Here is a 47676-nt window from a genome sequence, read left to right on the forward strand (position 1 = left end):
GCGAGGCGTTCCAGCGCACGCTGCCGCACGAGCACTGGCTTGCGTGCCGCTTCGGCGCAACCGATGCCGGCACCGACGACGCGCCGCTCGCGCCCTACATGCTCGCCGCCGACGGCGGCGAGCCGGGCAACCATACATGGGCCTGCGTCGAGCCCGTTCATGTACGGATCGCCACCGACCATCTGGTGCTGATCGATCCGTCGTCGCTCGACATCCGCGACGACGAAGCGGCCGCGCTTCTCGCCACCGCCCGCCCGCTGATCGAGGAGCTGGGCGTCAAGCTGCAGGCGCCGCGGCCGGCGCGCTGGTACTTGTCGAGCCCGCAGTTCGCGAGCCTCGCGGGCGCCGCGCCGCTGCGCGCGAGCGGACGCAACATCGAAATCTGGCTGCCGCACGAGACGCAGACGGGCGAACGCTCGCGCGCGTGGATGAAACTGCAGAACGAAGTGCAGATGGCGTGGTTCGGCCATCCCGTCAACGAAGCGCGCGAAGCGCGCGGCTATCCGGCCGTCAATTCGATCTGGTTCCATGCGCAAGGGGCGATGAAGCCCGTGACGAACCCGTTCGCGCGCGTGCTGTCGCACTCGCCGGGCGCGCGCGGGCTCGCGCTCGCGGCGCGCGCGGCAACGGATGCGCCGCCCGCGTCGTTCGACGCGCTGCCGCCTGCCGGCGCCGCCCAGCCTGGCGCGGCAACGCTCGTCGAACTCGACGCGCTGAGCGCGCCGTTCATCGAACAGGACTGGGCGCGCTGGCATGACGCGCTGGGCACGCTCGAACGCGACTGGTTCGCACCCGCGCTCGCCGCGCTCGGCGACGGCCGGCTCGATGAACTCGCGCTCACGCTCTGCGGCGATACCAGCACCGTCACGCTCGCCGTCACGCGCGGCGAGCTGCGCAAGTTCTGGCGCCGGCGCACGTTCGCCTCCCTGTTCGAAACACCGGTCGAAACACCGATCGCATAACCGATTTCCCGCATGACCCGCATCGTCACCCGCTCCTGTACTCCCGCCGCGCTCGACGCACTCACCCGCCACGGCCTGCACCCTGTGCTGGCGCGCCTGTACGCCGCGCGCGGGATCGCGTCGCCCGCCGACGTCGAAACCGCGCTCACGCGCCTGCTGCCGCCGACGCAACTGAAAGGCTGCGCGGACGCGGCCGCGCTTCTTGCCGACGCGCTCGCGGCCGGCCGCCGGATGCTCGTCGTCGCCGACTACGACTGCGACGGCGCGACCGCCTGCGCGCTCGCCGTGCGCGGCCTGCGCATGTTCGGCGCACAGATCGATTATCTGGTGCCGAACCGCTTCGAATACGGCTACGGCCTCACGCCGGAAATCGTCGCGCTCGCCGCCGAACGCCGGCCCGATCTGCTGATCACGGTCGACAACGGCATCGCGAGCGTCGACGGCGTCGCGGCCGCGAACGCGCGCGGCATCGACGTGCTCGTCACCGACCATCACCTGCCCGGCGACACCCTGCCCGCCGCGCGCGCGATCGTCAATCCGAACCAGCCGGGCTGCGCGTTTCCGAGCAAGCACATCGCCGGCGTCGGCGTGATGTTCTACGTGCTGCTCGCGCTGCGCGCCGAGCTGCGCACGCGCGGCGCATTCGGCGACGCGCGCGCCGAGCCGCGGCTCGACGGCTTGCTCGACCTGGTCGCGCTCGGCACGGTCGCCGACGTCGTTCGGCTCGATGCGAACAACCGCGTGCTGGTCGCACAGGGGCTCGCGCGCATCCGCAGCGGCCGGATGCAACCGGGCGTCGCCGCGCTGTTTCGCGCGGCCGCGCGCGACGCGCGCCGCGCCTGCGGCTTCGATCTCGGCTTCGGCCTGGGCCCGCGGCTGAACGCGGCGGGCAGGCTGTCGGACATGTCGCTCGGCATCGAATGCCTGACGACCGACGACGCCGGCCGCGCATGGGAACTCGCGCAGCAGCTCGACGCGATGAATCGCGAGCGCCGCGAGATCGAGGCGGGCATGCAACAGCAGGCGCTCGCCGATCTGTCGTCGGTCGACCCCGCCGAAGCCGCGACGATCACGCTGTTCAATCCGGCCTGGCACCAGGGGGTGATCGGAATCGTCGCCGGACGGCTGAAGGAGCGTTTTCACCGGCCGGCGTTCACGTTCGCGCACGCCGACGACAGCGGCGCGCGCGTCAAGGGTTCGGGCCGCTCGATCGCAGGCTTCCATCTGCGCGACGCGCTCGACCTGATCTCGAAGCGCGAGCCGGGCCTCATCGTCACGTTCGGCGGCCATGCGATGGCCGCAGGCGTCACGCTCGACACCGAAAACGTGCCACGCTTTGCCGCCGCGTTCGAATCGGTCGCGCGCGAATCGCTCACTGACGACGCGCTCGCGCGCGTGATCGAAACCGACGGCGAACTCGACGAAGCCTATTTCACGCCGCAACTCGTCGAGCTGCTCGACTCGGCCGTCTGGGGCCAGGGATTCCCTGCGCCGCTGTTCTCGGGCGAATTCGGCGTCGCCTCGCAGGCACTCGTCAAGGACAAGCATCTGAAGCTGCAGTTGACGCGCGGCCGGCAACGCTTCAACGCCATCTGGTTCAACCGCACCGAGCCGCTGCCCGCGCGCGCGACGCTCGCATACCGGCTCGCGAGCGATACGTGGAACGGCATGACGCGCGTGCAACTGATCGTCGAGCACGCGGCGTAAAACGGCGGCGAGCGCCTGGCCCGTTGGAACGGGCCACAGGCCTGGTCGAGCGCCGCGACCGGCCGGGTGGCCTGCGTCATCGCGCCGGGCGGGGGCATCGCAAGCCATGTCCCCAAACACCCATGCGGCCCGAATCCGCCTGATTCAACCCAAATCTGTCCGAATCGATCCGAGCCGGCCTGAACCCGCCCGCACGAACCCGCATCGCGCCGCGCCGCCGTGCGCCCGACCGCGCCGAGCAACGGGCAGCGGCAACCACCGTCACCGGCATCGGGCGCGCGCGAATCCGGCTACGCGCCTGAGTGCCCGCGTATAGCGCCGGCGAGCCTGACCACCCGGCCGGCCGCGCACCGCCATCGGCTATAATTTCCCCTTTTCACGAAGCATCACGAGCGAACGAGATCATGGAAGCGGAACGTCTGAACGCGATCGAAAGCTCCCTTGCGGACCTGCGCCGGCGCGCGGGCGAGCTACGGGGGTATCTTTGACTACGACGTCAAATCGCAACGTCTAGCCGAAGTCAACAAGGCCCTCGAAGACCCGAACGTCTGGAACGATTCGAAGAACGCCCAGGCGCTCGGCCGGGAAAAAAAGCTGCTTGAAGGCGTCGTGACGACGCTCACGCAACTCGATAACGACCTGCGCGACACGCAGGATCTGTTCGACCTCGCGCGCGACGAAGGCGACGAAGACACGCTCGTCGCGACCGAAGGCGACGCCGCGCAGCTCGAGGCGCGCGTGGCCGACATCGAATTCCGCCGGATGTTCTCGAACCCGGCCGATCCGAACAACTGCTTCATCGACATCCAGGCGGGCGCGGGCGGCACCGAGGCGTGCGACTGGGCGTCGATGCTGCTGCGCCAGTATCTGCGCTACTGCGAGCGCAAGGGCTTCAAGGCCGAGGTGCTCGAAGAGTCCGACGGCGACGTCGCCGGCATCAAGAACGCGACGATCAAGGTCACGGGCGAATACGCATACGGCTATCTGCGCACCGAAACCGGCATTCACCGGCTCGTGCGCAAATCGCCGTTCGATTCGTCGGGCGGCCGCCATACGTCGTTCTCGTCGGTGTTCGTCTATCCGGAAATCGACGATTCGATCGAAGTCGAAATCAACCCGGCCGATCTGCGCATCGACACCTATCGCGCGTCCGGCGCGGGCGGCCAGCACATCAACAAGACCGATTCGGCCGTGCGCATCACGCATATGCCGACGGGCATCGTCGTCCAGTGCCAGAACGACCGCTCGCAGCACCGCAACCGCGCGGAGGCGATGGCGATGCTGAAGTCGCGCCTTTACGAGGCCGAGCTGCGCAAGCGCCAGGCCGAGCAGGACAAGCTCGAATCGAGCAAGACCGACGTGGGCTGGGGTCACCAGATCCGCTCTTACGTGCTCGACCAGAGCCGCGTGAAGGATCTGCGCACGAACGTCGAAATGAGCAACACGAAGGCCGTGCTCGACGGCGATCTCGACGACTTCATCAGCGCAAGTCTCAAACAGGGCGTGTAAGCGCCCGCGCGCGGGCGCGGCCCGAACGGCCGCGATCCGCGCCCGCGCGACGAAGAGGCGCCCGCCCCGGCGGGCCGCCTCGTGCACCGCCCGCACCGCCCCGCTCACGCATCACCACCGAACCGACCATCATGACCGAACCGACCCAACCGCAGGCCGCAGTCGCGGCGGACGAAAACCTGATCATCGCGGAGCGCCGCGACAAGCTGCGTGCGCTGCGCGAGCAAGGCGTCGCGTACCCGAACGACTTCCGGCCAACCCACCACGCAGCTGATCTGCAAGCCGAACACGCCGATGCCGACAAGGAAGCGCTCGAAGCGAAGTCCCTCGAAGTCGCGATCGCCGGCCGGATGATGTTGAAGCGCGTGATGGGCAAGGCGAGCTTCGCGACCGTGCAGGACGGCTCGGGCCAGATCCAGTTCTTCGTGACGCCCGCCGACGTCGGCGCCGACACTTACGAAGCATTCAAGAAGTGGGATCTGGGCGACATCGTCGCCGCGCGCGGCGTGCTGTTCCGCACGAACAAGGGCGAGCTTTCGGTGAAGTGTACGGCGCTGCGGTTGTTGTCGAAGGCGCTGCGCCCGCTGCCCGACAAGTTCCACGGCCTCGCGGACCAGGAAATGCGTTACCGCCAGCGCTACGTCGATCTGATCGTCACGCCGCAGACGCGCGCGACGTTCCGCGCGCGCACGAAGGCGATCGCGTCGATCCGCAAGTTCATGAGCGACGCCGAGTTCATGGAAGTCGAAACGCCGATGCTGCATCCGATTCCGGGCGGCGCGGCGGCCAAGCCGTTCGTCACGCATCACAACGCGCTCGACATGCAGATGTTCCTGCGCATCGCGCCGGAACTGTATCTGAAGCGCCTGATCGTCGGCGGCTTCGAGCGCGTATTCGAGATCAACCGGAATTTCCGCAACGAGGGCGTGTCGCCGCGCCACAACCCGGAATTCACGATGATGGAGTTCTACGCCGCGTACACCGATTATCGTTGGCTGATGGATTTCACCGAGCAGCTGATCCGCCAGACGGCGATCGACGCGCTCGGCACCGCGACGTTCCAGTATCAAGGCCGCGAACTCGATCTGTCGAAGCCGTTCCACCGGCTCACGATCACGCAGGCGATCCAGAAGTACGCCCCGTCCTACACCGACGCTCAGCTTGCCGATTCCGACTATCTGCGCACCGAACTCAAGCGGCTCGGCGTGGACGCGTCGCAGCCGGCGTTTCTGAACGCGGGCATCGGCGCGCTGCAGCTTGCGCTGTTCGAGGAAACCGCCGAGTCGCAGCTCTGGGAGCCGACCTACATCATCGACTACCCGGTCGAGGTGTCGCCGCTCGCGCGCGCCTCGGACACGGTGCCCGGCATCACCGAGCGCTTCGAGCTGTTCGTCACCGGCCGCGAGATCGCGAACGGCTTCTCCGAACTCAACGACCCGGAAGATCAAGCGGCCCGCTTCAAGAAGCAGGTCGAGCAAAAGGACGCGGGCGACGAAGAAGCGATGTATTTCGACGCCGACTATATCCGCGCGCTCGAATACGGCATGCCGCCGACCGGTGGCTGCGGCATCGGCATCGACCGCCTCGTGATGCTGCTCACCGATAGCCCGACGATCCGCGACGTGCTGCTGTTCCCGCATCTGCGCCGCGAGGACTGACGGCGGCGGTGTGCAGCGCGGCGCCCGGCCGGACGATCGTTCAGTTGCATGATCGTCCGGCCGGGCGGCCCGCCCGCTCGACACCGGCGATTCGGCCGCCTGGCGCAGCCGCTTTTCGCTTCATCTCCGCTGCTTTTCGCTGCACCGCCATCTCGTGGCGCAAAGCCGCGCCCCGGCCTTCCGCATGGGCAGAACCTCACCGTAAGCGCCTCGGCGGCGCTCGAATCCCCCAAAAGCGCCCAATCCATCGCCCGCCTGATCGCGTGCTTTGTAACCACTGGTTAAAGCATGGCCGCCGCACGCGTCTTGCGCTCCGTCCCTTTCAGCGCGCCGCCATTGCCGCAGCGGCCCGTGCGCGCATTTGACGGTGTTTGACACCGAAGTTTCCACAGCGAATCGTTACAACTTGAAACGGCGCACCCATAGCGGATGATCGACACTTGACTGCAGAAAATAACGCACGTCCGTGCGCGTCAGGAGAGTCGAAAATGGACAATCAAAACACCGCTACTACGCAGCAACGTCAGCGCCTCCATCCGCTCGTCGCTACCGCCGCCGGCGCAGTCATCATCGCCAGCCTCGCGGCAACGGCCGCCGTCACGGGCCTGTTCCCGAAAGCGAGCAGCACCGCCGAGCAGAATCCGCAAACGCAGGCCGCGCTGATCGCGTCGCAACCGGCCGTCGATACGGCCGCCGCCGCGAGCGCCGCGCTCGCCGCTCAAGCGCAGCAACAGGCCGCGCAGCAAGCCGCGCAACAACGCCAGACTGTCGCGCAGGCCGCGCCTCAACAGCCGGCGCGCCACACGCCGCGCAAACACCACACGGCCGCAACACCGCAGCCGCAATATGCGCAGCAGCCGTATTCGCCGCAACCGTCGCAAGCGTCTTACTGCGCGAGCTGCGGCACCGTCGCCGCCATCGTGCCGGTGCGCAGTGCCGGCACCAGTTCGGGGCTCGGCGCGATCGGCGGTGCGGCAGCGGGCGGCTTTGCCGGCAACCAGTTCGGCCACGGAAACGGCCGCGCGGCAATGACGATCCTCGGCGCACTCGGCGGCGGGCTCGCCGGCAACGCAATCGAAAAACAGGTTCGCAGCGAAACCGACTATCAGGTGCAAGTGCAGATGCAAGACGGTTCGACGCGCACCTTTACGTACCGCAACCCACCGCCGTTCGGGCAGGGGCAGCGCGTGCGGGTCGAGAACGGCACGCTGGTCGGCGCCTGATCGGCGCACCGCGCGGGCGCGCGGCGGCGAAGCCGCCCCGCCGCAGAGGGTGCCGGTATGAAAAATGGCTCGTGAAGCGATCGCCTCACGAGCCATTTTTCTTTACATCCGTTCGCGCGTGCGCCCGAACCGTCCGCTCAAACGTTGCAGGCGCCCGCCCACATACGCGAACGCATGCACGCAAACATCCGCTCGACAGCGCATCAATACATCAACGCATCAATCGTCGTCGAAATCCGATTCGTCGATCCAATACGTCTGGATCGCTTCGAGAATTTTCTCGCCAGAGCGATTCGGATCGTCATCGAAGCCGTCGAGCGCGAGCACCCACTCGCGCAGTTCGGTAAAGCGAACAGTCTTCGGATCGACGTCCGGATGCCGTTCTGCCAGCGCAATCGCGATCTCGCGCGAATCGGTCCATTTCATCGCCGTCTCTCCTTGCGCGTCAGTCAGTGGTTCTCTTTCGCGTGATTGATCGAGTACTTCGGAATCTCGACCACCAGATCCACATCGTCCTTCACGATCACCTGGCACGACAAGCGCGACGTAGGCTCGAGCCCCCACGCCTTATCGAGCAGGTCGTCCTCGTCCTCGTCGGACGGCTCGAGTTCGTTGAAGCCCTCGCGGATAATCACGTGGCAGGTCGTGCATGCGCACGATTTCTCACACGCATGCTCGATCTCGACGCCATTGTCGAGCAGATTGTCGCAGATGCTCTTGCCGGGCACGGCGTCGATCACCGCGCCGTCCGGGCACAGTTCGACGTGCGGCAGTACTACGAGTTGAGGCATGTTGGTTCCGTTCGTTGCGCTGGGCGCGGCCGGTTCGGCGCGCAGCCGCGCGGGTTCGTCGTCGCGCCGCGCGGCCCGGCGTCAACCCGGCCGCCCGGCGCAGCGTATATCAAATCTCGTCGAGCTTGCGGCCGGCAAGCGCCCGCTTGATGCTCTTGTTCATCCGACGTGCGGCGAACTCGTCGGTGCCTGCGGCGAGCGCCTTCGTCGCCGCGTCAATCGCGTCCGTGTCGTCGCCCGTCGCAAGCGCGCGCAGCGACGCGACAAGGCCGTCGATCGCCGCGCGCTCGCCCGCATCGAGCAAATCGCCGTCGGCGTCGAGCGCGGCCTGCGTCGCGTCGACGAGGCGCTGCGCCTCGACCTGCGCTTCGCGCAGCGCGCGTGCGCGCATGTCGGCTTCGGCCGCACCGAAGCTGTCCTCGAGCATCCGTGCGATGTCGCTGTCAGCCAGACCATATGACGGTTTCACGACCACCGACGCCTCGACGCCCGAGCCCTGCTCGCGCGCAAACACCGACAAAAGGCCGTCCGCGTCGACCTGATAGGTGACGCGAATGCGCGCAGCCCCCGCCGCCATAGGCGGAATGCCGCGCAACTCGAAACGCGCGAGCGACCGGCAATCGGACACCAGCTCGCGCTCGCCCTGCACGACGTGAATCGCCATCGCGGTCTGGCCGTCCTTGAACGTCGTGAAATCCTGCGCGCGCGCGACGGGAATCGTCGAATTGCGCGGAACGATCTTCTCGACGAGACCGCCCATCGTCTCGACACCGAGCGACAGCGGAATCACGTCGAGCAGCAGCCAATCGTCGCCGCCGCCGCGGTTGCCGGCGAGCAGGTCGGCTTGAATCGCCGCACCGAGCGCGACCACCTGGTCCGGATCGAGATTGACGAGCGGCGGCTGGCCGAAGAATTCCGTCACCGCCTGCCGAATCACCGGCATGCGCGTCGCCCCTCCGACGAGCACGACGCCCTTGATGTCGGCCACCGTGACCTGCGCGTCGCGCAGCGCCTTGCGGGTCGGCCCGAGTGTACGCTGCACGAGCGGCTCGGCGACGGTCGCGAACGTCTCGCGCGAGATCGTTTGCGAGAGCGCGCCCGTCGACAGCGTCACGTCCAATTTCACGTCCGGCGCATCCGACAGCGCCTCCTTCGCAATGCGCACGCGGTCGAGCAGCTGGCGCACGTCTTCGGGCGCGAGCGTCTTCGCATCGATATTCGCGCGCGCGAGCACGTGATCGAACAGCGCGTGGTCGAAATCGTCGCCGCCGAGCGCCGAATCGCCGCCCGCGGCCAGCACTTCGAACACGCCCTTCGTGAGTCTCAGAATCGACAGATCGAACGTGCCGCCGCCCAGATCGTAGACCGCGTAAAGCCCCTGCGCGCCGTTGTCGAGCCCGTAAGCGATCGCCGCCGCGGTCGGCTCGTTCAGCAGGCGCAGCACATTTAGCCCCGCGAGCCGCGCCGCATCCTTGGTCGCCTGGCGCTGTGCGTCGTCGAAGTACGCGGGCACGGTGATCACCGCGCCGACTAGTTCGTCGCCGAGCGTATCCTCCGCGCGCTGGCGCAGCGTCGCGAGAATCTCGGCCGACACTTCGACCGGGCTCTTCACGCCGTCGACCGTGCGAATCTGCACCATGCCCGGCGCGTCGACGAATTCGTAAGGCGCATTCGCCGCGCCCTCGACTTCCGCCTTGCCGCGGCCCATGAAACGCTTGACGGACACAATCGTATTGCGCGGATCGCTCACCGCCTCGGCTTTTGCCGCATGACCGATCCGGCGGCCGCCGTTCTCGAGATAGCGGACGACGGACGGTAGCAGCACCCGGCCCGCTTCGTCCGGCAACACCTCGGGAATACTGTTGCGCACCGCGGCGACGAGCGAATGAGTCGTGCCGAGGTCGATGCCGACGGCGAGCCGCCGCTGATGCGGCGCAGGCGCCATGCCGGGTTCGGAAATTTGCAGTAAGGCCATCTTCAGTTCGATGAGGGGCGTAGCCCTCGTTGCATCGCGCGCGTGAAGCCGGGGCGCCGCGCGCGGTTAGTATCGCGGCCGCGCATCCGCGGCCGTTGTGGCGACTGCGACTGGAGAGCGCAACCGGGCATCGCAGCCGTGCATCAGCGCTCGAGACGCTCGATCTGCGCACGGATCTCCATCGTCACACGCTCGACGAACATCAATTGCCGCACCGCCTCGGCTGCCCCCTGGTCGGCGCCGCTGTCGACGAGCGCGGCGAGTGTCGCAAGCCGCGCGCGCCGCTCATCGCGCAGTTCCGCAAGCAGCGCGTCGAGTTCGCCGACATGGCACGCGGCGGCCGCATCCTCGATGCGCTCGCGCCACTCCATTTGCTGCATCAGGAACGCCGGCTCCATCGCCGTGTTGTTCTCGGCGCCGACGTCCACGCCGCGCAGCGCAAGCAGATACGCCGCACGCTTGAGCGGATCGCGCAGCGTCTGATATGCCTCGTTCGCGCGCGCCGCCCATTGCATCGCGATGCGTTTTTGCGCGTCGCCCGCCGCCGCGAAGCGGTCCGGATGCACCTGCGACTGCACGGTGCGATATGCCGCATCCAGCGCCTGCTCGTCGAGCGCGAATTGCGCCGGCAGGCCAAACAAATCGAAGTGACTGTCTTTGAGCGAAACCATCGCGTGTCGCAATCGTGCCGGATTCGTTGTCGATCGCGCGGCCCAACGCCCGCCGTCGCGAGCCGTTGCGCCGCCCATTAAAAAGGCGGCCCGCGCCGCCTGTTGCCGCGCCGGATGGGAATCGCCGTCAGACGCGGAACGATTCGCCGCAGCCGCATTCGTCCTTCACGTTCGGGTTGTTGAACTTGAATCCCTCGTTCAACCCTTCGCGCGCGAAGTCCAATTCGGTGCCGTCGATATACGCGAGGCTTTTCGGATCGACGAAGACTTTCACGCCGTGGCTCTCGAACACTTGATCCTCGGTAGCAAGCTCATCGACATATTCGAGCTTGTACGCAAGCCCCGAGCAGCCGGTCGTGCGCACGCCGAGCCTCAGGCCCAGCCCCTTGCCGCGACGCGTCAAATACTTCTGCACGTGTTGCGCCGCTTTTTCGGTCAGTGTGATTGCCATAATGTCCTTCGCCGCGCACAGCCGAGCCGCGCGCGTATTGCGTTCAAACTCAAAACATCGTCCGTCCAACCCGCCGTGCCGTCAGCGCGCACGGCCTGTCTGCGTCACCGGCTCATCGCGCACGGCCCGCAACGCATAGCCTTGCCTCACGCAGCGGCCTGGTCGCCTTGCGCCGCGCCCGCATGACGCTGCTTGTAGTCGGCAACGGCCGCCTTGATCGCGTCTTCGGCGAGAATCGAGCAATGGATCTTCACGGGCGGCAGCGCCAGTTCCTCGGCAATCTGCGTGTTCTTGATCGCGAGCGCCTCATCGAGGGTCTTGCCCTTCACCCATTCGGTGACGAGCGAACTCGACGCGATCGCCGAACCGCAGCCATACGTCTTGAACTTCGCATCCTCGATCACGCCATCCGCGCCAACGCGAATCTGCAGCTTCATCACATCGCCGCACGCGGGCGCGCCGACCATGCCGGTGCCCACCGCATCGTCGTCCTTCGCGAACGAGCCGACGTTACGCGGATTTTCATAGTGATCCAGAACCTTGTTGCTGTAAGACATGACTCAAACTCCTTGCATTTCGTCCGTGCGGCGCGCTTTTCGCTCAGCGTCCGCGATAAACCGCTCAACCTCGCGCCGTGCTCAGTGCGCCGCCCATTCGATCGTCGACAGATCGATGCCTTCCTGATGCATTTCCCAAAGCGGCGACAAATCACGCAGCTTCGCAATCTTGCTCTTCAGCAGTTCGATCACGTAGTCGATTTCCTGCTCCGTCGTGAAGCGGCCGACCGTGAAGCGAATCGAGCTGTGCGCGAGTTCGTCGTTGCGGCCGAGCGCGCGCAGCACGTAGGACGGCTCGAGCGAAGCCGACGTGCACGCCGAGCCCGACGATACCGCGACGTCCTTGATCGCCATGATCAGCGACTCGCCTTCGACAAAATTGAAGCTGATGTTCAGATTGTGCGCGATCCGGTGCTCGAGGTCGCCGTTCACATAGGTTTCCTCGATCTGCGTGAGACCGCGCAACAGCTTGTCGCGCAGCGCGCGAATCCGCTCGTTCTCGGTAGCCATCTCTTCGCGCGCGATCCGGAACGCCTCGCCCATTCCGACGATCTGGTGCGTCGGCAGCGTGCCCGAGCGCATTCCGCGTTCGTGGCCGCCGCCGTGCATCTGCGCTTCGATGCGCACGCGCGGCTTGCGGCGCACGTACAGCGCACCGATACCCTTGGGGCCGTAAGTCTTGTGCGCGGAGAACGACATCAGGTCGACCTTCAGCTTGGCAAGGTCGATCTCGACCTTGCCCGTCGCCTGCGCGGCGTCGACGTGAAACACGATGCCCTTCTCGCGGCAGATTTCGCCGATCGTCTCGATGTCCTGGATCACGCCGATCTCGTTGTTCACGAACATCACCGACACGAGAACCGTATCCGGGCGCAGCGCGGCCTTGAATGCGTCGAGATCGATCAGGCCGTTTTCCTTCACGTCGAGGTAGGTCACCTCGAAGCCTTCGCGCTCGAGTTCACGGCACGTGTCGAGCACCGCCTTGTGCTCGGTCTTCACCGTGACGATGTGCTTGCCCTTGCCTTGATAGAAATGCGCGGCGCCTTTGATCGCGAGATTGTCGGACTCGGTCGCGCCGGAAGTCCAGATGATCTCCCGCGGGTCCGCGTTGACGAGCGCGGCCACCTGCTCGCGCGCCTGTTCGACCGCGCGCTCGGCATCCCAGCCGTATGCGTGGCTGCGCGACGCCGGGTTGCCGAACTGTTCGCGCAGATACGGCACCATCTTGTCGACGACGCGCGGATCGACAGGCGTCGTCGCGCTGTAGTCCATATAGATGGGCAGGTGGGGAATCTCGTTATTCATCTGTCGCTCCGGGTATGCGTGTTCTGTGCGGGACTGTTTGTTGGGCTCGCCGCGGGCTGTCGCGCGCGGCGGCTGCGATCATGAGTTCGCAATGTTGAAAACCGAATTCGGGCCAAGCGGAATCGAGCGGACCGGCTCGACGCCCGCCGGGGAAGGCTCGGGCTTGCGCTTGTCGCGCAGCACCGCCGGCGAGCCTTCGCACGCGCGCTGCTGATCGACGAGATCCTGCAGCGATACCGAATCGAGATACTCGACCATCTTCTGATTCAGCGTCGACCAAAGCTCGTGCGTCATGCAATGGCCATTGCGCTGCTTCGTGCCGTCGCACGCGCCCTTGCCGCCGCATTGCGTCGCATCGAGCGGCTCGTCCACCGCGATGATGATGTCGGCCACCGTCACGTCCTGCGCGCGACGCGCGAGGTTGTAACCGCCGCCCGGCCCGCGGACCGATTCGACGATTTCATGCCGGCGCAGCTTGCCGAACAATTGCTCAAGATAGGAGAGTGAAATCCGCTGGCGCTGGCTAATGCCTGCAAGCGTCACCGGGCCATGCTCCTGGCGCAGCGCCAAGTCGATCATCGCCGTGACGGCGAAACGGCCTTTCGTGGTGAGTCTCATGGTATTGAATGGGCAGCAATCTTGACGATTTTTGTCAAGTATAAATATTCGACAAAATCAGTCAAGTATCCCTATCTCCAAAAGGGTGGAAAGCAACATCGAGAATGCTTCAATGCCGGTGCGGCACGCCGGCGCACAGGCTGCCGAGCAGACCGCGGCACGCATCCTCGCACTGATCGAGCACCTGCTCGAAACCCCGCGAGCCGCCGAAATAAGGGTCGGCGATTTCGCGTGGCGCCCCGTCGCCCGCATATTCCATCAGCAGCCGAACCTTGCCCCGATACTGTGGCGGGCAACGCTTTTGCAGCTCGGCAAGATTCGCGGCATCCATCGCGAGCACCAGATCGAAGCGCTCGAAATCGGCCGGACCGATTTGCCGCGCACGCAATTTCGACAGATCGTAGCCCCGCAAGCCTGCCGCCTGCTGCGCACGCGCATCGGGAGGCTCACCGACATGCCAATCGCCGGTGCCGGCCGAATCGACGGTGATCACGCCATCGAGCCCCGCCGCCGCGATTTGATGCCGCATCACCCCTTCGGCCGTGGGCGAACGGCAGATGTTGCCGAGGCAAACGAAACAGATCGCGACGCTTTTCATCACGCAGCCGGAATTGTGCGGCGCACCGCTCGAATGGAGAACGCGGCATTATACAAACGCCCGCCGATTCCCGCTTGCCACGGCCCGCGCATCACAGCGCCTTCGACGCCGCGAGCGCCGCGCCTTGCGACGTGACGGGAAGCGGCTGCGACGCGTCGTCGACGAACCCATACGACACGGTGCGCGCAAGCTCGGCCGACGTATCGCGCACGACAGCGCCCGCGCGCGGCGATCCAGCGTCGGAAAAATGCAGATAAGCGGCGGCGGCAAGCGGCACAACGATCGCAAGCGGCCAGTACATCGATATTGTCTTTTTCATGATGCGACCTCACTCGACTCGCGCATTGGGCGTCGCCCAATGTCGGCATGTCGACATTCTATAAATCGTCTCTATCAAGATAAATCCGCGAATAGCGAACGCAGTGTTGTCGCCAGGTGAACAGTCACGCTCGAGCACGGTCACGAGCGGTCTGCAGGCATCCGAGCGCACCGGAATTTCGCGCGTCGCGCGCCCGCGCCATGCCCAGCCAGCGCCCCGGCGCTTTCCGCGCATGCCGGCGCTGCTACCGCGCGAACGGTGTGCGCACCAATACGCCGCCGCAGGCGAAGACTTCCTCGAATGCCTTCCGTTCTTTTCACAATACGAGATACAATCGTCGCATTCCTGTATTCTTGATGCGGCAATCGATTCACGACGATGAGCAACCCTAACTCGGACTCCAAAACGTCGATCCAGGTGATCGAGCGAATGATGCGGCTCCTCGATGCGCTCGCCGCGCATAGCGATCCCGTCAGTCTGAAGGAGCTTGCGCAACGCACCGAGCTGCATCCTTCCACCGCGCATCGAATCCTGAACGACATGGTCACCTGCCGTCTCGTCGATCGTTCCGACCCTGGTACGTACCGGCTCGGCATGCGGCTGCTCGAACTCGGCAATCTCGTCAAGGCCCGGCTGTCGGTGCGCGATGCGGCGCTGATGCCGATGCGCGAATTGCATCGGTTGACCGGGCAGACGGTCAACCTGTCAGTCCGGCAAGGCGACGAAATTGTCTATATCGAGCGCGCGTATTCGGAGCGCTCCGGCATGCAGGTCGTGCGCGCGATCGGCGGCCGCGCGCCGCTGCACCTGACGTCGGTCGGCAAGCTGTTTCTCGCCGCCGACGAGACCTCGCGGGTACGCGCGTATGCGACGCGCACGGGGCTCGCCGGCCATACTCAAAACAGCATTACCGATCTGCCGAAACTCGAGCGTGAACTCGCGCTCGTGCGCCAGCAAGCGTGCGCACGCGACAACGAGGAACTGGAACTCGGCGTGCGCTGCATCGCGGCCGGGATCTACGATGACACCGGCAAGCTCGTCGCGGGACTATCGCTGTCCGCTCCAGCCGACCGGCTCCAGGACGCGTGGCTCGGCCAGCTCAGCCGCACCGCGCTGACGATTTCCGAATCGCTCGGATACCACCCCGAAGCGCTGAAGGACGCGGATACGCTCACGCAAAAACAAGCCTAACCAAGCTGATCCGCAGCGAAAGCTGGGCACGCGGCGCCAATTGCAGCGAGCGGCCGCACGCGACACCGGCCCAAACAAAAGCCCCGCATTCGCGGGGCTTTTCATCAAGCGATCACGCGCCGCCGGCTCAGGTGCCCGCCGTCGTGTTCGCCGCGGTGAGGCGCTCGCCGCCGCCGTTGTCGAGCCAATTGCGCACGCGCGACGCATCGGCAAAACGCGAATATTTGCCGAACGAATCGAGCAACACCATCACGATCGGACGGCCGTGAATCGTCGTCTGCATCACCAGGCACTCGCCCGCTTCGTTGATGAAACCCGTCTTCTGCAACCCGATATCCCATGACGCATTACGCACGAGCGCATTCGTGCTGTTGTACGCGATCGTGCGCTTGCCCGTGTACACCTCATAGCTGCGATCCGTCGAGAACTTGCGGATCAACGGATATTGGTAAGCGGCATTCACCATCTTCACGAGATCGCGCGCGGTCGACACATTCGCACTCGACAGGCCTGTCGAATTCTCGAAGTGCGTATCGGTCATTCCGAGCGCCTTCGCCTTCGCGTTCATCGCCGCGATGAACGCCGGACGGCCGCCCGGATAGTAACGCGACAGCGCGGCCGCCGCGCGGTTCTCCGAGGCCATCAGCGCGATGTGCAGCATGTCCTCGCGCGACAGCACCGAGCCGACCGACAAGCGCGAGCCCGTGCCTTTCTCGTAATCGCGATCTTCGTCGGTCACTTCGACTTGATCAGTCAGCGGCGATTTCGAATCGAGGACGACCATCGCGGTCATCAGCTTGGTGATCGACGCGATCGGCACGACCGCATGCGAGTTCTTATCGAACAGCGGCTCGGACGAATTCTGATCGACGACATACGCGACGCCCGAGCGCAGCGCAAGCGCGTCCGGCGTGTCGTGCAGGCCGAACGCCTGGCCGACCGACGGCTGACGCGGCTGGAACGCAACCCGGCGCACGCCGCCGTGGTGACGGCCGCCGGCCGCGAGCGTCATCCGCTTGCGCGAGCCGCTCGCGCGCGCCGTATCGGCCGACGCAACGCGCTGCGACTTCTTCGCCACGCTCTTCTTGCCTTTCGCGCTATGTGAAGTCTTTGTCGCGGCAAACGCGTCCGCGGGAGCGACAGCAGCCGCTGACGCCATCAACGTGATGGCAACCGAAACGGCAGTGCTGAGCGCGACGCTCTGCATCATCCTGAGCGGGGCAAACAATTGGGCTTTCATTAGGGTCCGAACAAAACGGCGAGGGAATTTTCGCCAGTGTATTAAAAGCTCAAAAAAGAAGCAATATTAGGCACTTACCGATCTTCGTTAAACCAAAATGTAAGAATTGATTACACCAAGCCAATCGGCCCGCATTGTCTCATCGAAAAATACGATGGCCCACGCATGGCACTCCCTGCCCGCGGCGGCTATGCGCGCTGCCGTAGGCGTTCGGCATATCGGTCTGCGATCGGCAAACTTGAGGCGGGAAAATCGTGAATGTTGCCGGCAAAACAGATGTAACAGCCTGCCGGCAGGCGCGACGGCGAGTGCAAAAAGCCGTCCGCGCAGAAAACGATGAGCGCTTCGACCAATTAAGCCATTAAACGTTCCGCGTCGTCGTTTGGTTTACTTGGCGTACCGCAACGGTGCAGCCTGATTGCAGCGCCCCGTATTGAATCACGGTGCGCAGCAATTGGAATCGATTCCATTCAAACAGTGCAACTCTTTGTTTTGTCTACATATTATCTATTTTGTGCGACGCACAAAATACTTGACTTTCCATTTTGGCGCTCTACAATACCCTCCATTGTTGCGATGCACAAAGCTACTTTGAGCATCCGTTCACCAAAGTTGTGCTTGTTGTCTCCACGATCGACTACCCCTTCTTCAGGAGCATAAAAATGTCTTTTCTGACCCCCGAGCAAATCGCCGCCGCACAGAAAGCCAACATCGAAAATCTCTTCGGCCTGACGTCGAAGGCATTCGAAGGTGTCGAGAAGCTGATCGAGCTGAATCTCCAAGTCGTGAAGTCGACGCTCGCGGAAAGCCAGGAAAATGTTCAACGCGCGCTGTCCGTGAAGGACGCGCAAGAGCTGCTCGCGCTGCAAGCCAGCCTGACGCAACCGATCGCCGAGAAGGTGCTGTCGTATGGCCGCCATCTGTACGAAATCGCGTCGGCCACGCAAGCCGAGTTCGCGAAGGTCGCCGAAGCGCAATACGAAGAGCAAAACCGCAAGGTCCAGGCGCTGGTCGACAACGTCGCGAAGAACGCACCTGCTGGCTCGGAAACCGCCGTCGCTGCGCTGAAATCCGCGATCAACGCCGCGAACACCACTTACGAAACGGTGCAGAAGGCTGCAAAGCAAGCGGTTGAAATCGCGGAAACGAACTTCAACGCCGCCGCCGCTGTCGCCACCAAGGCCGCCAGCAACGCTGCCGCCGCGTCGCGCCGCAGCACCACCGCCACGAACAAGCCGGCGTAAGCGTCTCTGGTTGACGTCTTCTGCTTGAATGGGGAAAAGCCGCGCGAATATGCGCGGCTTTTTTCATTGCACGGCTGCGACGCTCGCGGCGCGCCGTCTCGTGCCCGGTCCGCCCGGCTCGCATAAAAATGGCGCGTTCCGTTGCCGAAACGCGCCATTTCTCCTGCTGCCGCGGTAACGCCACCTAGCGGCGTTTACTTTTTGCGCTGCGGCGGCAGGTCGGTGCAAACGCCTTCATACAATTCCGCAGCCATTCCGATCGATTCGCCGAGCGTCGGATGTGGATGGATCGTCTTGCCGATATCCTCTGCATCCGCGCCCATCTCCACCGCGAGGCACACTTCGCTGATCAAGTCGCCCGCATTCAGGCCAACGATCCCGCCGCCGATCACCCGATGGGTTTGCTCGTCGAAGATCAGCTTCGTGAAGCCCTCGTCGCGGCCGTTCGCGATCGCCCGGCCCGAGGCGGCCCACGGGAATACAGCCTTGCCGTACTTGATCCCTTCGGCCTTGCACTGATCCTCGGTCTTGCCGGCCCACGCGACTTCCGGATCGGTATACGCAACGGACGGAATCTGCAGCGCGTCGAAATACGCCTTCTCGCCGTGCGCGGCCTCCGCTGCGACATGGCCTTCGTGCACCGCCTTGTGCGCGAGCATCGGCTGGCCGACGATATCGCCGATCGCGAAAATATGCGGGACGTTCGTGCGCATCTGCTTGTCGACCTCGATGAAGCCGCGCTCGGTGACGGCCACGCCCGCATTCTGCGCGCCGATATTCTTGCCGTTCGGACTGCGGCCGACGGCGACGAGCACGAGGTCGTAGCGCTGCGCGTCCGGCGGCGCCTTCTCGCCCTCGAACTGCACGTAGATGCCGTCCTCCTTGGCTTGCGCGCCGACCGTCTTGGTCTTCAGCATCACGTTGCCGAAACGCTTCGCGTTGTATTTTTCCCAGACTTTGACGAGATCGCGGTCCGCGCCCATCATCAGCCCGTCCATCATCTCGACGACGTCGATTTGCGCGCCGAGCGTCGAATAGACGGTCGCCATCTCGAGACCGATGATCCCGCCGCCGATCACAAGCATCCGCTTGGGCAACTGGCGCAGTTCGAGCGCCCCCGTCGAATCGACGACGCGCGGATCGTCCGGCATGAACGGCAGCTTCACCGCCTGCGAGCCCGCCGCGATGATCGCCTGCTTGAAGCGGACGACCTTCTTGCCGCCTTGCGTCTGCACGTCGAGATGATGCGGATCGACGAACGCGCCCACGCCGGTCACCACCTCGACCTTGCGCGCCTTCGCCATGCCGGCCAGCCCCGTCGTCAACTTCTTGACGACCCCCGCCTTGAAACCGCGCAGCTTGTCAAGATCGACTTCCGGCTTGCCGAACGCAATGCCGTGATCGGCAAGCGCAGCGGCCTCCTCGACGACGAGCGCCGTATGCAACAGCGCCTTCGACGGAATGCAGCCGACGTTCAAGCACACGCCGCCCAGCGTCGAATAACGCTCGACGAGCACCGTCTTCATACCGAGATCGGCCGCGCGGAAAGCGGCCGAATAGCCGCCGGGGCCCGCGCCGAGCACGAGCATGTCGCACTCGATATCGGCGGCGCCGCCGTAACTGGCCGCTTCGGGCGCCGCGGCGGGGCGCGCGGCCGGTGCGGGCTGCGCGGCAGCGGCGGGCTTCGCCGCTTCGGGCGCCTTCGCGGCCGGCGCGGCCTCGGCCGCCTCCACGAGCGCGATCACCGTGCCCTGCGACACCTTATCGCCCGCCTTGACCCTGATTTCCTTGACCGTGCCGGCCACATCGCTTGGCACTTCCATCGACGCCTTATCGGACTCGAGCGTGATGAGCGTCTGCTCTTTTTCGATCGCGTCGCCGGGCTTGATATTCACTTCGATGACGTCGACGCCACTGAAATCGCCGATGTCCGGCACCTTGACTTCGATGAGACTCATGAACTGTCCCCTACTTGTATGGGCTTCCTACCGTACCGACAGAGCGAGGGCGCACGCTGCGCGAGCCGCCGAGCGGCTCATGCACACGGCGCGCCGTCATGCTCATCAAAGAATCACGCGGCGGAAATCGCCGAGCAGCGACGCGAGATACGCGTTGAAGCGCGCGGCTTCCGCGCCGTCGATCACGCGGTGGTCATACGACAACGACAGCGGCAGCGTGAGGCGCGGCGCAAACTGCTTGCCGTCCCACACCGGCTTCATCGCACTGCGCGACAGGCCGAGGATCGCCACTTCGGGCGCGTTGATGATCGGCGTGAAATGCGTGCCGCCAATTCCGCCGAGCGACGAGATGGAGAAGCAGCCGCCTTGCATCTGATCGGGCTTGAGCTTGCCTTCGCGCGCCGCCTTCGACAGCTCGCTCATTTCCTTCGCGATGTCGACGAGACCCTTTTTGTCGGCGTCGCGGATCACCGGCACGACGAGACCGTTCGGCGTGTCGGCAGCAAAACCGATGTGGTAGTACTGCTTGAACACCAGGTTGTCGCCGTCCAGGCTCGCGTTGAACGTCGGGAATTTCTTGAGCGCCGCGACCACGGCCTTGATCACGAACGCGAGCATCGTGAACTTCACGCCCGCCTTCTCGTGCTCCTTGTTCAACTGCACGCGCAACGCTTCCAGCTCGGTGATGTCCGCCTCGTCGTTGTTCGTCACGTGCGGGATCATCACCCAGTTGCGATGCAGGTTCGCACCGGAGATCTTCTTGATCCGCGACAGCGGCTTCGCATCGATCGGACCGAATTTCGTGAAGTCGATCTTCGGCCACGGCAGCAGATTCAGCTCGCCGCCGCCCGGGGCCGCTGCGGCCGCGGCAGCGGGCGCCGCGCGCTGGCCCGTCATCACGCCCTTCACGAACGCGGTGACGTCTTCCTTCGTGATGCGGTTCTTGGGCCCGGTGCCGGTGATGCGCGACACGTCGACGCCCAGCACGCGCGCGAACTTGCGCACCGAAGGCGATGCGTGGCTGGCGCGATATTCGCCGCTCGGGGCAGGCGCGGCAGGCGCGGCCGCGGGCGCAGCCTGCGGCGCAGGCGCGGCGGCCGGCGCGGCAGACACCGGCGCGGCAGCCGGAGCAGCCTGAGCAGCCTGAGCCGGCGCGCCTGCTTGCGGGGCGCTCGCGGCCGCGCCGCCCGCTGCTTCCAGCACGACGATCAGCGTGCCCTCGGACACCGTATCGCCAACTTTCACGCTGATTGCCTTGACGACACCGGCAGCCGGACTCGGCACATCCATCGTCGCCTTGTCCGATTCGAGCGTGACGAGCGATTGCTCCTTTTCGACCGTATCGCCCACCTTCACCGCGATCTCGATGACCGGAACGTCCTTATAGTCGCCGATGTCGGGCACCTTCACCTCGACCGTGCCGCCCGCGGCCGGCGCGCTCGCGGCGCTCGCCGCAGGCGCGGCCGGCGCTGGGGCCGAAGCCGGCGCAGCGGGCGCGGTCGCGCCGTTCGGCTGGGATGCGCCGGCCGCCGGCGCGCCGTCGAGCAGCACGATCAGCGACCCCTCCGACACTGCGTCGCCCACCTTCACCTTCACTTCCTTGACCGTGCCGCCGACAGGGCTCGGCACGTCCATCGTCGCCTTGTCCGATTCGAGCGTGACGAGCGACTGCTCGGGCTCGACCGCATCGCCGGGCTTCACCAGCACCTCGATGACGGGGACATCCTTGTAATCGCCGATATCCGGCACCTTGACTTCGATCGCTTGACTCATCTGTTCGTGTCTCCAGTCGATCGGCGCCGCCGCTTCAGCGGTCAGCGCCGACCCCGCGCGCAGCGCAGCCGCCCCCGTGCTCATCGCGCGAACGGGGCGTGCGGCATGCGGCGCACGTGTTAAACCGTCATCGGGTTGGGTTTGGACGGATCGAGCTCGTACTTCGCGATCGCCTCGGCAACGATCTTGCGGTCGATCTTGCCATCGTCGGCGAGCGCGTTCAGCGCGGCGACCGTGACCCAATAGCGGTCGACCTCGAAGAAGTGGCGCAGCGCGCGGCGCGTATCCGAGCGGCCGAAGCCGTCGGTGCCGAGCACGACGTAGCGGCGATCGATCTGGCCGCGGATCTGATCGGCGAGCGCGCGCACGTAGTCGGTCGACGCGATAACCGGGCCTTGCGTGTCCTTCAGGCAGCGCTGAACGTGCGTGAGGCGGCGCTCCTCGGACGGATGCAGCAGGTTCCAGCGCTCGACGTCGTGGCCTTCGCGCGCCAACTCGGTAAAGCTCGGCACGCTCCACAGATCGGCCGCGACGCCCCAGTCGTTCTTCAGCAGATCGGCCGCGGCGATCACTTCGTTGAAGATGGTGCCCGCGCCGAGCAGCTGCACGCGCGGCGCCTTCTTGTCGGCCTCGGCCTTGCGGAACGCGTACATGCCCTTGATGATGTCGGCCGCCACGTGCTCGCCCTGCGGGATCGCCGGGTGCTCGTAGTTCTCGTTCATCACCGTGATGTAGTAGTACACGTCCTCCTGCTCCTGCACCATCCGGCGCAGACCGTCCTGCATGATGACGGCAAGCTCGTAGCCGAACGTTGGATCGTAGCTCACGCAGTTCGGCACCGACGCCGCCCACAGCAGCGAATGGCCGTCCTCGTGCTGCAACCCCTCGCCGTTGAGCGTCGTGCGGCCCGCGGTGCCGCCGAGCAGGAAGCCGCGCGAGCGCATGTCGCCCGCCGCCCATGCCAGATCGCCGATCCGCTGAAAGCCGAACATCGAGTAGAAGATATAGAACGGCACCATGATCTCGCCGTGCGTCGAATACGACGTCGCCGCGGCGATCCAGTCGCACATGCCGCCCGCCTCGTTGATCCCTTCCTGCAGGATCTGGCCGGTCTGCGATTCCTTGTAGAACATCAGTTGGTCGGAATCTTCCGGCACGTACTTCTGCCCTTCCTGATTCCAGATGCCGATCTGGCGGAACAGGCCTTCCATGCCGAACGTGCGCGATTCGTCGGGAACGATCGGCACGATACGCTTGCCGAGCGTCTTGTCCTTGAGCAGGATGTTGAGGATCCGCACGAACGCCATCGTCGTCGAGATCTCGCGGCCCTCGCCCGTGCCCTTGAGCAGCGGCTCGAACGCGTCGAGCGCCGGCACCGGCAGCGATTGCGCCTTCTCGCGGCGTTGCGGCAGATAGCCGCCCAGATCCATGCGCTGCTTGCGCATGTACTCGAGTTCCTTCGAGCCTTCGTCGAACTTCACGTAAGGCACGTCGGCGATTTCGTCGTCCGAGATCGGCAGGCGGAACTGATCGCGGAACTTCTTCAGTTGCTCGACGGGCAGCTTCTTCTGCTGGTGCGTGATGTTCATCGCCTGGCCCGACTCGCCCATCCCGTAGCCCTTGATGGTCTTCGCGAGAATGACGGTCGGCGCGCCCTTCGCGTTGCTCGCCTCGTGGTACGCCGCGTAGATCTTGTGCGGATCGTGGCCGCCGCGGTTCAAGTTCCAGATGTCGTCGTCGGACCAGTCGGCAACGAGCGCCTTCAACTCGGGCGTGTTGAAAAAGTGCTCGCGCACGTATGCGCCCGACTCCGATTTGTACGTCTGGTACTCGCCATCGACGACTTCCATCATCCGGCGCATCAGCGCGCCCGTCTTGTCGCGCGCGAACAGCGCATCCCAGCGGCTGCCCCAGATCACCTTGATCACGTTCCAGCCGGCGCCGCGGAATTCCGATTCGAGCTCCTGGATGATCTTGCCGTTGCCGCGCACCGGGCCGTCGAGACGCTGCAGGTTGCAGTTGATCACGAATACGAGGTTATCGAGCTTTTCGCGGCTCGCCATGCCGATCGCGCCAAGCGATTCCGGCTCGTCGGTTTCGCCGTCGCCAAGGAACGCCCAGACCTTGCGGCCCTCTGTATTCACGATCCCGCGCGACTGCAGATACTTCATGAAGCGCGCCTGGTAGATCGCCATGATCGGGCCCAACCCCATCGACACGGTCGGGAACTGCCAGAAATCCGGCATCAGCCACGGGTGCGGATACGACGAGATGCCGTTGCCGCCGACTTCCTGGCGGAAGTTGTCGAGCTGCGCCTCGCTCAGACGCCCGAGCAGGAAAGCCCGCGAGTAAACGCCGGGCGACGAGTGGCCCTGCACGAATACGAGATCGCCGCCGTGCTTGTCCGACGGCGCGTGCCAGAAATGGTTGTAGCCGACGTCGTACAGCGTGGCGGCCGATGCGAACGACGCGATGTGACCGCCGACGTTCGTGTCCTTGCCCGCGCGCAGCACCATCGCGATCGCGTTCCAGCGCGTGTACGAGCGGATGCGGTGCTCGATGTCCTGGTCGCCCGGAATCTTCGCCTGGGCTTCGACGGGAATCGTGTTGATGTACGGGGTGTTCGCGGAAAACGGCAGGTGCTCGCCGTGGACCCGCGCGAATTCGATCTGCTTCTCGATCAGATAGTGCGCACGGCCTGGGCCGACTGACGAAATCACGCCGTCAAGCGCTTCGAGCCATTCGACGGTTTCCTGCGGATCGTCATCACGTTCGGCCGTGACGTATTTCAGCACTTCGTTGGGTACAGCGGACATGCTCGTCTCCTGGGTGTCCTGGACTTGGCGTCCTGGGATATGAGGATCGCTCTTCATGCAGACGACGTCGATGGCCGGCTGCCGCAAGCTCCCGCGGATTGTAAAGAGCGTCGCGGGCCCCGTGCAACATAATTTTCGAATTATGAGATTATTTTTCTTAATGTGAAATAATGCTGCACCGCACCCGCCGCACGGGCACCGAAAGCGGATCGCGCGCCGCTATTTCCGCTTTCGGTTCAACCTGTCTTTCGTGCCCTTTGGGCGATACGCGCTGAGCTACAATCCAGCCATGTTGACCGATCGGCTTCTCGCACGCTCGGCGCGACCGTCGCGTTCGCCGGCCGAGTCGCAGCCGTCCCGCTGGCACCATGGACCATGGTGGTCCAACTCTTATCTGCTGACGCCGCTGCTGTCGATTCTCGTTTTCCTCGTCGTGATGAGCCTCATCCTATGGAGCCTCAATCGCCGCGAGCAGCAGCAGCAGGAAGACACGCTGTATCGCAACGTCGCGTGGGCGCAGCAGCAGATCCGCCTGTCGATGACGAGCGCGCAGGAACAGTTGCAGGCGTTCGCGCGCGACATCGCCGCGGGCCGTGTCGACGAGCACGCGTTCCAGGCAACGGTCGGCGACGTGCTGCAGGCGCATCCGGAAATCCTCTATCTGAACTGGTACACCGCGCCCGGCGCGAAACGCTGGCCCGCGATGCAGCTCCCCCTGCTCGGCCAGCGGCTCGCGAGGCCGAACGACACGCAGATGGACGAAATCGTGCGCGGCGCGTTCGGCGCGGCGCGCAACACCCGCCGGCAAACGTACTCCGCCCTCGTCTACGACGATTTCGGCTACGGCTACCTGACGCTGCAAACGCCCGTGATCCGCGAGCGTGACTATCTCGGCTCGATTGCCGCGGTGTTCTCGGTCGAAGGCATCCTGAAGCACGACATCCCGCCGGAGCTGTCCGCGAAATACAAGATTTCCATCGTCGATGCGAACAGCCGCGAACTCGCGTCGACGTCGTCGCGCCCGCGCCTGCCGCGCGACGCGCACTACGACCTGCCGCTGGACCCGCCCGGCCAGGGCCTGACGGTGCGCGTCTATGCGTACCCGCAAACGACGAACCTGACCAACAATACGCTCGTCTGGCTGGTTGCCGGCCTGTCCTGCTTCGTGCTCTGGAGCCTATGGAGCCTTTGGAAGCACACGCGCCAGCGCTTCGAGGCGCAGCAGGCGCTGTATGCGGAGGCGTTCTTTCGCCGCGCGATGGAAAATTCGGTGCTGATCGGCATGCGCGTGCTCGACATGCACGGCCGGATCACGCACGTGAACCCCGCGTTCTGCCGGATGACCGGCTGGGACGAGAACGATCTCGTCGGCAAGATCGCACCGTTTCCGTACTGGCCGCGCGACGCGTACCCGGAAATGCAGCGCCAGCTCGACATGACGCTGCGCGGCAAGGCGCCCAGCTCGGGCTTCGAGCTGCGCGTGCGCCGCAAGGACGGCTCGCTGTTCCACGCACGCCTTTACGTATCGCCGCTCATCGACAGTTCGGGCCGGCAAACGGGCTGGATGTCGTCGATGACGGACATCACCGAGCCCAAGCGCGCGCGCGAGGAGTTGGCCGCCGCGCACGAGCGCTTCACGACGGTGCTCGAAAGCCTGGATGCGGCCGTGTCGGTGCTCGCCGCCGACGAGGCGGAGCTGCTGTTCGCGAACCGCTATTACCGGCACTTGTTCGGCATCCGCCCGGACGGCCACCTCGAATTGTCGGGCGGCGGTTTCGACAGCGCACAGGCGTCGTCGGATTCGATCGACCTGGTCGACACCTATGCGGGCCTGCCCGCCGCCGCGCTGACCGAAAGCGCGGCCGATGCGCAGGAAGTCTACGTCGAGAGCATCCAGAAATGGTTTGAAGTGCGCCGCCAGTACATTCAGTGGGTCGACGGCCATCTTGCGCAAATGCAGATCGCCACCGACATCACGAGCCGCAAGAAAGCGCAGGAACTGGCGCACCAGCAGGAGGAGAAGCTGCAGTTCACCAGCCGGCTGATGACGATGGGCGAAATGGCGTCGTCGATCGCGCATGAGCTGAACCAGCCGCTCGCCGCGATCAACAACTACTGCTCGGGCACGCTCGCGCTCGTGAAAAGCGGCCGCGCGACGCCCGAGACGCTCGCGCCCGCGCTCGAGAAGACCGCGCAGCAGGCGCTGCGCGCGGGGATGATCGTCAAGCGGATCCGCGAGTTCGTCAAACGCAGCGAGCCGAAGCGGCAGCCGTCGCGCGTCGTCGACATCGTTGCCGACGCGGTGGGCCTTGCCGAAATCGAAGCGAGAAAACGCCGGATCCGGATCGTCACCGAAATCCGCGCGAGAATGCCTATTATTTATGTCGATCCGGTGCTGATCGAGCAGGTGCTCGTGAACCTGCTGAAGAACGCGGCCGAAGCGATGCAGGAAGTCAAGCTGGCGAGCGCGGACGGCGTGATCCGCATCGTCGCCGATCTCGAAGCGGGCTTCGTCGACATCCGCGTGATCGACCAGGGCCCAGGCGTCGACGAAGCGTCCGCCGAGCGCCTGTTCGAACCGTTCTACAGCACCAAATCGGACGGCATGGGCATGGGGCTCAATATTTGCCGATCGATCATCGAATCGCACCGCGGACGCCTGTGGGTGGTCAACAACGTCGAGCCGGACGGCAGCATATCCGGCGCCACGTTCCACTGCAGCCTGCCGATTGGAGAACCGGAGGATCCCGGCCACGGGTCCGAGACCTCGCCAACACAAACCGTAACGGGAGAGATATGAATAGCCCTGTCACCACCTCTCAGGAAACCGTCTTTGTCGTCGACGACGACGAGGCCGTGCGGGACTCGCTGCGATGGCTACTGGAGGCAAACGGCTATCGCGTGCAATGCTTCTCGAGTGCCGAGCAGTTTCTCGACGCATACCAGCCCGCGCAACAGGCGGGGCAGATCGCGTGCCTGATCCTCGACGTGCGGATGTCCGGCATGAGCGGCCTGGAGCTGCAGGAGCGGCTGATCGCCGAGAACGCGGCGCTGCCGATCATCTTCGTGACCGGCCACGGCGACGTGCCGATGGCGGTGTCGACGATGAAAAAAGGCGCGATGGACTTTATCGAGAAACCGTTCGACGAGGCCGAACTGCGCAAGCTCGTCGAGCGCATGCTCGACAAGGCGAGAAGCGAAAGCAAGAGCGTGCAGGAGCAGCGCGCGGCGAGCGAACGCCTGTCGAAGCTGACCGCGCGCGAACAGCAGGTGCTCGAGCGGATCATTGCCGGGCGCCTGAACAAGCAGATCGCGGACGATCTCGGCATCAGCATCAAGACGGTCGAGGCGCATCGCGCGAACATCATGGAAAAGCTCAACGTCAACACGGTCGCTGATCTGCTGCGGCTCGCGCTGTCGAAGAAGCAGGCGTAACGCGCATGCCGCCGCGGCCGGCCGGGTTTGCCGGGCGCGCCGCCGCCGGCTGAACGCTCGTTTCGCGTCGCCGGATTCACCCGCGCTGCGCCGTACCGGTCCTGGGCCCTGATCGCCCAATTGCCTTCGCTGGTCGCGCCGCGCGCCGGTTCCGTCGTTCGGGCCATTTTCATCATTCCATCGCGCCCACCCTTCCGTCACCTTCCTCGTTTGCGCGCCGCTCACGATTGCAAGCCGGCTTGCAGCCGCCTCCCGTCGTTTTCATTATTGTTTTTAAGCGCGCGCCGAGCGCTCGGCGGCAAGCCCAGGCGTCGCGCCCACTTCGGACGGCAACGGCCGAGCGGTATAATCCGTCGCTTCTTCGCAGCGCTTGTTCGCGCCGCACCCCGCCTTCCACCTTGCCAAGCGAATTTTCACCATGACAGCCACCCTAATCGACGGCAACGCCCTTTCGAAGACCCTGCGCGCGCAAGCGGCCGAGCGCGCCGCCGCGCTCGCCGCGCGCGGCCATCAGCCGGGCCTTGCGGTGATTCTCGTCGGCAACAACCCGGCGAGCGAGGTCTACGTGCGCAACAAGATCAAGGCGTGCGAAGACAACGGCTTTTTCTCCGTGAAAGACCGCTATCCGGCCACGCTCGCCGAAGCGGACCTGCTAGCTCGCATCGACGAATTGAACCGCGACCCGCGCATCCACGGAATCCTCGTGCAATTGCCGCTGCCGGCCCACATCGACAGCCACAAGGTGATCGAAGCCATCGCGCCGGAGAAGGACGTCGACGGCTTTCACGTCGCGAACGCCGGCGCGCTGATGACAGGCAAGCCGCTCTTTCGCCCGTGCACGCCGTATGGCGTGATGAAGATGCTCGAGGCGCGCGGCATCTCGCTCGTCGGCGCGAATGCGGTCGTGATCGGCCGCTCGAACATCGTCGGCAAGCCGATGGCGCTACTGCTGCTCGAAGCCGGCGCGACCGTCACGATCTGCCACAGCAAGACGCGCGAGCTTGCCGCGCACACGCGCAACGCCGACGTGATCGTCGCGGCGGTCGGCAAGCGCAATGTGTTGACGGCCGACATGGTGAAACCCGGCGCGACCGTGATCGACGTCGGGATGAACCGCGATGACGCAGGCAAGCTGTGCGGCGACGTCGATTTCGCGGGAGTCGCGCAGGTGGCGGGCCACATTACGCCAGTGCCGGGCGGCGTCGGCCCGATGACGATCACGATGTTGCTCATCAATACGCTCGAATCGGCCGAGCGCGCGGCGCACGCGGCTTGACGGCCGGACATGGCGGCAGTTCTGTGGTTCCGGGGTTCTGCTGCATGATGGCGCAAACGCATGAATACGCGACGGCGCAACGATGAAGGCGTCGATCCGCGCCGATCGATGCCGCCGCGCCCGCCAATGCACGATGCCGTCGGCGTCCGCTCGTGGAGCGACACGGTTCGATGGACGCCGACAGCCTAATCCGTCCGCTCGGCACGACTGCGCACCGCTCGCGGCAGTCGTCCCGGCTTCGACAAATCGTCATCCAACCCCGGTGCCGCAACGCGCGGCGCCGCATATTTCCCGCATCGGCCGAATGCGAGACGCAGGCCGTTCGCCCCACCCTCCGACACTGCGGTGCCCGGCGCGCGCCGCCTTCGGGCGGCCCGTTATCCGGCCGCTGCGCTCCCGCCCCAATCGTTTCATTAGAAACTTCCGATTGGAAACCGCGCGACGCGCCCCAATAATGTCGATATGACGCCGGCGGGCGGCACGCGGTATGCCGCCCGTCTTTCACCTACTTCGCAACCGCCAGGGAACCCTATGTCCGTCAGCGTTCATGCCAACCCGCTTCTCGATTTCTCCGGTCTGCCCCGTTTCGGCGAAATTCGTCCGGAACACGTGACGCCCGCGCTCGACACGCTGCTCGCCAACGCAAACGACGCCGTTGCGCGCGCGGCGCATCCCGACACGCCCGCGACCTGGGCCGACATCATCGACGCGCTCGAGCGCACGACCGAGCCGCTCAGCCGTGCGTGGGGCATCGTCGGCCATCTGACTGCGGTGGCCGATACGCCCGAGCTGCGCGCGGCGCATGCCGAAAATCTGCCGCGCGTGACCGAATTCTGGTCGAGCGTCGGCCAGAATCTCGCGCTCTACGAAAAATACAAGGCGATCGCCGCAAGCGCCGAGTACGCGACGCTGTCGGCCGAACGCAAAAAGATTCTCGACAATGCGCTGCGCGATTTCCGTCTGTCGGGCGCCGAATTGCCCGAAGACCAGAAGCCGCGCTTCGCGCAGTTGCAAGAGCAGCAGGCGGCGCTGTCGAAGGCGTTCTCCGATCACGTGCTCGACGCGACGAACGCCTACGCGTATTACGCGCAAAGCGAGGACGAACTCGCCGGCCTGCCGGCCGATGCGATCGCCGCTGCGCGCGAAGCCGCGCAAAAGGAAAACCACGCGGGCTGGAAATTCACACTGCACTTTCCGTCGTACTTCCCGGTGCTGCAATACGCGGAAAACCGCGCGCTGCGCGAAACCCTCTATCGCGCCTACGTGACGCGCGCGTCCGAACTCGGCCCGCAGTACGGCGGCGGTAAGATCGAATGGGACAACACGGCGATCGTCGCGGACCAACTCAAGCTGCGCCGCGAAGAAGCGCAGATGCTCGGTTACCACGATTTCGCCGAAGTATCGCTCGCGCCGAAAATGGCGGAATCGCCGCAGCAAGTGATCGCGTTCCTTGAAGATCTCGCCAAGCGCGCGCGCCCCTATGCGGAAAAAGACTGGGACGAACTGCGCGCGTTCGCCGCAAGCGAGCTGGGTCTGGCCACGCTCGATCCGTGGGACGTTGCGTATGCGGCGGAAAAACTGCGCGAGCAACGCTATGCGTTTTCCGAAAACGAGGTGAAGCAGTACTTCCCCGAGCCGGCGGTGTTGAAGGGGTTGTTCACGGTCGCACAGACGCTGTTCGGCGTGCGGATCGTGCGTGACGAAGCGCCCGTGTGGCACGACGACGTGCGCTTTTTCCGCGTCGAAAATCGCGACGGCTCGCTCGTCGCGCAGTTCTATCTCGACTTGTACGCGCGCGAAGGCAAGCGCGGCGGCGCGTGGATGGACGACGCGCGCTCACGCGCGAAGCGCGGCGACGGCAGCGTGCAGACGCCCGTCGCCTATTTGAACTGCAACTTCTCCGCGCCGATCGGCGACAAGCCCGCATGCTTCACGCACGACGAGGTGATCACGCTGTTCCACGAGTTCGGCCACGGGCTGCATCACATGCTGACACGCGTCGACGAGATCGGCGTGTCGGGAATCAACGGCGTCGAATGGGATGCGGTCGAGCTGCCGTCGCAGTTCATGGAGAACTTCTGCTGGGAATGGGATGTGCTGAAATCGATGTCGTCGCACGTCGATTCGAACGAGCCGCTGCCGCGCGCGCTGTTCGACAAAATGCTCGCCGCGAAGAATTTCCAAAGCGGCCTCGGCACGCTGCGCCAGATCGTGTTCTCGATGTTCGACATGCTGCTGCATGTCGATTTCGATCCGCAGAGCGGCGGCGCCGCAACGGCGAACGTCAACGATTTCGCGCGCGCCATCAACGAGCGCTTCCACGTGATCCCGCAGGCATCGTTCTCGCGCTGGCCGAACACGTTCAGCCATATCTTCGCGGGCGGCTACGCGGCAGGTTACTACAGCTACAAGTGGGCGGAGGTGCTGTCCGCCGACGCCTACGCGGCGTTCGAGGAAGCCGCGCGCACGGCGGGCAGCGTGCTCGACGCGGCGACGGGCGCACGCTATCGGCACGAAATCCTCGAAGTGGGCGGCAGTCGCCCGGCGATGGAATCGTTCAAGGCGTTCCGCGGACGCGAGCCGCGCATTGACGCGCTGCTGCGCCACAACGGGATGGCCGACGCCGGCTCGGCACACGCGTAAGCGCGCGGCATCGCCCGCGTGCGGTGCGCGACGACGCCTTCGCTTTAAGCCGTTCGCGCGTGAAACAGGCGGCAACCTGCATTCGCGGGTTGCCGCTTTTTTTGTTTATCACGCCGGGCTCGCAGTGCCGTTGCCATCGGCGGCACCGCCGGACGCCGTGCAATCGTCGATTGCTCCACCGGCGCGCGGATCGTCATCGAACAATGCAATCTGCCCATGCCGCTCGGCCGTGTCCTCGTCGACCCGCACGCCGACACCAAGCAGCCGCACCGGCTGCCTGCGCCGCGCGAGCCCTTTTTCGAGCAATGCGACCGCGGTGTCCGGATCGGTCGCATCGGCCACGCATTCGACCGTCGTGCGCTGAAAATCCGCGAAACGGATCTTCACATACAGCTTTCTGATCGAACGTGCCGCCCCTGCCCGTTCGATGCGCACGTCGAGTTGCGCCGTCAGCCGGCGAATCTCGGCCGCACATTGCTCGAGCGTGGCGAGATCCTGCACGTAGGTCGTCTCGACGCTGACGGATTTGCGCTCCTGATCCGCGCGCACCGGCCGTTCGTCGATGCCGCGCGCAAGCTCGTAAAGCCGGCGGCCGAACGCGCCGAACTCGCGATGCAGATCGAACAGCGACCATGCGCGCAGTTGCCCGCAAGTGCCGATACCGAGCTTGTCGAGCCGCGCGGCCGTCACCTTGCCGACGCCATGCAGCTTGCGCACCGGCAACGCGGCGACGAACGCATCGACTTCATGCGGCCGCACGACGAAAAGGCCGTCGGGCTTGTTCCAGTCGGACGCGATCTTCGCGACGAACTTGTTCGGCGCGACGCCAGCCGACACCGTGACGCCGACCGTCTCGCGCACGCGCTCGCGGATCTCGTGCGCGATCAGCGTCGCGCTGCCGCGACAGCGTGTGGCGCGGCTCACGTCGAGATACGCCTCGTCGAGCGACAGTGGTTCGACATCCGGCGTGTAATCGCGATAGATCGCCATGATGAGCCTTGATGCCGCGCGATACTTGTCCATTGCGGGCGGCAGAATCAACAGGTCGGGGCACTTGCGCATCGCAAGCGCCGACGACATCGCCGAATGCACGCCATAGCGCCGCGCGTCGTAATTGCAGGTGGCAATCACGCCGCGCTGGTCGGGCCGGCCGCCGACCGCGAGCGGATGGCCGCGCAACGACGGATCGTCGCGCATCTCGACCGACGCATAAAAGCAGTCGCAATCGCAATGGATGATTTTGCGCACGAACGCACACGCGCCGCTCGATGGCGGTGGCGGCACGTCGGGAGGGAGCGGCGGCTTATCCAAGATGCCGATACTGTACAAAAACACAGTGCGCGTTTCAACTGTGCGGCTCGGGGCGAAGCATGCGTACCGATGCCGCGCGCCGCGCGACGACTGCGCACGGCGCGCCGAAGAACAGGTTGTTCTGCGATGGATCGATTCGAACGCGCAGCGCGCCATGCGTAAAGCGCGCAGACAAGAACACAGCGCGATGATGCGACGTAACGGGAGACGCGCCAGAAGAAGAGGATCGCGAAAGGCGAGTGCGGCGCATGTGAATACAAACAAAAAAGCCCGGCATTAGCCGGGCTTTTTGGCGAATCGCGCATCGGTCACATACGCGGGATTTTTTCGCCGTATTTGGTTGCGGGGGTAGGATTTGAACCTACGACCTTCGGGTTATGAGCCCGACGAGCTGCCAGACTGCTCCACCCCGCGTCAGAGAAAAGAGATTATATGGGGTTTATGAGGATGAGTCAAACTTCCATTCAATTTATTTCCATGAGACCGTCGCGCGGCGAGCTGAAACCACCGTAACACAACCGGAACAAGCCGATATCGGCCGCCATCGTCCCTGTGTTAGGATCATCCGGGGACAGGTCACCCCCCTAACCTCTTCGACGACAAGGACGAGGACAACGTGGAGCATTCCGCCAGCCGTGCCAGACTGATTCGGATTCGTGAACTGCTCGATGCGGGAGCAATCAGCTTCAGCTTCGAGGCGCTGCTCGAATATCACTATCGCAAGTGGGTCAAGCAAGGAGACACGGTCATCGACATCGGCGCGCATGTCGGCCGGCATCTCGGGCCGCTCGCCGAATGCATCGGGCCGAACGGCCGCGCGCTCGGCTTCGAGCCGTTGCCGTTCGCATACGAAGCGCTGACCCAACGATTCGCCGCGACACCCAACGTCCAATTATTCAATCTTGCGTTGAGCAATATCCCCGGCACCGCGTCGTTTTCCTATGCGCAAGGCACGCCGGAGGAAAGCGGCTTGCGCCAGCGCCAGTTCAATCAGCCCGAAGCCGCCAACCCCACGCAAATCGAAGTCACCGTCAGCACACTCGATGCGCACACGTCCGCGCTCGAATCGCTGTCGTTCGTGAAGATCGATATCGAAGGCGGCGAAATCGACTGCCTGCGCGGCGCGCAAGTCACGCTGGGGCGCTTTCGCCCGGTCGTGTCGGTCGAGTACGGCTTGCCGACGTACAGCGCCTACGGCAACACCGCCGAAACGCTGTTCGACTTCGCGCAACAGCACGGCTACACGCTATACAGCATCTTCCTCACGCCGTTCGAAACGCGCGACGATTGGAAGTTCGGCTGCGACTACGTGTGCTGGGATTACTTCATGGTGCCGACCGAAAAGCGCGGCGAATTCGACCATGCGATGGCCGGGAACGCGGCCGCGCTCGCAAGCATCGGCGCGCCCGTCTGATTGAGCGACGCAATGGCAGGCCGGCCGCGACGCATGCCGGCCTGGCCGCTCCCCTGCCGCAGCACGCCCGCGGAGAAACCTTCCCGGCGCTTTTTCGATGGCCGTCGACAAGATGACGGCATGACGCGCACCGCCGCCCTCTGCTGAACGCCGCGCCGGCTGCCACACGCAGCCGGCGCGGCTGCTCGATCGCGCATTACTTCCAGAGCGTGCGGCCCCAGAACGTCAACGAGCGGTCCCACGCCAGTTGCGCCCATACGGGATCGTACTGCGTGATTGCGATCCGGTTCGGCCCGAGCGCCGTCTCGTTCGCGAACGCGTGATGCGCGTGATAGCGATGAAACGTGAAATCGACGTTGGCTTCGCGCAGCTTCGCTTCGAGCGCATCGACGGTTGCGATCGGAAAAGCCGCGTCCTGCGTGGCCCAGTGGCCGAGCACCGGCACGCGGATCTTCGTTGCGTCGATGTAGTCGAGCGGCGGGAAGCCGTACCAGACCACGCCGGCCGATACGTCCGGAATCTGGGACAGCGCGAGCAGGGTCAGCGCGCCGCCCATGCAGTAGCCCGTCACGCCGACGCGCGCCGCATGCTGTTTCAGATAGGACACCGCGCCGCGAATGTCCTGGCTCGTCGCGTCGCCGAAGTCGAGTGCATTCATCAAGTGATGAGCCTCCTCTTCTTCGACTGTCGCCTTGCCGCGATAGAGATCGGGAACGAGCGCGAAATAACCGGCGCGTGCGAGCCTGTCCGCGACGCCGCGAATCTGGTCATTCAAGCCCCACCATTCCTGAATGACGACGATCGCGGGCGCGCCTTCGGCCTGCTCCGGCCGAGCAAGATAGCCGTTCACGGTCTGGCCGTCCGGCCGCTGAAAGGTAATCGTGGATCCGAGCGTTTGTGTCATCGTGTGGTCCTCAGCCATATGAGCCGTCTAGCATAGCGCACGCTTCGCGGCGCTGCTCGGTGTTCGAGCCGATGCGACGGCACGAGCGGCGCATGTACCAACCGTCGCTTCCCGGCGGCTGCGCGCGATGCACGCGCGCGCTGCACAGAGATGGCCGGCGCCGCTTCGCCACTCTCTGAGTTCGCCCGTTGCCCGATTTCATCCGGCGCGCCGATCAACGCTTGGCCATCGGGAATGTCGGCCGCACGGCGGCCGCGTTGCTGTCTTTCGCGCCCATGGCGTTCGCTCGCTTCCCTATTGCTCGATCGCTTTCAATCGTCAGCTTCCTTTTTTGAATAGAACCTAAGGGCTTTCGAGCAGCGCACTTGTCACTCATCGCTTGACTGAACCGCCATGAGCGTTCGGCGGCAGGACAAATTCCGCCCGCGCCCATTCTCCGCGCGCGAGTAGACCGGCGCCCCCCTTCTCGCGCCGCCTGCGGCGGCGCTTCATCGCATTGCCAATGCCGAGCCCATTCGGCTGGCCGTGTACTCGCCATATCCGGCGCAAATCACAGCCTGCGTTGCCGCCGGACCGCTCAGGTATGCGTCGACGAAGCGCTACCGGCTCGTCCCCGCTGGTAAACTCCCGCTCATCAAGATCGGCCCGCGCGCCAGAGCGGCATCACGGCCGAAAGCCGCGACGCACTTTTGTTGTGCTCCAACCACAGCGGATGAGATGGGTAGCCAGGTGGACAGCCGGACGATTCCTGCAGCCGCCCACCACCCGCAAACACCCGCCACATAAGGCGATGACGAATTAATGAAGATTGCCACCTGGAACGTCAATTCATTGAACGTGCGCAAGCAGCATGTCCTCGACTGGCTCGCGCAGAGCGGCGCCGACGTGCTCTGCCTGCAGGAACTGAAGATTCCCGACGAGAAGTTTCCGGTCGCTGAACTCGAGGCGGCCGGCTACCGAAGCTGGTTCGCCGGCCAAAAGACGTACAACGGCGTCGCGATTCTCGCGCGCACGAGCCTGCCGTTCGATGAAACGAACGTCGTTCGCAACATTCCCGGATTCGACGATCCGCAGCAGCGCCTGATTGCCGCAACGATCGACGGCGTGCGCATCGTCTGCGCCTATTTTCCGAACGGCCAGGCGCTCGACTCCGACAAATTCGTCTACAAGATGCAGTGGCTCGACGCGCTGCAGACGTGGCTCAAAGACGAACTCGTGCGCTACCCGAAGCTCGCGCTGCTGGGCGATTACAACATCGCGCCCGAAGATCGCGACGTGCATGATCCCGCGAAATGGGAAGGCCAGAATCTCGTATCGCCGCAGGAGCGCGCGCATTTCGCGCAGCTCGTCGGGCTCGGCCTCGTCGACGCGTTCCGGCGCTTCGAGCAGCCGGACAAAACCTTTACGTGGTGGGACTACCGAATGCTCGCTTTCCGCCGCAACGCGGGTTTGAGGATCGACCATATCCTGTTGTCGAGCGCGCTCGCCGATACCTGCACGGGCTGCACAGTCGACCGCGAGCCGCGCAAATGGGATCAGCCGTCCGACCACACACCGGTCGTCGCTCAGATCGGGTAGCGCGGCACGATGCGGCCGGGGCACGCGGATGCCCCGGCCCGTTTCGGGCCGAATGCGCGAGCGTTCGGAACACGCCCGGATCGCCGGGCGAGCCGCGCGCACCCGTTCAGACGCATGCTATCCCCCGCCGCCGTCGCAACCGGCGCCAACGCCCGGCTCAACCGCATCACGACTCCAGATGCAACTCCTGAATCTTGCGCGTGATCGTATTGCGGCCGATGCCCAGCCGCTCTGCCGCCTCGACCTTGCGACCGCGCGTGAAATCAAGCGCCTCGCGAATCACCGCGGCCTCGAAGCGGCGCGCAAGCGCGTCCATCACATCGGCGGAATTCTCGCGCAACAAGCGGGCGACCTCGGTACGCAGCCCATGTTCCCATAACGGATAGACGGCGACTGGCGGCGCGTTGTTCGCGACGGCGGCAACGCCCGCGACGGCGGCCGGCGGCACGACAGCCGGGCGGCCGCCACCAGCGTGCACGTCGCCGCCCGAGGCGGCTTCGTGCGCGCCCGCGCCGGCCGCCGCGACCTGCGTTGCGACGAGATCGGGCGGCAGATCCTTGATCTCGATCGTCTGCGCGGGCGCCATCACCGTCAGCCAGTTTGCGAGATTCTCGAGCTGCCGCACGTTGCCGGGAAACGGCAGCGAGCTCAGATAGGCGAGTGCCTCGTCCGATACCCGCTTGGGCTCGACGCCCAGTTCGCGTGCGCTCTTTTGCAGAAAGTGGCGCGTAAGAAGCGCGATGTCTTCGCTGCGCTCGCGCAGCGCCGGCAACCGCAAACGGATCACGTTGAGCCGGTGATACAGATCCTCGCGGAACAATCCCTGCCGCACGCGCGCCTCGAGATTCTGGTGAGTCGCCGCGATGACCCGCACGTTCGCGCGCAACGGGCTATGACCGCCGACGCGATAGAACTGCCCGTCCGACAGCACGCGCAACAGCCGGGTCTGAAGATCGAACGGCATGTCGCCGATTTCGTCGAGAAAGAGCGTGCCGTTCTCCGCCTGCTCGAAGCGCCCCTGACGCGTGGTCTGCGCGCCGGTGAACGCGCCGCGCTCGTGGCCGAACAGTTCGGATTCGAGCAGATCCTTCGGAATCGCAGCCGTGTTGAGCGCGATGAACGGGCCGTTCGCGCGCGGGCTGTGCCGATGCAGCGCACGCGCGACGAGTTCCTTGCCGGTCCCCGATTCGCCCGTGATCAGCACCGTCGCCACCGAATGCGACAGCCGGCCGATCGCGCGGAACATATCCTGCATCGCACTCGCCTGGCCGAGCATCTCGGGCGCATCGGCGAGCCGGTCGTCGTCGGGCGCGCCGCCGCGCAGGCTCTCGTCGACTGCACGGCGGATCAGCTCCACCGCCTTGTCGACGTCGAACGGTTTCGCCAGATACTCGAACGCGCCGCCTTGAAACGCGGCAACCGCACTGTCGAGATCCGAGAACGCGGTCATGATGATGACGGGCAGCCCCGGCAGGCGCTCATGCATCGCCTGCAACAGCTCGAGCCCCGAGCCGCCCGGCATCCGGATATCGGATACGAGCACCTGCGGCGTTTCATGATCGAGCGCGGCAAGCGCGTCGCGCACGTTCGCAAAGCTCCTCGTCGCGAAGCTCTCGCGCGCGAGCGCTTTTTCGAGCACCCAGCGGATCGATTGGTCGTCGTCTACTATCCAGATCGGCTTCATAGTCGGTCAGAGGTATGGAGAATCACTGCGCCGCCGCTCACGAATCGAGCGGCAGCAAAATCTGAAATTCGGTGCGGCCCGGCCGGCTGTCCACTTCGATCATCCCGTCGTGCTGCTGGATGAACGTTTGCGCGAGCGTGAGACCGAGCCCGCTGCCCTCCTCGCGCCCCGACACGAGCGGATAGAAGATCCGGTCGCGGATGTCGTCGGGAATGCCCGGGCCGTTGTCGGTCACGCGCAAATCGAGCGCAAGCTTGTACAGACGCTTGGCGATCGTGACCTTGCGCGCGACGCGCGTGCGCAACTCGATCCTCGCGTCGCCCTGCGCGATACGCTCACGCAACGCCTGCGCCGCATTGCGCACGACGTTCAGGAGCGCCTGGATCAACTGCTCCTTGTCGCCGCGCAGGTCTGGCACGCTGACGTCGTAGTCGCGCTCGATCGTGAGCCCGCGCGGAAACTCCGCGAGCATCACCGCGCGCACCCGCTCGCACACCTCGTGGATGTTCACGTCGCCGACGATGTGCGGATGACGGTGCGGCTCGAGCAGACGGTCGACGAGCGTCTGCAGCCGGTCCGATTCCTTGATGATGACCTGCGTGTACTCGCGCAGCTCGCCGCGCTCGCGCTCGCCAAGCTCGAATTCGAGCAGTTGCGCGGCGCCGCGAATGCCGCCGAGCGGATTTTTGATTTCGTGCGCGAGATTGCGGATCAACTGCTTGTTGACGGCCGTGAGATCGTGAATCCGTTCCTCGCGATCCGTGCGCGACTGCCGCTCGTTTTCGAACAGTTCGACGAGCACGTAGTCCGGCGCCCCCTCGAGAAAACCGACGATCGCGTGCACATGCAACGGTTCGCGGCCGGGGCGGTCGAGCACGGTGTCGAGATGGGTCGCATGGAAGCGCTCCTCGCCGATCGCGGTGATCGTCGTCGCCAGCTCGTTCGCGTTCGGAAAAATCTCGCCCCACGGCATCTGCGACAGTTGCCGCCGCGAGATGTCGAGCATCGCCTCTGCCGACGGATTCGCAAATGCAATCTTGAGCGTGCGCCGGTCGAGCACGAGCACGACCGTGGGCAACGCTTCGAGCCCGGTCAATAGCCCGGAGCGCGCCAGCCGGTCATCGTCCGACAAGCGCTCCGAGTGGCCAGCCCTGGCCTTGATCAGATTCTTCAGAACCATCTTGCGTGGATGCCGTGTCAAAAACCGCCATGACGGGCGGAACAAAAAGGGGACGGCGTCCCGCCGTCCCCTCAAGGTCCGAAGCCTTCGCGCGCACCTGCCGCGCGAAGGCCGGTCGGCGCCGCGGCGCTTCGCCCGCCGACGAAACGAAGCGCCATCGCCGCTTACAGCGAGTAGTACATCTCGAACTCGATCGGATGCGTCGTCATGCGGAAGCGCTGCAACTCGCCTTCCTTCAGTTCGAGGTACGCATCGATCATGCCGTCGGTGAACACGCCGCCGCGCGTGAGGAACTCACGATCCTTGTCGAGCGCATCGAGCGCCTGGTCGAGACCGGCGCAGACGGTCGGGATCTTCGCGTCTTCTTCCGGCGGCAAATCGTACAGATTCTTGTCGGCGGCTTCGCCCGGATGAATCTTGTTCTGCACGCCGTCGAGGCCCGCCATCATCAGCGCCGAAAACGCGAGGTACGGGTTGGCCATCGGGTCCGGGAAACGCGTTTCGATGCGGCGGCCCTTCGGATTGGACACGTGCGGAATGCGAATCGACGCCGAGCGGTTGCGCGCCGAGTACGCGAGCTTCACGGGCGCCTCGAAGTGCGGCACGAGACGCTTGTACGAATTGGTCGTCGGGTTCGTGATCGCGTTCAGCGCGCGCGCGTGCTTGATGATGCCGCCGATATAGAACAGCGCGAATTCGGACAGGCCGGCATAGCCGTTGCCCGCGAACAGGTTCTGGCCGTCCTTCCAGATCGACTGGTGCACGTGCATGCCCGAGCCGTTGTCGCCGACGACGGGCTTCGGCATGAACGTCGCCGTCTTGCCATACGTGTGCGCGACGTTGTGGACAATGTACTTCAGTTGCTGAGTCCAGTCCGCACGCTGCACGAGCGTCGCGAATTTCGTACCGATCTCGTTTTGACCCTGGCCCGCGACCTCATGGTGATGCACTTCGACCGGAATACCGATCTGCTCGAGCAACAGGCACATTTCCGAGCGCATATCCTGGAACGTGTCGACGGGCGCGACCGGGAAATAGCCGCCCTTGGTGCCCGGACGGTGGCCGGTGTTGCCGCCTTCGAATTCCTTGCCCGACGACCACGGCGCTTCTTCCGAGCCGATCTTGACGAAGCAGCCCGACATGTCCGTGTTCCACTGGACCGAGTCGAAAATGAAGAATTCCGGCTCCGGGCCGAAGAACGCGGTGTCGCCCAGGCCCGTGCTCTTCAGGTACGCTTCGGCGCGCTTGGCGAGCGAACGCGGATCGCGCTCGTAGCCCTTGCCGTCGGCAGGCTCGACGACATCGCAGGTCAGAACGAGCGTCGACTCTTCATAGAACGGATCGACGAAAGCCGTGTTCGGATCGGGAACGAGCAACATGTCCGACGCCTCGATGCCCTTCCAGCCGGCGATCGACGAGCCGTCGAACGCGTGGCCGCTTTCGAACTTGTCCTCCTCGAAAGCCGACACCGGCACCGAAACGTGTTGTTCCTTGCCGCGCGTGTCCGTGAAGCGGAAATCGACGAACTTGACGTCCTCGTCCTTCACGAGCTGCATGACGTCGGCGACGGTTTTACTCATAACCTCTTCTCCTGATTGAACAAATCCGGCGGACTGGGACCGCCTCGTTAAGCGAGCTGCTTGGGCGCAGCGTTCTTTGCCGCGTACAACCGATCCATCCCGATAAAGCAGCTTTCATGCCATATATGCGCCAGAGCGGCGCGAATTGTGTCTTGCCGCGCGCGGCCTGGGCATCGGCGCGCTTTTTCGGGGCTTGGATGCAGGCCGATGCTCCCGATATCGCACATGAATTGTGCGCACCCGCCAACCCCACCAATTGAAATCACCGTCCAGGTGCAAAAGAGCAATTCTGCACCGAATTGGTGATTTCCGGGGCCGTCAAAGTGGATGGACCGACGAGCCATTCAGATTACGATTTGCTCTCCCATCATCAATTGCGCGGCACGCTAGAATGATTTTTTGATCTGCAGGAGACCTCCCGCCATGAGCACACTAGAACAGCTTTATGCCCAGGCCGACGCGCGCCGCACGCAAGGCGGCCTGACCTATGCCGGCGCGCTGTCGCCCGCCGAATCCTTCGAATTGCTGCAACTCGATCCGAACGCGCGTCTCGTCGACGTGCGCACCCGCGCGGAACTCGATTGGGTTGGCCGGCCCCTCGTCGGCGACGGCCAGTATGCGCATATCGAATGGACCCGCTATCCGGGCGGCGTGCCCAATCCGGAATTCATCGACCAATTGCGCTCGATCGTGCGCGCCGACCAGCCCGTGCTATTCCTGTGCCGCAGCGCCGCGCGCTCGAAGCTCGCCGCGATTGCCGCCGCGCAGGCCGGCTTCGCGAAGGCCTACGATCTGCTCGAAGGATTCGAAGGCACGAAGGATTCGCAAGGACATCGCAAGACAGTCGACGGCTGGTGCCACCGCGGCCTACCGTGGATCGGCGCATGATGCGCAGCCGCCCATCATCGTCCGGTCAGCCGATGACACGACGATGACGCGCACCGGGCGAGCGGCCCGACAGGGCCGCGCATCCAGCGTCTCAGGATTCGATATGGGGCTCCACGATATCGCCGCCAAGCAGATGCACCCCTTCGCGCAGCTTGACAAACGCAGCCGCCACCGCCTCCGGCTCGCCCTTCACGCCGAGATCGATATGCCGGCGCGCGTAGATGCCGCCGCGCTCCGCGTCGCCGACACTCGGCAGGCTGAACACCCGCACGCCGGGAAAATCGCGTTCGATCTTCTCCATCAGCGGCGTGAGCGTCGATTCCGGCAACTCGAACACGTAAAGCGAGCGCTCCGCGTGGGGCGTTGCATGGTGCAGATGCGCGTACTTCGTATCGAGCACCCACTCGATCATCGGCCATGCCATCACCGGAAAGCCCGGCACGAAATGATGGTCGCCGACCGAGAAGCCCGGAATCTTGTTGTAGCCGTTCGGAATGATCGACGCGCCTTGCGGAAACACGCCCATGTTCAGCCGGTGGAGATTCTCGGGCGACTCGAAATCGACGCTCGTGGCAGGATCGGTATGCATCTCGCGGATGCGCGCTTGAATCAGCGTCTTGGCATCCGGATGCAACGCGAGCGGCACGCGCAGCGCCGCGGCCGCGCATTGGCGCGTATGGTCGTCGGGCGTCGCGCCGATGCCGCCCGTCGAGAATACGATGTCGCCCGATGCGAACGTGCGCTCGAGCGTCGCGGTGATCCGCGCGGGATCGTCGCCGACATACTCGGCCCAGCCGAGCGTCAGCCCGCGCGCGCGAAGCAGTTCGATCACCTTGGCTAGGTGCTTGTCCTGGCGACGCCCGGACAGGATTTCGTCGCCGATGATAAGGATGCCGATTGTCATGCGCGCCTCGTCAATTCATTCGAAGTCGCCGCCGACGCTGCCGCATTGGCGAGCGCCGCGCGCTGATCCTCCAGCGCGCGCAGGCAATAGAAGCCGAACCACAGCGCCGAGAACACCAGGATGAACGCGTAGACCCAGATCATCGCAGCGGCGACGAACGGAAACAACACCATCATCCAGATCGACGACACCCAGACGAACGTCGGCACCGTGCCGAGCAGTCCGCATGCGATGCCGATGCCAAGCAGCGGCCAGCGGTGCGTGCGCATCAGCGCGCGGCGCTCGTCGCGGCTCGCGTGCGACGCGAGCGCATCGTAGCTCATCACGCGATAGGTGAGCCAGCCGAAGATCACGGGCGGCAGCAGCGCGAAAAACGGCGGAATCAGCCACAGCGGCACCGTGACGACCAACACGACGAGGCTGGCCAGCGCCGCGCCGAGCGAATTGAATACGCTGCCGAACCAGGTGCCGCCGCGCTTCATCTCGAGTGTCGCGAACGAGCGCTTCGACAGGTGATTGACCACGGCGGGCATCGACAGCGTCGCGATCAGCAGCAGCACCGTCAGCGCGATCAGCGGAATCGCGAGCGACACGACGACGAACGGCGCGACGACCGCATGCAACTGCGACGCACCGATTGCATTGAAGAATTTGTAGAGCAGCGCCGTCAACGCGAAGCCGTCGAGCGCCGTGCGCGCGGCGTCGACGAGCGGCTGCCAGGTGAACCAGAGCACGACGCCCCAGACCACGGCGGCCACGATGAAGGGCACGAAGGTAAGCCAGAGCATGCGCGGATGCAGCGCACCCGCGAGCGCCCGGCCGAAGGAGCGCAGCAGATCGTTCATGCGGAAAGAATCATCGAGCGGGAAATAGGGAAAGCCAGCCAAGGATAAACCACGCGGCTTTCGCGCGGCAAAACGGCGCAAACCTGAACCGCGTAGGCTCGATCACGCATGCGGCAAACGGGGCAGCCGCCGGAAGGCCTCGGCGGCAGACCGAGCGGCCCGCCGTCGCCCCGCCGCTTACGCCGACGCCGCGCCCCGCTTCTTGGGCGCGAGCCGCTTCGCGATCCGCACGAACGCGAGCCCGTGCTGCGACCAGAAGCCGTCGCCATACGACACGCCCTCGTACTGCTCGCGGATGCCGGTCGGCTCGACCGTGCGGCTCCACGATGCCGTGCCAAACATCATGTCCCACCACGGAAACAGCACGCCGAAGTTGCAACCGTACTTCGTGCCTTCGTGCCCATAGCCGACCGCATGATGGCGACGATGGAACATCGGGCTGACGAGCAGCCGCTCGCCGAGCCGACCGAACGGCAGCCGTGCGTTCGTATGCTGGATGCTTTGCACGAAATTCGTCACCGCCGTCAGCACGACGAACTGCGACGGCGGCACGCCGATCACCAGCGCGATGGCCGCGAAAAAGCCTGCCTGGATCACGTCGTCGAGCAGGTGGTTGCGATCGTCGCACCACAGCGACATCTGCCGCTGGCTGTGATGAACCGCGTGCAGTTCCCACCAGATGCCAAAGCGATGCTGCCAGCGGTGATACCAATAACCGGCGAAATCGAGCACGATCAGATAGATCGCGAATGCGACGATCGGCTGCGACGTCACGCCCGGCCACAGGTAATCCAGATTGACATTGGCGATGCCGAAGAAGCGCAGCCATGCCTGGAAATGGTCGAACAGCGGCTGGAATGCGAAGAAGAAGCCCAGATTGAAGATGCCGAGCTTCGCGATCAACGTGTAGATCACGTCGACGCGCGCCTCCTTGCGGTTCGTCCAGCGCTCGACGGGACGCAACGCCTCGAGCGGGCGCAGCAGCGCATACATCGCGACCACCTCCAGCGCGCCGACGATCACCCAGTAGAGCGCATCGTAGGTGTCCTCGTCGTAGCCCATCAGGTCGAACTTGAACAGCAGCGGCTGCACGACGTCGATATACAGCCAGGTCTGCAGGTTCGACACGAAACCGTCGAGCGCGGCGGCGATCATGTGGAACATCGCAAGCTCCCGCCGCCCGTCACGCGCCGTTCGGCGCCGTCCACGGCGCGCGGTCGTAGAAATAGATCCCGTGCGGCGAGCGGCCGACCGAGATCGTCTGGATGAGCTTGCGGGTCGGCAGATCGATGATGCCGACCTTTTTCGCGAAGCGGAACGTGACCCACAGCGTCTTCTTGTCGGCGGCAAGCTCCATGTCGTCCGGGCCCGGCAGCAGGCCGGTGATATCGCCGACGTTGGTCAGCGTGTTCTCGTCGATGATGCTGATCGTGTTCGCGACGCGGTTCGTCACGGCGACGTGCGTGCCGTCGGCGAGCGAGCGGAAATTGTGCGCGCCTTTGCCAGTCGGAATCGTTTTCACGACCTTCTGGTTGCGCCAGTCGACCACCGCGACGTAATCGGCGCCGGTCATTCCGACGAGCGCATATTGGTCGCCGGGCGTGAGCCAAATGCCCGCGGGCACCTTGCCGACCTTCATCTTCCATTTGACGGTCTGCGTCGGCAGATCAATCGCCGCGAGCTCGCCCGACACCTGCAACGACACCAGCACCGTCTTGCTGTCCTTCGTGAACGCGAGGTGACTCGGCATCACCTCGAGCGGCAAGCGCTTGACGAGCTTCAGATCGCGCCCGTCGTAGCCGTAAATATCGACACGATCGAGCCGCAACCCCGCCGCGACGAACCACTTGCGGTCCGGCGAGAAACCGAGTTGATACGGATCTTCGATATTCTCGACGGTGCGCTGCAGCTTGCCCGTCTTCGGATCGAGGAACATCAGGCTGTTCGACACCGAATTCGCGACGATCAGCGACGAACTGTCCGGCGTCGCCATCAAGTGGTGCGGCTCCTTGCCGGTCGGCATCGTGCCGATGACCTGACGGCTGTTCTGGTCGATCAGCGACAGCGTCGCCTCGGCCGAATTCAGCACGATGACATTGTTGGCGAAAGCGGCGGCGGGCGCCAGAAAGGCAGCGGCGAGCGCGGCGGCGCGCCCGAAGGACAGGAAAGTGCGCATGAAGACTCACGTCGTGGGACAGCCGTCATTGTAGAACGTTTGGGCCGGCCGACGGTTGACCTGTCGCGCCCCTGCGGGGTCCAGCGAACGCAACGCGGGCGGCCATCGCCCCGCCCGCTGCCTGCTGCCCCTGCTGCCCCTGCTGCCCGCTCGCGCGAGACGCCGGGGCAGTGGCTTCGGGCGGCAATGGGCGTCATGATCGAGAAAAACCCGCGGGTGCATTCTGCCGCGGCGCACTGCCGCCTCGGAAAGCGGCTTGTCCGCTTGTCCGCGCCCCGGGCGAAACCGGGCCGCGGCGCACCCCGCGCGGCCAAGCGCCAAGCAATGCGCGTTAGCGCTGCATCGACTCCCACACCTTGTGGAGACGCTTGACCGACACCGGCATCGGCGTGCGCAATTCCTGTGCGAACAGCGAAATGCGCAATTCCTCGAGCAGCCAGCGGAACTCGGCGAGCCGAGCGTCGGCCACGCCGCCGCGCTGCGCGAGCGCGCGCTGGTAATGCTGGGCGAGCGGCGCTAGCTCGGCGAGCTGGCGCGCGTCGCGCGCGGGATCGGCCTTCAACTTGTCGATCCGCAACGCGATGCCCTTCAGATAGCGCGGAAAATGCGCGAGCTGCCCATAGGGCGTATCGACGGCAAAACGCTTGCCGACCAGTGCGGCGAGCTGCCCCTGCATGTCCGCATGGGCAGCCGCGAACGGCTTGGCCTGCGCGAGCTTCTTCGCGAGCCCCGCGTACTCGGCGAGGATCTGCCCGACGAGCCGCGCGATCTCCTGCGCAAGCAGGCTCAAGCGGCCTCGGCCCTCGTCGCGGCGCGCGTGGAAGCTCGCGTCGTCGTCCGGCAGCGGCTCCTGCAGGCACGCACGATCGAGCGCGAGCGCGATCAACTGGTCACGCAGTTCGTCTTGCGTGCCGAGCGCGATGAACTGCATCGCCATTTCGCGCAGGCCGGGCAGGTTTTTTTCCAGATATTTGATCGGCTCCTTCAATTGGAGCGCGAACAGCCGCCGCAGCCCCGCGCGATGAATCCGCGCCGCCTCGTCCGGGGAATCGAATACCTCGACATCGCAATGCGCGCCCCGGTCGACGAGCGCCGGATAGCCGAACAGCGTCTCGCCCCGCCGGCGGATTTCGAGCAATTCCGGCAGCTTGCCGAAATTCCAGGTCGTCAGGTTTTCGTAGAGTGCGGTCGCGCCGGCGTCGGCCCCGGCCGCGCCGCGCGCACCGCCGCCCGCCGCGCCCTTGCTACGTGCCGCGCGGTCCGCCGCACCGTCGCCGCCGGCTGCCGTTGCG

Annotated in this window: 39 protein-coding genes and 1 tRNA gene; 14 read left to right on the top strand and 26 right to left on the bottom strand. The window is 64.9% G+C overall.

Features of this window, described 5'->3' with window-relative positions; translation table 11 throughout:
• The 5 genes from BSIN_RS14125 to BSIN_RS14145 form a co-directional block, all read left to right on the top strand.
• Window positions 1-962, top strand: a 962-nt coding sequence (locus BSIN_RS14125; RefSeq protein ID WP_089340977.1) for a regulator, incomplete at its 5' end; no start/stop codon positions are given.
• Window positions 963-974: 12 nt separating this feature from the next.
• A complete protein-coding gene (recJ, locus tag BSIN_RS14130; RefSeq protein WP_089340978.1) occupies window positions 975-2669 on the top strand; it encodes a single-stranded-DNA-specific exonuclease RecJ in 1695 nt (564 codons plus the stop codon).
• A gap of 404 nt (window positions 2670-3073) precedes the next feature.
• Window positions 3074-4178 (top strand): peptide chain release factor 2 gene (gene prfB / locus BSIN_RS14135; protein ID WP_096030771.1). Its coding sequence is split into 2 segments (ribosomal slippage): window positions 3074-3154 and window positions 3156-4178, totalling 1104 coding nucleotides; the frame shifts between segments, so codons are not numbered across the junction.
• A gap of 131 nt (window positions 4179-4309) precedes the next feature.
• A complete protein-coding gene (gene lysS, locus BSIN_RS14140; protein ID WP_069234139.1) occupies window positions 4310-5836 on the top strand; it encodes a lysine--tRNA ligase in 1527 nt (508 codons plus the stop codon).
• A gap of 488 nt (window positions 5837-6324) precedes the next feature.
• Window positions 6325-7059 carry a glycine zipper 2TM domain-containing protein gene (locus tag BSIN_RS14145; RefSeq protein WP_089340979.1) on the top strand — a complete coding sequence of 245 codons (735 nt, stop codon included), beginning with the start codon at window positions 6325-6327 and terminating at the stop codon, window positions 7057-7059.
• Window positions 7060-7278: 219 nt separating this feature from the next.
• On the opposite strand, the gene iscX is transcribed toward BSIN_RS14145, so the two are convergent.
• From iscX to BSIN_RS14195, 10 genes are all read right to left on the bottom strand, one after another.
• On the bottom strand, window positions 7279-7485 hold the full coding sequence (iscX, locus tag BSIN_RS14150) for a Fe-S cluster assembly protein IscX (protein WP_059516539.1): 207 nt from the start codon (window positions 7483-7485) through the stop codon (window positions 7279-7281).
• Between the two features lie 23 nt (window positions 7486-7508).
• Complete coding sequence (fdx, locus tag BSIN_RS14155; RefSeq protein WP_089340980.1) at window positions 7509-7850, bottom strand: ISC system 2Fe-2S type ferredoxin; 342 nt, start codon at window positions 7848-7850, stop codon at window positions 7509-7511.
• Window positions 7851-7959: 109 nt separating this feature from the next.
• Window positions 7960-9825 carry a Fe-S protein assembly chaperone HscA gene (gene hscA / locus BSIN_RS14160; protein WP_089340981.1) on the bottom strand — a complete coding sequence of 622 codons (1866 nt, stop codon included), beginning with the start codon at window positions 9823-9825 and terminating at the stop codon, window positions 7960-7962.
• 143 nt (window positions 9826-9968) lie between these two features.
• The gene (hscB, locus tag BSIN_RS14165) at window positions 9969-10496 is read right to left on the bottom strand and encodes a Fe-S protein assembly co-chaperone HscB (protein ID WP_089340982.1); all 528 of its coding nucleotides are present in this window, start codon (window positions 10494-10496) and stop codon (window positions 9969-9971) included.
• Between the two features lie 127 nt (window positions 10497-10623).
• On the bottom strand, window positions 10624-10947 hold the full coding sequence (iscA, locus tag BSIN_RS14170; protein WP_059516532.1) for an iron-sulfur cluster assembly protein IscA: 324 nt from the start codon (window positions 10945-10947) through the stop codon (window positions 10624-10626).
• 146 nt (window positions 10948-11093) lie between these two features.
• Window positions 11094-11504, bottom strand: coding sequence for a Fe-S cluster assembly scaffold IscU (iscU, locus tag BSIN_RS14175; protein ID WP_059516530.1), 411 nt, complete (start codon window positions 11502-11504; stop codon window positions 11094-11096).
• An 81-nt stretch (window positions 11505-11585) separates the two neighbouring features.
• Window positions 11586-12809 (bottom strand): IscS subfamily cysteine desulfurase, encoded by a 1224-nt coding sequence (locus BSIN_RS14180; RefSeq protein WP_059516528.1) that lies wholly within the window; start codon window positions 12807-12809, stop codon window positions 11586-11588.
• Between the two features lie 78 nt (window positions 12810-12887).
• A complete protein-coding gene (gene iscR / locus BSIN_RS14185; RefSeq protein WP_059516526.1) occupies window positions 12888-13427 on the bottom strand; it encodes a Fe-S cluster assembly transcriptional regulator IscR in 540 nt (179 codons plus the stop codon).
• Between the two features lie 109 nt (window positions 13428-13536).
• The gene (locus BSIN_RS14190; RefSeq protein WP_089340983.1) at window positions 13537-14025 is read right to left on the bottom strand and encodes a low molecular weight protein-tyrosine-phosphatase; all 489 of its coding nucleotides are present in this window, start codon (window positions 14023-14025) and stop codon (window positions 13537-13539) included.
• A gap of 91 nt (window positions 14026-14116) precedes the next feature.
• Window positions 14117-14326, bottom strand: a complete 210-nt coding sequence (locus BSIN_RS14195; RefSeq protein WP_173678685.1) for a hypothetical protein — start codon at window positions 14324-14326, stop codon at window positions 14117-14119.
• Between the two features lie 396 nt (window positions 14327-14722).
• On the opposite strand from BSIN_RS14195, the gene BSIN_RS14200 reads away from it, so the two are divergent.
• Window positions 14723-15535 (top strand): IclR family transcriptional regulator, encoded by an 813-nt coding sequence (locus BSIN_RS14200; protein WP_059516518.1) that lies wholly within the window; start codon window positions 14723-14725, stop codon window positions 15533-15535.
• 127 nt (window positions 15536-15662) lie between these two features.
• Here BSIN_RS14200 and pbpG read toward each other — a convergent pair whose 3' ends face one another.
• The gene (gene pbpG, locus BSIN_RS14205; RefSeq protein ID WP_143757447.1) at window positions 15663-16775 is read right to left on the bottom strand and encodes a D-alanyl-D-alanine endopeptidase; all 1113 of its coding nucleotides are present in this window, start codon (window positions 16773-16775) and stop codon (window positions 15663-15665) included.
• Between the two features lie 662 nt (window positions 16776-17437).
• On the opposite strand from pbpG, the gene BSIN_RS14210 reads away from it, so the two are divergent.
• Window positions 17438-18019: a phasin family protein gene (locus BSIN_RS14210; protein WP_059516865.1), complete on the top strand. Its 582-nt coding sequence runs from the start codon at window positions 17438-17440 to the stop codon at window positions 18017-18019.
• Between the two features lie 194 nt (window positions 18020-18213).
• On the opposite strand, the gene lpdA is transcribed toward BSIN_RS14210, so the two are convergent.
• From lpdA to BSIN_RS26785, 4 genes are all read right to left on the bottom strand, one after another.
• Window positions 18214-19977, bottom strand: a complete 1764-nt coding sequence (lpdA, locus tag BSIN_RS14215) for a dihydrolipoyl dehydrogenase (RefSeq protein ID WP_089340985.1) — start codon at window positions 19975-19977, stop codon at window positions 18214-18216.
• A gap of 105 nt (window positions 19978-20082) precedes the next feature.
• Window positions 20083-21750, bottom strand: coding sequence for a dihydrolipoyllysine-residue acetyltransferase (aceF, locus tag BSIN_RS14220; RefSeq protein WP_089340995.1), 1668 nt, complete (start codon window positions 21748-21750; stop codon window positions 20083-20085).
• 119 nt (window positions 21751-21869) lie between these two features.
• The gene (gene aceE / locus BSIN_RS14225; RefSeq protein ID WP_059516510.1) at window positions 21870-24566 is read right to left on the bottom strand and encodes a pyruvate dehydrogenase (acetyl-transferring), homodimeric type; all 2697 of its coding nucleotides are present in this window, start codon (window positions 24564-24566) and stop codon (window positions 21870-21872) included.
• Between the two features lie 157 nt (window positions 24567-24723).
• The gene (locus tag BSIN_RS26785; RefSeq protein WP_089340986.1) at window positions 24724-24936 is read right to left on the bottom strand and encodes a hypothetical protein; all 213 of its coding nucleotides are present in this window, start codon (window positions 24934-24936) and stop codon (window positions 24724-24726) included.
• Here BSIN_RS26785 and fixL point away from each other — a divergent pair.
• From fixL to BSIN_RS14250, 4 genes are all read left to right on the top strand, one after another.
• Window positions 24856-27366 (top strand): oxygen sensor histidine kinase FixL, encoded by a 2511-nt coding sequence (gene fixL, locus BSIN_RS14235; RefSeq protein WP_059516508.1) that lies wholly within the window; start codon window positions 24856-24858, stop codon window positions 27364-27366. The genes BSIN_RS26785 and fixL overlap by 81 nt on opposite strands.
• Window positions 27363-28001, top strand: coding sequence for an oxygen response regulator transcription factor FixJ (gene fixJ / locus BSIN_RS14240; RefSeq protein WP_006025940.1), 639 nt, complete (start codon window positions 27363-27365; stop codon window positions 27999-28001). Before fixL ends, fixJ begins: the two co-directional genes overlap by 4 nt.
• Window positions 28002-28419: 418 nt before the next feature.
• Entirely contained in the window at window positions 28420-29277 is an 858-nt protein-coding gene (gene folD, locus BSIN_RS14245) for a bifunctional methylenetetrahydrofolate dehydrogenase/methenyltetrahydrofolate cyclohydrolase FolD (RefSeq protein WP_089340987.1), read from the top strand.
• 531 nt (window positions 29278-29808) lie between these two features.
• Window positions 29809-31920 (top strand): M3 family metallopeptidase, encoded by a 2112-nt coding sequence (locus tag BSIN_RS14250; protein WP_089340988.1) that lies wholly within the window; start codon window positions 29809-29811, stop codon window positions 31918-31920.
• A 108-nt stretch (window positions 31921-32028) separates the two neighbouring features.
• On the opposite strand, the gene dinB is transcribed toward BSIN_RS14250, so the two are convergent.
• Window positions 32029-33231: a DNA polymerase IV gene (dinB, locus tag BSIN_RS14255; RefSeq protein WP_256583804.1), complete on the bottom strand. Its 1203-nt coding sequence runs from the start codon at window positions 33229-33231 to the stop codon at window positions 32029-32031.
• Between the two features lie 337 nt (window positions 33232-33568).
• Window positions 33569-33645: transfer RNA gene (locus tag BSIN_RS14260), tRNA-Met, on the bottom strand.
• A gap of 202 nt (window positions 33646-33847) precedes the next feature.
• Between BSIN_RS14260 and BSIN_RS14265 the strand changes: the two genes are divergently transcribed.
• Window positions 33848-34645 carry an FkbM family methyltransferase gene (locus BSIN_RS14265; RefSeq protein WP_256583805.1) on the top strand — a complete coding sequence of 266 codons (798 nt, stop codon included), beginning with the start codon at window positions 33848-33850 and terminating at the stop codon, window positions 34643-34645.
• 196 nt (window positions 34646-34841) lie between these two features.
• On the opposite strand, the gene BSIN_RS14270 is transcribed toward BSIN_RS14265, so the two are convergent.
• Complete coding sequence (locus BSIN_RS14270; RefSeq protein WP_059516858.1) at window positions 34842-35549, bottom strand: dienelactone hydrolase family protein; 708 nt, start codon at window positions 35547-35549, stop codon at window positions 34842-34844.
• Between the two features lie 801 nt (window positions 35550-36350).
• On the opposite strand from BSIN_RS14270, the gene xth reads away from it, so the two are divergent.
• Complete coding sequence (gene xth / locus BSIN_RS14275; RefSeq protein ID WP_089340989.1) at window positions 36351-37127, top strand: exodeoxyribonuclease III; 777 nt, start codon at window positions 36351-36353, stop codon at window positions 37125-37127.
• A gap of 166 nt (window positions 37128-37293) precedes the next feature.
• Here xth and ntrC read toward each other — a convergent pair whose 3' ends face one another.
• The 3 genes from ntrC to glnA all read right to left on the bottom strand — a co-directional run bounded on the left by ntrC (window position 37294) and on the right by glnA (window position 41571).
• Window positions 37294-38811 carry a nitrogen regulation protein NR(I) gene (gene ntrC, locus BSIN_RS14280; protein ID WP_089340990.1) on the bottom strand — a complete coding sequence of 506 codons (1518 nt, stop codon included), beginning with the start codon at window positions 38809-38811 and terminating at the stop codon, window positions 37294-37296.
• 37 nt (window positions 38812-38848) lie between these two features.
• Window positions 38849-39991 carry a nitrogen regulation protein NR(II) gene (gene glnL / locus BSIN_RS14285; RefSeq protein WP_069234132.1) on the bottom strand — a complete coding sequence of 381 codons (1143 nt, stop codon included), beginning with the start codon at window positions 39989-39991 and terminating at the stop codon, window positions 38849-38851.
• A 164-nt stretch (window positions 39992-40155) separates the two neighbouring features.
• Complete coding sequence (gene glnA / locus BSIN_RS14290) at window positions 40156-41571, bottom strand: type I glutamate--ammonia ligase (protein ID WP_089340997.1); 1416 nt, start codon at window positions 41569-41571, stop codon at window positions 40156-40158.
• Window positions 41572-41994: 423 nt separating this feature from the next.
• Between glnA and BSIN_RS14295 the strand changes: the two genes are divergently transcribed.
• A complete protein-coding gene (locus BSIN_RS14295; RefSeq protein WP_089340991.1) occupies window positions 41995-42459 on the top strand; it encodes a rhodanese-like domain-containing protein in 465 nt (154 codons plus the stop codon).
• Between the two features lie 91 nt (window positions 42460-42550).
• Here BSIN_RS14295 and BSIN_RS14300 read toward each other — a convergent pair whose 3' ends face one another.
• The 5 genes from BSIN_RS14300 to BSIN_RS14320 form a co-directional block, all read right to left on the bottom strand.
• Window positions 42551-43363, bottom strand: coding sequence for a competence/damage-inducible protein A (locus BSIN_RS14300; RefSeq protein WP_089340992.1), 813 nt, complete (start codon window positions 43361-43363; stop codon window positions 42551-42553).
• Window positions 43360-44208 (bottom strand): EI24 domain-containing protein, encoded by an 849-nt coding sequence (locus BSIN_RS14305; protein ID WP_089340993.1) that lies wholly within the window; start codon window positions 44206-44208, stop codon window positions 43360-43362. Before BSIN_RS14305 ends, BSIN_RS14300 begins: the two co-directional genes overlap by 4 nt.
• Window positions 44209-44385: 177 nt before the next feature.
• Window positions 44386-45372 carry a sterol desaturase family protein gene (locus tag BSIN_RS14310; protein WP_069234129.1) on the bottom strand — a complete coding sequence of 329 codons (987 nt, stop codon included), beginning with the start codon at window positions 45370-45372 and terminating at the stop codon, window positions 44386-44388.
• Between the two features lie 19 nt (window positions 45373-45391).
• Window positions 45392-46384, bottom strand: coding sequence for a YVTN family beta-propeller repeat protein (locus BSIN_RS14315; protein ID WP_089340994.1), 993 nt, complete (start codon window positions 46382-46384; stop codon window positions 45392-45394).
• 331 nt (window positions 46385-46715) lie between these two features.
• The coding region (locus BSIN_RS14320) for a DUF3418 domain-containing protein (RefSeq protein WP_143757448.1) at window positions 46716-47676 on the bottom strand (961 nt) is incomplete at its 5' end.

The organism is Burkholderia singularis, from assembly GCF_900176645.1.
Taxonomy (GTDB): domain Bacteria; phylum Pseudomonadota; class Gammaproteobacteria; order Burkholderiales; family Burkholderiaceae; genus Burkholderia; species Burkholderia singularis.

Excerpts from the sequence above, each read along its gene's own strand:
- BSIN_RS14300 (WP_089340992.1), bottom strand. The coding sequence starts at position 43,363 with ATGACAATCGGCATCCTTATCATCGGCGACGAAATCCTGTCCGGGCGT.
- iscU (WP_059516530.1), bottom strand. The coding sequence starts at position 11,504 with ATGTCTTACAGCAACAAGGTTCTGGATCACTATGAAAATCCGCGTAAC.
- glnL (WP_069234132.1), bottom strand. The coding sequence starts at position 39,991 with ATGGTTCTGAAGAATCTGATCAAGGCCAGGGCTGGCCACTCGGAGCGC.
- BSIN_RS14180 (WP_059516528.1), bottom strand. The coding sequence starts at position 12,809 with ATGAATAACGAGATTCCCCACCTGCCCATCTATATGGACTACAGCGCG.
- glnA (WP_089340997.1), bottom strand. The coding sequence starts at position 41,571 with ATGAGTAAAACCGTCGCCGACGTCATGCAGCTCGTGAAGGACGAGGAC.
- pbpG (WP_143757447.1), bottom strand. The coding sequence starts at position 16,775 with ATGAAAGCCCAATTGTTTGCCCCGCTCAGGATGATGCAGAGCGTCGCG.
- hscB (WP_089340982.1), bottom strand. The coding sequence starts at position 10,496 with ATGGTTTCGCTCAAAGACAGTCACTTCGATTTGTTTGGCCTGCCGGCG.
- iscR (WP_059516526.1), bottom strand. The coding sequence starts at position 13,427 with ATGAGACTCACCACGAAAGGCCGTTTCGCCGTCACGGCGATGATCGAC.
- BSIN_RS26785 (WP_089340986.1), bottom strand. The coding sequence starts at position 24,936 with ATGGTGCCAGCGGGACGGCTGCGACTCGGCCGGCGAACGCGACGGTCG.
- hscA (WP_089340981.1), bottom strand. The coding sequence starts at position 9,825 with ATGGCCTTACTGCAAATTTCCGAACCCGGCATGGCGCCTGCGCCGCAT.
- lysS (WP_069234139.1), top strand. The coding sequence starts at position 4,310 with ATGACCGAACCGACCCAACCGCAGGCCGCAGTCGCGGCGGACGAAAAC.
- ntrC (WP_089340990.1), bottom strand. The coding sequence starts at position 38,811 with ATGAAGCCGATCTGGATAGTAGACGACGACCAATCGATCCGCTGGGTG.
- BSIN_RS14190 (WP_089340983.1), bottom strand. The coding sequence starts at position 14,025 with ATGAAAAGCGTCGCGATCTGTTTCGTTTGCCTCGGCAACATCTGCCGT.
- fixL (WP_059516508.1), top strand. The coding sequence starts at position 24,856 with ATGTTGACCGATCGGCTTCTCGCACGCTCGGCGCGACCGTCGCGTTCG.
- BSIN_RS14310 (WP_069234129.1), bottom strand. The coding sequence starts at position 45,372 with ATGTTCCACATGATCGCCGCCGCGCTCGACGGTTTCGTGTCGAACCTG.
- BSIN_RS14305 (WP_089340993.1), bottom strand. The coding sequence starts at position 44,208 with ATGAACGATCTGCTGCGCTCCTTCGGCCGGGCGCTCGCGGGTGCGCTG.
- BSIN_RS14295 (WP_089340991.1), top strand. The coding sequence starts at position 41,995 with ATGAGCACACTAGAACAGCTTTATGCCCAGGCCGACGCGCGCCGCACG.
- xth (WP_089340989.1), top strand. The coding sequence starts at position 36,351 with ATGAAGATTGCCACCTGGAACGTCAATTCATTGAACGTGCGCAAGCAG.
- BSIN_RS14195 (WP_173678685.1), bottom strand. The coding sequence starts at position 14,326 with ATGTACTGGCCGCTTGCGATCGTTGTGCCGCTTGCCGCCGCCGCTTAT.
- lpdA (WP_089340985.1), bottom strand. The coding sequence starts at position 19,977 with ATGAGTCTCATCGAAGTCAAGGTGCCGGACATCGGCGATTTCAGTGGC.
- BSIN_RS14145 (WP_089340979.1), top strand. The coding sequence starts at position 6,325 with ATGGACAATCAAAACACCGCTACTACGCAGCAACGTCAGCGCCTCCAT.
- BSIN_RS14270 (WP_059516858.1), bottom strand. The coding sequence starts at position 35,549 with ATGACACAAACGCTCGGATCCACGATTACCTTTCAGCGGCCGGACGGC.
- aceF (WP_089340995.1), bottom strand. The coding sequence starts at position 21,750 with ATGAGTCAAGCGATCGAAGTCAAGGTGCCGGATATCGGCGATTACAAG.
- BSIN_RS14200 (WP_059516518.1), top strand. The coding sequence starts at position 14,723 with ATGAGCAACCCTAACTCGGACTCCAAAACGTCGATCCAGGTGATCGAG.
- recJ (WP_089340978.1), top strand. The coding sequence starts at position 975 with ATGACCCGCATCGTCACCCGCTCCTGTACTCCCGCCGCGCTCGACGCA.
- aceE (WP_059516510.1), bottom strand. The coding sequence starts at position 24,566 with ATGTCCGCTGTACCCAACGAAGTGCTGAAATACGTCACGGCCGAACGT.
- folD (WP_089340987.1), top strand. The coding sequence starts at position 28,420 with ATGACAGCCACCCTAATCGACGGCAACGCCCTTTCGAAGACCCTGCGC.
- fdx (WP_089340980.1), bottom strand. The coding sequence starts at position 7,850 with ATGCCTCAACTCGTAGTACTGCCGCACGTCGAACTGTGCCCGGACGGC.
- BSIN_RS14315 (WP_089340994.1), bottom strand. The coding sequence starts at position 46,384 with ATGCGCACTTTCCTGTCCTTCGGGCGCGCCGCCGCGCTCGCCGCTGCC.
- iscX (WP_059516539.1), bottom strand. The coding sequence starts at position 7,485 with ATGAAATGGACCGATTCGCGCGAGATCGCGATTGCGCTGGCAGAACGG.
- BSIN_RS14250 (WP_089340988.1), top strand. The coding sequence starts at position 29,809 with ATGTCCGTCAGCGTTCATGCCAACCCGCTTCTCGATTTCTCCGGTCTG.
- iscA (WP_059516532.1), bottom strand. The coding sequence starts at position 10,947 with ATGGCAATCACACTGACCGAAAAAGCGGCGCAACACGTGCAGAAGTAT.
- fixJ (WP_006025940.1), top strand. The coding sequence starts at position 27,363 with ATGAATAGCCCTGTCACCACCTCTCAGGAAACCGTCTTTGTCGTCGAC.
- BSIN_RS14210 (WP_059516865.1), top strand. The coding sequence starts at position 17,438 with ATGTCTTTTCTGACCCCCGAGCAAATCGCCGCCGCACAGAAAGCCAAC.